The 50,930-nt window shown below is 62.3% G+C and carries 57 protein-coding genes, 3 tRNA genes and 1 pseudogene (1 of these 61 cut by a window edge); 16 read left to right on the forward strand and 45 right to left on the reverse strand.

From position 1 onward, the window contains the following. Positions 1–101, reverse strand: the 5' portion of a protein-coding gene (locus H7C86_RS20040) for a YidH family protein (protein WP_029537421.1). It extends 250 nt beyond the left edge of the window; the window shows 101 of its 351 coding nt (coding positions 1–101); its start codon is at positions 99–101; its stop codon lies beyond the left edge, outside the window. A 123-nt stretch (positions 102–224) separates the two neighbouring features. Further along, on the reverse strand, positions 225–908 hold the full coding sequence (locus tag H7C86_RS20045) for a YceI family protein (RefSeq protein WP_019746487.1): 684 nt from the start codon (positions 906–908) through the stop codon (positions 225–227). A 244-nt stretch (positions 909–1,152) separates the two neighbouring features. Here H7C86_RS20045 and H7C86_RS20050 point away from each other — a divergent pair, with 244 nt between their 5' ends. Beyond that, complete coding sequence (locus tag H7C86_RS20050) at positions 1,153–1,326, forward strand: hypothetical protein (RefSeq protein WP_003943953.1); 174 nt, start codon at positions 1,153–1,155, stop codon at positions 1,324–1,326. Positions 1,327–1,552: 226 nt separating this feature from the next. On the opposite strand, the gene H7C86_RS20055 is transcribed toward H7C86_RS20050, so the two are convergent. The 4 genes from H7C86_RS20055 to H7C86_RS20070 all read right to left on the reverse strand — a co-directional run bounded on the left by H7C86_RS20055 (position 1,553) and on the right by H7C86_RS20070 (position 3,032). Beyond that, positions 1,553–1,643, reverse strand: a tRNA-Ser gene (locus H7C86_RS20055). A 56-nt stretch (positions 1,644–1,699) separates the two neighbouring features. Next, positions 1,700–1,891, reverse strand: coding sequence for a CsbD family protein (locus H7C86_RS20060; RefSeq protein WP_003943869.1), 192 nt, complete (start codon positions 1,889–1,891; stop codon positions 1,700–1,702). 139 nt (positions 1,892–2,030) lie between these two features. Further along, positions 2,031–2,492, reverse strand: a complete 462-nt coding sequence (locus H7C86_RS20065; protein WP_019746485.1) for a nucleoside deaminase — start codon at positions 2,490–2,492, stop codon at positions 2,031–2,033. Further along, on the reverse strand, positions 2,493–3,032 hold the full coding sequence (locus H7C86_RS20070) for a tRNA adenosine deaminase-associated protein (protein WP_003943823.1): 540 nt from the start codon (positions 3,030–3,032) through the stop codon (positions 2,493–2,495). Positions 3,033–3,080: 48 nt separating this feature from the next. Here H7C86_RS20070 and H7C86_RS20075 point away from each other — a divergent pair, with 48 nt between their 5' ends. Further along, the gene (locus H7C86_RS20075; RefSeq protein WP_182262131.1) at positions 3,081–4,055 is read left to right on the forward strand and encodes a prephenate dehydrogenase; all 975 of its coding nucleotides are present in this window, start codon (positions 3,081–3,083) and stop codon (positions 4,053–4,055) included. 11 nt (positions 4,056–4,066) lie between these two features. Here the strand turns inward: H7C86_RS20075 and H7C86_RS20080 are convergent, their stop codons facing one another. Beyond that, on the reverse strand, positions 4,067–4,654 hold the full coding sequence (locus H7C86_RS20080) for a putative glycolipid-binding domain-containing protein (protein WP_019746484.1): 588 nt from the start codon (positions 4,652–4,654) through the stop codon (positions 4,067–4,069). A 238-nt stretch (positions 4,655–4,892) separates the two neighbouring features. Here H7C86_RS20080 and H7C86_RS20085 point away from each other — a divergent pair, with 238 nt between their 5' ends. The 5 genes from H7C86_RS20085 (at position 4,893) to H7C86_RS20105 (ending at position 9,349) form a co-directional block, all read left to right on the forward strand. Further along, a complete protein-coding gene (locus H7C86_RS20085) occupies positions 4,893–6,038 on the forward strand; it encodes a DNA cytosine methyltransferase (protein ID WP_174531793.1) in 1,146 nt (381 codons plus the stop codon). Further along, a complete protein-coding gene (locus H7C86_RS20090) occupies positions 6,035–6,910 on the forward strand; it encodes a hypothetical protein (protein ID WP_019746482.1) in 876 nt (291 codons plus the stop codon). Before H7C86_RS20085 ends, H7C86_RS20090 begins: the two co-directional genes overlap by 4 nt. Positions 6,911–6,920: 10 nt before the next feature. Further along, a complete protein-coding gene (locus H7C86_RS20095) occupies positions 6,921–7,325 on the forward strand; it encodes a very short patch repair endonuclease (RefSeq protein ID WP_019746481.1) in 405 nt (134 codons plus the stop codon). Between the two features lie 10 nt (positions 7,326–7,335). After that, positions 7,336–8,025 carry a DUF998 domain-containing protein gene (locus tag H7C86_RS20100; protein WP_007731663.1) on the forward strand — a complete coding sequence of 230 codons (690 nt, stop codon included), beginning with the start codon at positions 7,336–7,338 and terminating at the stop codon, positions 8,023–8,025. 79 nt (positions 8,026–8,104) lie between these two features. Next, entirely contained in the window at positions 8,105–9,349 is a 1,245-nt protein-coding gene (locus H7C86_RS20105; protein WP_182262119.1) for a S9 family peptidase, read from the forward strand. A gap of 1 nt (position 9,350) precedes the next feature. Here the strand turns inward: H7C86_RS20105 and H7C86_RS20110 are convergent, their stop codons facing one another. The 10 genes from H7C86_RS20110 to H7C86_RS20155 all read right to left on the reverse strand — a co-directional run bounded on the left by H7C86_RS20110 (position 9,351) and on the right by H7C86_RS20155 (position 17,296). Next, complete coding sequence (locus H7C86_RS20110; RefSeq protein WP_019746478.1) at positions 9,351–10,529, reverse strand: cation:proton antiporter; 1,179 nt, start codon at positions 10,527–10,529, stop codon at positions 9,351–9,353. Positions 10,530–10,563: 34 nt separating this feature from the next. Continuing rightward, positions 10,564–11,193, reverse strand: a complete 630-nt coding sequence (locus H7C86_RS20115; protein ID WP_097388015.1) for a pyridoxamine 5'-phosphate oxidase family protein — start codon at positions 11,191–11,193, stop codon at positions 10,564–10,566. Beyond that, positions 11,190–12,005: an ABC transporter ATP-binding protein gene (locus H7C86_RS20120; RefSeq protein ID WP_182262120.1), complete on the reverse strand. Its 816-nt coding sequence runs from the start codon at positions 12,003–12,005 to the stop codon at positions 11,190–11,192. Before H7C86_RS20120 ends, H7C86_RS20115 begins: the two co-directional genes overlap by 4 nt. Continuing rightward, positions 12,002–13,054 carry an iron chelate uptake ABC transporter family permease subunit gene (locus H7C86_RS20125; protein ID WP_182262121.1) on the reverse strand — a complete coding sequence of 351 codons (1,053 nt, stop codon included), beginning with the start codon at positions 13,052–13,054 and terminating at the stop codon, positions 12,002–12,004. Before H7C86_RS20125 ends, H7C86_RS20120 begins: the two co-directional genes overlap by 4 nt. After that, positions 13,051–14,094 (reverse strand): iron ABC transporter permease, encoded by a 1,044-nt coding sequence (locus tag H7C86_RS20130; protein ID WP_020968171.1) that lies wholly within the window; start codon positions 14,092–14,094, stop codon positions 13,051–13,053. Before H7C86_RS20130 ends, H7C86_RS20125 begins: the two co-directional genes overlap by 4 nt. Next, entirely contained in the window at positions 14,091–15,122 is a 1,032-nt protein-coding gene (locus H7C86_RS20135) for an iron-siderophore ABC transporter substrate-binding protein (protein ID WP_182262122.1), read from the reverse strand. Before H7C86_RS20135 ends, H7C86_RS20130 begins: the two co-directional genes overlap by 4 nt. Positions 15,123–15,278: 156 nt before the next feature. Continuing rightward, on the reverse strand, positions 15,279–16,124 hold the full coding sequence (locus tag H7C86_RS20140) for an AraC family transcriptional regulator (RefSeq protein ID WP_232816815.1): 846 nt from the start codon (positions 16,122–16,124) through the stop codon (positions 15,279–15,281). Between the two features lie 118 nt (positions 16,125–16,242). Next, positions 16,243–16,315, reverse strand: a tRNA-Arg gene (locus H7C86_RS20145). 73 nt (positions 16,316–16,388) lie between these two features. Further along, a tRNA-Ser gene (locus H7C86_RS20150) sits at positions 16,389–16,480 on the reverse strand. Positions 16,481–16,576: 96 nt separating this feature from the next. After that, positions 16,577–17,296: a dienelactone hydrolase family protein gene (locus H7C86_RS20155; RefSeq protein ID WP_029254257.1), complete on the reverse strand. Its 720-nt coding sequence runs from the start codon at positions 17,294–17,296 to the stop codon at positions 16,577–16,579. A 61-nt stretch (positions 17,297–17,357) separates the two neighbouring features. On the opposite strand from H7C86_RS20155, the gene hisC reads away from it, so the two are divergent. The 3 genes from hisC to H7C86_RS20170 all read left to right on the forward strand — a co-directional run bounded on the left by hisC (position 17,358) and on the right by H7C86_RS20170 (position 21,136). After that, positions 17,358–18,434: a histidinol-phosphate transaminase gene (hisC, locus tag H7C86_RS20160; protein WP_029254256.1), complete on the forward strand. Its 1,077-nt coding sequence runs from the start codon at positions 17,358–17,360 to the stop codon at positions 18,432–18,434. Between the two features lie 100 nt (positions 18,435–18,534). Next, entirely contained in the window at positions 18,535–20,229 is a 1,695-nt protein-coding gene (locus H7C86_RS20165) for a bifunctional UDP-sugar hydrolase/5'-nucleotidase (protein ID WP_029254255.1), read from the forward strand. A gap of 37 nt (positions 20,230–20,266) precedes the next feature. Then, a complete protein-coding gene (locus H7C86_RS20170) occupies positions 20,267–21,136 on the forward strand; it encodes an MYG1 family protein (protein WP_019746470.1) in 870 nt (289 codons plus the stop codon). Between the two features lie 20 nt (positions 21,137–21,156). Here H7C86_RS20170 and H7C86_RS20175 read toward each other — a convergent pair whose 3' ends face one another. Continuing rightward, positions 21,157–22,167: an alpha/beta hydrolase family protein gene (locus H7C86_RS20175; RefSeq protein ID WP_172932467.1), complete on the reverse strand. Its 1,011-nt coding sequence runs from the start codon at positions 22,165–22,167 to the stop codon at positions 21,157–21,159. 399 nt (positions 22,168–22,566) lie between these two features. Here H7C86_RS20175 and H7C86_RS20180 point away from each other — a divergent pair, with 399 nt between their 5' ends. From H7C86_RS20180 to H7C86_RS20195, 4 genes are all read left to right on the forward strand, one after another. Then, a complete protein-coding gene (locus H7C86_RS20180; RefSeq protein WP_182262123.1) occupies positions 22,567–23,187 on the forward strand; it encodes a LysE family translocator in 621 nt (206 codons plus the stop codon). 25 nt (positions 23,188–23,212) lie between these two features. Beyond that, positions 23,213–23,617 carry a DUF4259 domain-containing protein gene (locus tag H7C86_RS20185; RefSeq protein WP_064113851.1) on the forward strand — a complete coding sequence of 135 codons (405 nt, stop codon included), beginning with the start codon at positions 23,213–23,215 and terminating at the stop codon, positions 23,615–23,617. Positions 23,618–23,777: 160 nt separating this feature from the next. Further along, a complete protein-coding gene (locus H7C86_RS20190) occupies positions 23,778–24,986 on the forward strand; it encodes an aspartate transaminase (protein ID WP_007731694.1) in 1,209 nt (402 codons plus the stop codon). 25 nt (positions 24,987–25,011) lie between these two features. Next, complete coding sequence (locus H7C86_RS20195; RefSeq protein WP_007731695.1) at positions 25,012–25,680, forward strand: 4-carboxy-4-hydroxy-2-oxoadipate aldolase/oxaloacetate decarboxylase; 669 nt, start codon at positions 25,012–25,014, stop codon at positions 25,678–25,680. 59 nt (positions 25,681–25,739) lie between these two features. On the opposite strand, the gene H7C86_RS20200 is transcribed toward H7C86_RS20195, so the two are convergent. From H7C86_RS20200 to H7C86_RS20225, 7 genes are all read right to left on the reverse strand, one after another. Continuing rightward, a complete protein-coding gene (locus H7C86_RS20200; protein WP_054827404.1) occupies positions 25,740–26,783 on the reverse strand; it encodes an L-idonate 5-dehydrogenase in 1,044 nt (347 codons plus the stop codon). An 11-nt stretch (positions 26,784–26,794) separates the two neighbouring features. Continuing rightward, the gene (locus tag H7C86_RS20205) at positions 26,795–27,550 is read right to left on the reverse strand and encodes an SDR family oxidoreductase (protein ID WP_042950374.1); all 756 of its coding nucleotides are present in this window, start codon (positions 27,548–27,550) and stop codon (positions 26,795–26,797) included. A 95-nt stretch (positions 27,551–27,645) separates the two neighbouring features. Then, entirely contained in the window at positions 27,646–28,194 is a 549-nt protein-coding gene (locus H7C86_RS37295; RefSeq protein ID WP_259349252.1) for an MFS transporter, read from the reverse strand. Continuing rightward, positions 28,194–28,979: an MFS transporter gene (locus H7C86_RS37300; RefSeq protein ID WP_259349253.1), complete on the reverse strand. Its 786-nt coding sequence runs from the start codon at positions 28,977–28,979 to the stop codon at positions 28,194–28,196. The genes H7C86_RS37295 and H7C86_RS37300 overlap by 1 nt, the downstream gene beginning before the upstream one ends. Further along, on the reverse strand, positions 28,976–30,049 hold the full coding sequence (locus tag H7C86_RS20215) for a biotin-dependent carboxyltransferase family protein (protein ID WP_020905841.1): 1,074 nt from the start codon (positions 30,047–30,049) through the stop codon (positions 28,976–28,978). Before H7C86_RS20215 ends, H7C86_RS37300 begins: the two co-directional genes overlap by 4 nt. After that, on the reverse strand, positions 30,042–30,749 hold the full coding sequence (locus H7C86_RS20220; protein WP_259349254.1) for an allophanate hydrolase subunit 1: 708 nt from the start codon (positions 30,747–30,749) through the stop codon (positions 30,042–30,044). Before H7C86_RS20220 ends, H7C86_RS20215 begins: the two co-directional genes overlap by 8 nt. Continuing rightward, entirely contained in the window at positions 30,746–31,549 is an 804-nt protein-coding gene (locus H7C86_RS20225; RefSeq protein WP_007731705.1) for a LamB/YcsF family protein, read from the reverse strand. Before H7C86_RS20225 ends, H7C86_RS20220 begins: the two co-directional genes overlap by 4 nt. Positions 31,550–31,740: 191 nt before the next feature. Between H7C86_RS20225 and nac the strand changes: the two genes are divergently transcribed. Further along, entirely contained in the window at positions 31,741–32,664 is a 924-nt protein-coding gene (gene nac, locus H7C86_RS20230) for a nitrogen assimilation transcriptional regulator NAC (RefSeq protein ID WP_030535780.1), read from the forward strand. On the opposite strand, the gene H7C86_RS20235 is transcribed toward nac, so the two are convergent. Genes H7C86_RS20235 through H7C86_RS20245 form a run of 3 tightly spaced genes read right to left on the reverse strand, consistent with a single transcriptional unit; the run spans position 32,658 to position 34,930 of the window. Beyond that, complete coding sequence (locus H7C86_RS20235) at positions 32,658–33,584, reverse strand: D-isomer specific 2-hydroxyacid dehydrogenase family protein (RefSeq protein ID WP_182262125.1); 927 nt, start codon at positions 33,582–33,584, stop codon at positions 32,658–32,660. The genes nac and H7C86_RS20235 overlap by 7 nt on opposite strands. A gap of 45 nt (positions 33,585–33,629) precedes the next feature. Next, positions 33,630–34,412 carry an SDR family oxidoreductase gene (locus tag H7C86_RS20240; protein WP_182262126.1) on the reverse strand — a complete coding sequence of 261 codons (783 nt, stop codon included), beginning with the start codon at positions 34,410–34,412 and terminating at the stop codon, positions 33,630–33,632. After that, complete coding sequence (locus H7C86_RS20245) at positions 34,409–34,930, reverse strand: gluconokinase (protein WP_182262127.1); 522 nt, start codon at positions 34,928–34,930, stop codon at positions 34,409–34,411. Before H7C86_RS20245 ends, H7C86_RS20240 begins: the two co-directional genes overlap by 4 nt. A gap of 196 nt (positions 34,931–35,126) precedes the next feature. Here H7C86_RS20245 and H7C86_RS20250 point away from each other — a divergent pair, with 196 nt between their 5' ends. Further along, a complete protein-coding gene (locus tag H7C86_RS20250) occupies positions 35,127–35,705 on the forward strand; it encodes a hypothetical protein (RefSeq protein ID WP_024488167.1) in 579 nt (192 codons plus the stop codon). A gap of 11 nt (positions 35,706–35,716) precedes the next feature. On the opposite strand, the gene yut is transcribed toward H7C86_RS20250, so the two are convergent. The 17 genes and pseudogenes from yut to H7C86_RS20335 all read right to left on the reverse strand — a co-directional run. Beyond that, positions 35,717–36,760, reverse strand: coding sequence for an urea transporter (gene yut, locus H7C86_RS20255; protein ID WP_097388020.1), 1,044 nt, complete (start codon positions 36,758–36,760; stop codon positions 35,717–35,719). A gap of 34 nt (positions 36,761–36,794) precedes the next feature. Next, a complete protein-coding gene (locus tag H7C86_RS20260) occupies positions 36,795–37,742 on the reverse strand; it encodes an urease accessory protein UreD (protein ID WP_182262128.1) in 948 nt (315 codons plus the stop codon). Beyond that, positions 37,739–38,380: an urease accessory protein UreG gene (gene ureG, locus H7C86_RS20265; protein ID WP_007731713.1), complete on the reverse strand. Its 642-nt coding sequence runs from the start codon at positions 38,378–38,380 to the stop codon at positions 37,739–37,741. Before ureG ends, H7C86_RS20260 begins: the two co-directional genes overlap by 4 nt. Positions 38,381–38,390: 10 nt before the next feature. Further along, positions 38,391–39,104 (reverse strand): urease accessory protein UreF, encoded by a 714-nt coding sequence (locus H7C86_RS20270; protein ID WP_042921156.1) that lies wholly within the window; start codon positions 39,102–39,104, stop codon positions 38,391–38,393. Continuing rightward, positions 39,088–39,735 carry an urease accessory protein UreE gene (gene ureE / locus H7C86_RS20275; RefSeq protein WP_007731715.1) on the reverse strand — a complete coding sequence of 216 codons (648 nt, stop codon included), beginning with the start codon at positions 39,733–39,735 and terminating at the stop codon, positions 39,088–39,090. Before ureE ends, H7C86_RS20270 begins: the two co-directional genes overlap by 17 nt. Positions 39,736–39,744: 9 nt before the next feature. Further along, on the reverse strand, positions 39,745–41,463 hold the full coding sequence (locus H7C86_RS20280; RefSeq protein WP_003943847.1) for an urease subunit alpha: 1,719 nt from the start codon (positions 41,461–41,463) through the stop codon (positions 39,745–39,747). Between the two features lie 35 nt (positions 41,464–41,498). After that, entirely contained in the window at positions 41,499–41,936 is a 438-nt protein-coding gene (locus tag H7C86_RS20285; protein WP_003943812.1) for an urease subunit beta, read from the reverse strand. Between the two features lie 29 nt (positions 41,937–41,965). Continuing rightward, positions 41,966–42,268 carry an urease subunit gamma gene (locus H7C86_RS20290; protein WP_007731718.1) on the reverse strand — a complete coding sequence of 101 codons (303 nt, stop codon included), beginning with the start codon at positions 42,266–42,268 and terminating at the stop codon, positions 41,966–41,968. 51 nt (positions 42,269–42,319) lie between these two features. Next, the gene (amt, locus tag H7C86_RS20295) at positions 42,320–44,005 is read right to left on the reverse strand and encodes an ammonium transporter (protein ID WP_182262129.1); all 1,686 of its coding nucleotides are present in this window, start codon (positions 44,003–44,005) and stop codon (positions 42,320–42,322) included. 569 nt (positions 44,006–44,574) lie between these two features. Continuing rightward, positions 44,575–45,570, reverse strand: coding sequence for a squalene cyclase (locus H7C86_RS20300; protein ID WP_182262130.1), 996 nt, complete (start codon positions 45,568–45,570; stop codon positions 44,575–44,577). 92 nt (positions 45,571–45,662) lie between these two features. Further along, positions 45,663–46,364: an Imm52 family immunity protein gene (locus H7C86_RS20305; RefSeq protein WP_259349255.1), complete on the reverse strand. Its 702-nt coding sequence runs from the start codon at positions 46,362–46,364 to the stop codon at positions 45,663–45,665. Continuing rightward, complete coding sequence (locus tag H7C86_RS20310; RefSeq protein WP_155277918.1) at positions 46,361–46,537, reverse strand: hypothetical protein; 177 nt, start codon at positions 46,535–46,537, stop codon at positions 46,361–46,363. The genes H7C86_RS20305 and H7C86_RS20310 overlap by 4 nt, the downstream gene beginning before the upstream one ends. 43 nt (positions 46,538–46,580) lie before the next feature. Then, positions 46,581–47,000, reverse strand: coding sequence for a hypothetical protein (locus H7C86_RS20315; protein ID WP_030535789.1), 420 nt, complete (start codon positions 46,998–47,000; stop codon positions 46,581–46,583). Positions 47,001–47,060: 60 nt separating this feature from the next. Beyond that, positions 47,061–47,879: a hypothetical protein gene (locus tag H7C86_RS20320; protein WP_136471673.1), complete on the reverse strand. Its 819-nt coding sequence runs from the start codon at positions 47,877–47,879 to the stop codon at positions 47,061–47,063. Positions 47,880–48,011: 132 nt separating this feature from the next. Then, positions 48,012–48,563: a hypothetical protein gene (locus H7C86_RS20325; RefSeq protein WP_197941347.1), complete on the reverse strand. Its 552-nt coding sequence runs from the start codon at positions 48,561–48,563 to the stop codon at positions 48,012–48,014. A gap of 207 nt (positions 48,564–48,770) precedes the next feature. Beyond that, on the reverse strand, positions 48,771–49,292 hold the full coding sequence (locus H7C86_RS20330) for a hypothetical protein (RefSeq protein ID WP_020968153.1): 522 nt from the start codon (positions 49,290–49,292) through the stop codon (positions 48,771–48,773). Further along, positions 49,273–50,930 (reverse strand): annotated as a pseudogene (locus tag H7C86_RS20335) (hypothetical protein); the annotation flags it as partial. The pseudogene H7C86_RS20335 and the gene H7C86_RS20330, both read right to left, overlap by 20 nt.

Below are 50,930 nucleotides of genomic sequence, written 5' to 3' on the forward strand. Positions count from 1 at the left end.
GCCGTCGCCGTGCGGATCCAGGCCAGATACGTCCGCTCATTGGCGAGAGTGAACCGTGGATCGGGGTCTTCACCCGTTCGGAACGGTCTCCACCGGGGCATCACCTGTTCATTCCGTCCGGGCAGAAATCGCACACTGCCTTCGGAACGGACAACAAGAAAGGAAGGTCATGTCCTTAATCTTCCCTGCCCGCCCCGAAGCAGTGCGAATCGGGTAGACGTAATTCAGCTCGCGGCGAGTGAGACGAGGAAGTCCACCGATCCACTGGCGTCGACGGTGACAAAACCGAGGGACGGGGGTTCAACTCCGAAATCGGTCCAGGTGACCGGAATCGAGCCCGATGCGATCAGCGAATCACCCGAATGCAGCACGGTCATGTCGACCGACACCGGCTTGGACTGCCCCTTGAGAGTCAGCGTTCCTGACACCGTGACCGTCGCCGTTGTGCCATCTGTCGGTACAGCAGCCAAGTCCACCGGCGAGTCGATCGTGAACGTCGCCGTCGGATACGTGCTGGTATCCATCACATTGCCCGTGAACTGGCCGTCGCGCCGATCCGAGTCGGTCTTGATGCTTGCCACCTGCACCGTCACTTCGCCTGAAGTGAGCTTTTCACCCTCGACAACCGCGTTTCCGCTCACCTCGCCGGTGGTTCCGACGACGGTCACACTCGATCCGTTCAGAATCTCGTGCACGGTGTATCCCGCTGCCGTCTGGTTGTCCCCCTGCCCGGCGACGACGGTCCACTGCCCGTCGATCGATCCGGACGCCGCTTCTGCGCCCTGAGTGGATACCACGGCCGCCGGCGCATCGTCTTCAGCGATGAATTTCCCGTACGCCCACGGCCCCACAAGCAGGGCGAGTACGACCACAACTACTGCTCCGCCGATCCACCAGATCTTTTTCATGGGTTCGACGATAGTTGCAGCTTCAACGATTGTCAGGACTTACGACCTGGGAGAACCCTGTGAAAGCGCTCCACGAACGCCGAAAGCGGGCACACCCACAGCCATTAGTAATCATTTGGTAAAGTGGTTTTTGCATTCCGGCCCCCAGCCTGGAGTGCCTGGGCCGTGCGCATCGAATCATGCATCGATCCCGATGCGCACGGTCTGCCCGAAACACGAATCACACCGATCGGGGGGGCTCGCAATGGCGGACCTGACGCTCCTGACCGACGACGAGTTACGCGAGCGTCGGATCGCCCTCAGTCGATCCCTCACTACCGCAGCAGATTTGATCCCCACCCCGCCACCCTCGTTCTTCGAGAAGCTGAAGCAGGACATCGATGCCGCCGCTGCAGAGTGGATCGCTCGCCGCTCCTGAACTTCGTCAATCTGTGAATGTCCACCGGAGGACGGCCCCTCCCCCATAAGACTTAGTGCGGCTTCCGATCTCCTCCGAAGTCCAGCGCTGTCCTCGTCCGAATGGCGGACTGGCCGGTCGTCCGATGGTCCAGTCGGAGCGTGTCCGTCCTGACGGTCGGCAGCGCTCGCACGCCAGGTTTACCACACAAAAAAGCTCCCCACCTGCGTGAACAGGTGGGGAGCTTTGGCGGTGGCGGAGGGATTTGAACCCTCGGACGGGGGTTACCCGTCACACGCTTTCGAGGCGTGCTCCTTAGGCCGCTCGGACACGCCACCGTTGGTGACTTTACCGGATGGAGTGCCCGTGGCCGAAATCGCCAGGTGGAGCGGTATTACGTGAGCTTGTCCTTGATGCTGGACGCGGCGTCCTTGACCTTCTCGCCGGCATCCTTGACGGCCGATTTCACCTGGTCGCCTTTACCTTCGTTTTCGAGGTCCCGGTCACCGGTAGCGCTGCCAGCAGCTTCCTTGGCCTTGCCCCCGAGGTCTTCGGCCTTGTTCTGAGCCTTGTCTGCGATTCCCATGAGTACTCCTCTGTGAACGCGAACGAATCACCTTCCGGCGATTCGCCGATACCCTGACGGCATCTGATCTCCACCATGCCCGTGATTACCGGTTCCGGCTACCCGAGTGTGCGATCACTCTCGATGGGGAATACCGATTTCAGGCCCGCTGCTCGCGGAAGAAATCTTCCAAAAGCCCAGCGCATTCGTCCTCGAGGACCCCGCCGCGCACCTGCGGCCGATAGGTCAATCTTTTATCTCGAACTACGTCCCATAATGATCCGACGGCTCCGGTTTTCGGCTCCCACGCCCCGAAAACAACCCGAGAAACCCGGGCGAGGACCAGAGCGCCAGCACACATCGTGCATGGCTCGAGGGTGACGGCCAGCGTCGCACCTTCCAGGCGCCAGCCGTCACCGTAGATTCTTGCGGCAGCGCGCAACGCGAGGATTTCGGCATGCGCGGTCGGATCGGACGACGCTTCCCGGGCATTGGCGGCCCGAGCAACTTCGACGCCGTCTGCGTCGAACACCACTGCCCCGACCGGGACGTCTGCGTCGGAGGCGGAACGTGCGGCCACGATGGCCGCACGGATCATGCGCTGATCGTCAGCGAGAGTCATCTAACGCGGGAGCTTGTCGAGCGCTGCGCCGAACTCGGACGCGAACCCGAGTCGCTGCGCGATCATCCCCAACTGCTCGTCCGGATAAAGGTCGGTCTCGGCCGCGATGACAGCGAGCACGGGTTCCGGCAGGCCCAGATCGGCCAGCACGGACAGATCGCCCTCTTCCCAGGGTTCGACGTCGTCGAGGTCGTCCGGATCGATGTCGGGGATCTCGATGTGCAAGGCGTCGAGGACGTCAGCTGCGATGTCGTAGTCGATGGCGGCGGTCGCGTCGGAAATCAGCAACTGCGTGCCGGACGGCGCCGGACGCAACACGATGAAGAACTCGTCGTCGACGTCGAGAAGACCGAAGACGGCACCCGAACTTCGCAGCTCACGCAGCTGCGTTTCGGCGGCCGAGAGCGAGGTCAACGCGTCGGGCGTCAATGCCTTGACCGTCCAACGCCCCTCTTCACGGACCACCGCGACACCGAAGCCTTCAAGCTCCTCCGACTGGTTCGAAGAGGCGCTCTTGTTACCCGCGCGCTGTGCACCCATGGCGCAACGGTAGCCCGCCTGGTGCCAGTGAGTGAAGTCCGAGCATCGATGTGCCAACCTGAACTCGTGTCTGCGATCGATTCCGCCCCACCAGTCTGCGTTCTCGGCCTCGGATTGATCGGCGGTTCGCTACTTCGCGCCGCCGTCCGATCCGGTCGTCAGGCGTGGGGTTACAACCGTTCCAGCGAGTCCGCCGACGCGGCCCGAGCCGACGGTTTCGACGCCGACACCGATCTGGTTTCAGTGCTGCAGAGAGCGAACGAGAGCGGTGCGATCATTGTGATCGCCGTGCCGATGCCTGCCGTCGACGCCACCTTGGAGGCAATCGCCGCGCATGCGCCGAACAATCCGATCACGGACGTCGTCAGCATCAAGGGCGAAGTGAAGGCCGCGGTCGAACGAGCGGGCTTGAGCGCCAAGTTCGTGGGCGGTCATCCGATGACGGGGACGTCAGCTTCGGGTTGGGCGGTCGGGGATGCCGATCTGTTCGTCGACGCGGTGTGGGTCGTTGCCACCGACAACGGCGTCGACGCAGACGTGTGGTCGCAGGTCGCCGACCTGGCACTCGACTGCGGCTCGGTGGTGGTGCCGGCCGAATCTCTCGAGCACGATCGTGCAGTCGCGCGTATCTCTCACCTGCCCCACCTACTGGCGGAAACACTCGCGATCACCGGAGCTGCCGGCGGCGAACTGGCTCTTGGGCTGGCCGCCGGGTCATTTCGCGACGGCACCCGCGTAGCCGGGAGCGCTCCTGGCCTGGTGCGGGCGATGTGCGAGGGCAACCGCGACGCCCTGCTGGTCGCACTGGATGAAGCGCTCGACCTTTTGCAGGGTGCACGTACCGATCTGCTCGACAACGGCTCGACGGCACGATTGGTCGACTCGGGGTTCGCTGCGCGCGGCGCTTACGAGTCGCACGAGCGTTGGGACATCGAAGACGTTCAGGTCGGCGAACCCGACTGGATCGAGCGGATGCGGGACGCCGGTCGACGCGGCGGCGTCATCCGGCGATCCGAAACCTAGAGGTACGAAACCTAGATTCGAGTTGCCAGACCCGGGTAGTCGAGGACGAAGCCTTCGGTATCGACGGCCAGCGTCGAGCTGGACACCGGGGACAGCACACTGATTCCGTCGGTGCCGCTGCTGTAGGTGATGGTCGCACCCTCGACGCGCAGGTCGAGAAGGTTGACGTAGACGACCGGGACCTCGGCGTCTTCGATGTCGTTCTGCAAGCCGACGCGGCGGATGGGCAGCGTGTTGAAGAACGGGCTGAGGATCACGTCGACATCGAGTGCGCCATCGAACGCAGAGCGCTGGTGACTGGCGCCGTTCTCGACCATCCAGGTGCCTTCTTCGTCCCGGCTGATCGACATCTGACGCTCACCGGCGGCCAGGGCGGTCCGCACCGACAGCCTGCGGGTGATGCCGGCCTCGTCGGTGACCAGGTCGTATGACGCGCTGAATGCCGGGTGCTCACTGCAGGCTCCACCGATGATCCGGCCGGAAGCCTTGATGCGATTTCCGTTCAGCTGCACACGAACAGACTCCATACGAGGAGCGTTGTGGGCCTGCCAGGTCAATACCGCGGGCCAGGACGCGTCACCGGAAGGTTGGATGCTCACCCGACCACGGTAATGGACGAACGGGCGCGGAGCACCGCTGGTTCGGGTTATTGCTTCGATCAGGGACCTTTTAGGGACTTCGATCGGCCCCGAAGATCTCGATGTAAGGCGTTTCACAACGGTTCTTCCGTAAGGAGCACCCCGCAGACCGAATAGTTGGCAAACGGTGTCGGAGTTCTCGAGTACCGTGCTTCTAGGTCGGTTCGTGAGGAAGGGTGCTGTGACGTCGTCGCGGAGCATGGTGGGTTTGTTTGCCGGTATCGGCGGGCTCGAGTTGGGGCTCTCGGAACATGGGTGGAACACCGAACTGCTGTGTGAAATCGATCCGGGCGCCCAGGCAGTTCTCCGTTCGCGTTTCGCCGACGTGCCGTTGCACGGCGACGTCACCAAACTGCGCGCGCTGCCCAGCGACATCGAATTGGTGGCCGCCGGTTTCCCCTGCCAGGACCTCTCTCAAGCCGGCAAAACAGCAGGCATCACCGGCGCACGCTCAGGCCTGGTGGACGAGGTGTTCCGTCTGGTCAAGCGCAAGAAAGGCCCGCGCTGGCTGTTGATCGAGAACGTTCCGTTCATGCTGCAACTCGGCAAGGGCGCTGCCATGCGGCACATCACCGACGCTCTCGAAGACCTCGGATACACCTGGGCATACCGGGTGGTGGACGCCCGTGCCTTCGGACTCCCCCAGCGCCGCCAGCGCGTCATCATGCTTGCCTCGCGCACGGACGATCCTCGCGAAATCCTGTTCGGCCAGGACGCCGGCGAGCGCCTGGGAGGTGATCCCGCGGACTACCCCTGCGGCTTCTACTGGACCGAAGGCACCCGCGGACTCGGATGGGCCGTCAATGCGGTGCCGACGCTCAAGGGCGGCTCGTCCGTCGGCATCCCCAGCCAGCCGGCGGTCCGGTTGCCGTCCGGTGAGATCGTCACTCCCGGCCTCGTCGACGCCGAACGCCTGCAGGGTTTCGATCCCGACTGGACGCTGCCGTCCGTCGAGGTTCCTGGGCTTCGCCACAGCCACCGATGGAAGCTCGTCGGCAATGCCGTGAGCGTGCGGATGGCATCGTGGGTCGGTGGCCGGCTGAACGATCCCATCGAATACGACGCCGCCGGCGAGACGCCACTCGAACCGGGCGACGCGTGGCCGAGTGCGGCGTGGGGCCGTAACCGCCAAGCCTTCCGCGTCCATACCTCGACCTGGCCGGTCCAGTACGACTACGAGGATCTGAGTGGCTTCCTCGAGGACACGCGGTTGCTGTCGGCGCGGGCCACAGCCGGCTTCCTCAAGCGCGCACGCATGGGCAATCTTCGGTTCATCCCCGGTTTCATCGAGGACGTCGAAAGCCATCTCGAGCGGATGGGCGGATACCCCGAGGCCGCGGCATGACGGAATCACTGTTCCCCGAACCTGAAACGCTATTCCCCGAACCGCTGTTTTCCGAGCCGGAACACGAACCACTTTGGAGTGCACTGCAACTCGCGGGAGACAAGCCTCCGGCCGACGCCGATCGCGGCGAGAAGAAGAACTACGCCCAACGACTGTCCAATCAACTGGCACAGACGGTGGCCGACGCTCTGCGTCCGCTGTATCCCAACATCACCCCGACAGCGTCCGGCGAAGGCCAGGAGGCAACCGTTGATGTCGCCAAGGGCCGAAAGCGCTTGGACGTCAAGGCCCTCGACCCCACTCTCGGCCTGATCCTCTGCGTCTCCATCAAGACGTACAACTTCCAGGACTACAGTCCCCGCAGCGGAAAACTTGGACGGTGGACCAAGAACATCGTCCGCAACGACCACGAATTGCGTGGCGAGGCAATGGTTCTGCATCAGCGTCAGCCGTACAGCGTGTTGGTCGCCGTCATGTTCGAGCCGTACGCCACGTGCGACGACGGCGACCCGACCAAAACCAGTGACACCGGCAAATCCTCGTTTGCACACCACGTCACGACGCTCTCGAAGCGGTCGGGCCGGGGCAAGCGCGCGGTGGTCGGCGTTCCCGGAAAGGCCTGGGTGGATCTCGGCGCCGAGGACACCCGCTACGACCTCTTCGAGAAGGTCTACATCGGACTCTACGAACCCGATGGCGCGGTTCGGTTCTTCGACGTCGACGAGCCGCCGCCGCGCAACGGCCGGCCCACCGAAGCTCAGACGCTCTCGTTCACCGACTTCGTGACCGTCGTGCACGGTGAAGTGGAGCGTCGCAACAGGTTTGCGCCCACCTGGTCCGATCCCGAAGACAGCGACGATTCCGACGGCTGAGGGAACCACGGTGCCTGCGACGGATCCTGCCACCAGCGCTCGGATGAGCGCTCAGCGTCGGCGCGACACCAAACCTGAAATTGCACTTCGACGCGAGCTTCATCGGCGCGGACTCCGGTACTTCGTTGACCGGGCGCCTGTCAAAGGTGTTCGCCGACGCGCTGATCTGGTGTTTCCGCGCCGCAAAGTCGCGGTGTTCGTGGACGGATGCTTCTGGCACAGCTGCCCGCAGCATGCGACGTTTCCCAAGAACAACGCGCAGTGGTGGACGGACAAGTTGGCCGCCAACGTGGTTCGAGACCGCGACACCGATGCACGTCTGGCAGAGCAGGGTTGGACCGTCATCCGCATCTGGGAGCACGAAGATCCGCTGGTAGCAGCCGAACGCGTCCAGAAAGCCCTGCTCGGTCCGTAAGCTCGATTTCGTGAAGGAACGCAACGTTGCGCGGTGGGGTTTGGTGGCTGCGCTGGCTCTGGGCGGAATTGTCTACTCGTCGTGGATTCTCGAATTTTTCCTCGACACCGGCCTCGACCCGGTGACATCGTTCCTCAGCGAACTCGATGCCGAGAACCAGAAATACCGTGACGTCTTCGGCAATGCCGACGTCCTGTCCGCGATCTTGATGTTGATCTCCGGAGCGCTGGGTCTGCTGATCACGCCCAGGCGCAGGCTCTACGTCACGGGCTGGATTGCACTTGCAGTGTTCGGCATCGCCACAATCGCCGACGCGTCGTTCCCTCTCGAATGCTCGGGCGAGGGTTGCCCGTCGAGCGCACCCGACGGTCTACTTCCGCAGCTCCACCATGTTCACGCATTGACGAGCAGCGTGGCGGTGTTCGCGATCTTCACCGCGATGATCGCATTCACCGTGGGAGCGTTCAGGTATCGCGAACACCCTTCTTTGCGGACGACGGGTCTGACCATTTTGATCCTGACTTCCCTTGCGACGGTGTGGATGTTGACGACCAACAGCATCGAAGTCTCTGGCGGCGGTAATCTCGGACTGGGTATCGCTCAACGCGCACAGGTGTTGGGGATGTCGTTGTGGTTGTGCACCCTGGCATTTGCGATGTCGAGGCCGCCATCCACCGGGCTCCCGGCGTCGCCGCGCTGACAGGTTTTCCGGCAAGCGATTCGGGCGATCCTGGAACTACAACTGAAAATGGCTGCCCCGAACTAGCGAAGGTGTGCCCATGTCTCTCGCGTCGTCGTTCTTCGCCCATCCACACCAGGCGTTCACTGCCGGTTTCTACCGCAACGAGTCCTTCGACTTCGAGCTAAGAGTCGTTCTCGGGCAAGCCACCTACGGCGCGGCAGATACCGGCGAAGTGCTCTCGGCCATCGCTCATGTCGGCGAGAAAGACCTCGAGGGCTGGTATGAGGCCTGGTTCGACCTCGGCACACGAGTATTCGGGCAGGCCGATGAGGCGGCCGAGGCCGGGCATTCACGAAGCGCGTCCAACGCGTACCTGCGGGCGGCGTCGTACTTCGGTGTGGCGATCAACGCCGTCGACGGTCTCAGCGACGATTCGGTTCTGGTCCCCACTTTCAAACGTCACCGACAGGCGTGGGACCGCTTCGTCGACACCACCGCCCAGCCCGTCGAACGCGTCCGGATCCCTTACGAGGACACCTACTTGCCCGGGTACTTCTTCCGGCCACCCGGCGACGTGCGACGGCCGACGTTGATCATGGTGAACGGTAGCGACGGCCCGATCAGCGGACTGTGGGGCAGCGGCGGCGCCGGGGCCCTCGAGCGGGGCTACAACGTGTTGATGTTCGACGGTCCCGGTCAGCAGTCGATGCTCTTCGAGCGCAACATCCCGTTCCGTCACGACTGGGAATCCGTCATCACGCCCGTCGTCGACTATCTCGTGGACCGGCCGGACGTCGATGCGTCGAAGCTGGCGATCTACGGGATCAGTCAGGGCGGTTACTGGGTACCGCAGTCGTTGGCGTTCGAGCATCGGATCGCGGCAGCGATCGCCGATCCGGGGGTCGTGGACGTGGCCGCGTCGTGGCTCGCCCATATCCCCAAGAACATGCAGAAGCTGCTCGACGAGGGGAAGTCGGAGGCCTTCGACCGCGACATGGCGATAGGGCTGGGGATGAAATTCTCGAAGGACAGCGCCCGGATCTGGCGTTTCCGAGCGCGTCCGTACCTCGCCGACGGTTACTACAACACTCTCGCCGAGGTTCGGAAGTACCACCTCGAACACGTCGCCGGCTCGATCTCCACTCCCCTGCTCATCACCGATCCGGAAGGCGAGCAGTTCTGGCCCGGTCAATCCAAGCGGCTTGCCGCCCTATCCGGCGGACCGACGACGGTGGTTCCCTTCACCGCTGCCGAAGGCGCGAACTTCCACTGTCAGCCCATGGCGAGGCGTCTGACGGATCAGCGAATGTTCGACTGGCTCGACGAGCAGTTGGATCTCTGAATCAGGACACTTTCTCCTTTTTCGTCAAGAGAGTGGCGAGCATCGGCAGCAGTAGAACGGTGATCGCCCCGGCCGCGACAAGAATCGACGCGTTGTCCGACGACATCTGATGCGCGTCGACGGCAGCGCCCGTGACCGCCACGATCATGGGCAGACCGGTAGCCCCGTACAACGCGACTTGCGCACTTTCGCGCGTGGTGAAGGGCGGCTCGACCTTCTCGAACTTGGTCACGAAGAACACCGGCACGCCGCGGACGACAACGATCAGGATCAGAAACGCAATCAGTATGCCGGGACTGGCGGCGACCGCCGAGACGTCGATTGCCATGCCTGAAGTGATGAAGAAGATCGGGATGAGGAACCCGAAGGCGATCCCGTCGAGCTTGATCTCGAGGCGCTCGTCGCCCTCTGGCATCAGTCGCCGCAGGATGAAGCCGGCGGCAAACGCGCCGAGAATGACGTCGAGTGAGAACACGGCCGACAGCACTCCGAGGCTGACCAACAACAGAACGGTGAGGCGGACCGTCGTCTGCGCCGTGGTGTCCGCTCCTGCCCGCACCAGCCGATGTGTCCACGAGCCTTCGTGAATCAGCTTGCCGGGCAGCACCGCCACGACGATGGCGATCAAGGCGAAGACGGCAAGAACGATCAGCGACAGGACGGCACCACGGGCACTCAGCAGCACCGCCATCGCGACGACCGGCCCGAGTTCGCCGACGGCCCCGTGATTGAGGACCGTCTTGCCCAAGCGTGTGTCGAGGAGTTTGTTGTCCTTGAGGATCGGCAACAGCGTGCCCAGTGCGGTCGACGTCATTGCGATGGCAACAGCGGCTTCCGCGGAGATCACGTTCCTCATGCCAAGCAGCGCGACCACCGTGAACGCCAACGCGAGGCAGAACAGCCACGTGTAGAGCGCTCGACGTCCGCCGCGCCCACTGAGTTCCTGTCGGTCGATCTCGTAGCCGGCGAGCAGGAACAGCATGCCGAGGCCGAGTTCGCGGAGGATTCCGATCGCTTCGCTGTCAGCGGCGATGTTGAGGGCGAACGGCCCGACCACTGCGCCCGCGACCAGTAGCAACACCACTTCGGGAACCAGTCGACGCGGGATCAAGCCCGCGACTATCGGCGCGATGGCCGCGATCAGCGCAATCCAGAACAGCGACGAGGCAATTGAAGGCACGGATCATTATCGGACATAGGTGACGGATCTGCGCTCAGTACAGGTACTTGCGGTACGCCTCCTGCCGAGCCGGCTCCAGATCCTCGACCAGCAGGCTGTGCTGCTCGGCCATCATGTCGCGCAGACTCGGTACGTCATCGGATGCGCGCCACGTCGACGGATCCCACAGCTTCGCCCGCAGAATCGCTCTCGCGCAATGCAGATACGCCTCGTCGATCTTCACGATCACAGCAAGCTGTGCCGGCTTGCCGTTCATCGCCATCGAGTCCAACAGATCAGGATCGGTGGACAGAGTCGCCGTGCCGTTGACGCGCACGATCTCGTCGTGCCCGGGCGCGAGAAAGAGGATCCCCACGTGAGGATTTTCGATCATGTTCCGGTAGGAGTCAGCGCGCCGGTTGCCCGGACGATCCGGGAGCACGAGCGTCTTCTCGTCGGGAAACAGAACCTGACTGACCAAGTCTCCGCGCGGCGAGCAATCGCAATTTCCGGCCGCATCGGATGTCGCGAGCACAAAAAACCTTGCCTGCTCGATGAATTCACGGATCAACGGAGTCGTGTAAGCGGTCTGCTTCTCCATGATCGTCGGATGGGGCTGTCCGAGAATCGCATTGAGTTGTTCCACGGATTCGATCCGCCCGCCCGGGGCGTTCGACGCCGTCACGTCAACACGTCGTCGAGGACGTGGTGGCGCCCGAGCGGCAACACCAACGGCTTACCCGAGATGGGGTCGGGGATGATTCGGCTCTCGAGACCGAAAACGGTGCGGACGTTGTCACTGGTGAGCACCCCGGCAGGATCACCCGCCGCGTAGACCCGGCGATCGGCCATGGCGACGAGGAAGTCGGCGTAGCGGGCGGCGAGATTGAGATCATGCAGAACCATGACAATCGTTGTACCCCGAGTCCGGTTCAGGTCGGTGAGCAGGTCCAAGACCTCAACCTGGTGGCTCACGTCCAAGAAGGTAATCGGCTCGTCGAGAAGAAGCAGATCGGTTTGTTGGGCGAGCGCCATCGCAATCCACACACGTTGGCGCTGACCACCGGAAAGCTCGTCCACCGATCGTTCGGCCAATTCGGTTGTGTCCGTTGCCGCAAGCGCCTCGGCGACGGCGGCGTCATCCTCGCGACTCCACCTCGACAGCACCCGCTGATGTGGATGACGACCACGGCCGACGAGATCGGCGACAACTATCCCTTCCGGCGCGATCGGTGACTGCGGCAGCAGACCGAGGGTGCGAGCGAGCTTCTTCGCGGGCAGGCGATGAACATCCTTGCCGTCCAATAGAACATGACCGCTTCGGGGACTGAGTAGCCGCGACATCGACCGCAGTAGCGTCGATTTGCCGCACGCGTTGGCGCCCACGATGGTCGTGATCTTTCCCGGCGGCACCGCGAGGTCGAGCGATTCGACGACGGTCCGTCCTCCGTAACCGAGTTCGAGGTTTTCGACAGTCAGAGTATGGGATTCGGTCACAGCGAACCTCCCGTTCGGTTGGAGCGAATGATGAGGTAGACGAGATACGGCGCTCCCAGCGCGCCAGTCACCACGCCAACGGGGTAGCGGGTGCCGAAGGCGTACTGTCCGCAGAAGTCGGCAACGAGCACCAGCAGCGCTCCGACCAGCGCCGACGGAATCAAAAGTGATGTTCCCGGACCGACGATGCGGGCGGCGATGGGCCCTGACAGAAATGCGACGAAGGCGATGGGCCCCGCAGCGGCAGTGGCAAAGGCGATGAGTCCGACGGCCGCAATGATCGACAGAATGCGCGTTCGTTCCACTCTGACGCCGAGCGCTTGTGCTGCGTCGTCACCGAGCTGGATGGTCGAAAGGTTGCGCGATTGGCTCAGCAGCACCGGTCCGAGGACAACCAGCGCCAGGAGTACGGGAACCGTCGAACCCCAGTTGGCACCGTTGAGGCTGCCGGTGAGCCAACGCATCGTCTCCTGCAGATCCCATGCGGCGGCGGTACTGAGCAGGTAGGCGGTGACGCTGTCGAGCATCGCGGCGATGCCGATACCGATCAGGATCAGCCGAGTGCCCGCTACACCGTCTCGGAAGGACAGAACGTAGATCAAGACTGCGACGCCCAGACCGACAGCGATGGCGAAGATCGAGACCTGCGAGCCGCCGAGCGAAAGCGAGATGATCGCGAAAGCCGCTGCAGCGCTTGCGCCCGAGCTGATCCCGATGATGTCGGGGCTCGCGAGCGGGTTGCGCAGCATCGTCTGGAACGTGATGCCACCCAAGCCGAAACAGATTCCGCCGACCACAGCGAGGACAGCGCGAGGCAGCCGGAGGCGGCCGACGGTGAACGAGGCACCGGGCACGTTCTCCCCCAGCACGACGCGAAGCACATCTGACGGCGGGTAGAAGGTTTTTCCCACCATCAGAGTGACCGCGAAGGAGGCGACGACGAGGACCGTCAGCACGGCAATCACGATGCGGCGGCGTCTACCTCGTCGGATACGGCTTGCTCCGACTGCGTCGACCTCGACTTCGGGAGTAACGAATGTAGTGGTCACAGCTCACGTATTTTCTGACGGCGGACTATGTAAATGAAGAAGGGCGCTCCGACGAGCGCGGTGATGATGCCGACGTCGATTTCGCTCGGCCGGGCGACAATTCGTCCGAGAATGTCGGCGGCGACGAGAAGGCCGGCACCTGTCAGCGCAGAAAACGGTAGTAGCCAACGGTTGTCGATACCGATCAGCAACCGGCACAGATGCGGGACAACCAAACCGACGAAGCCGATCGGTCCGGCAATGGCAGTGGCTGCACCGCAGAGCAACACTGCACCGAGCGCTGCCACTGCACGAACCACCGCGACGCGTTCGCCGAGACCTGACGCAACCTCGTCGCCGAGCGCAAGAGAGTTGAGACTGCGCGCTGACAGCAGACAGATCACGAAGCCGACAATGAGGAAAGGCAGACCCTGCCGGATCACCTCGAAACTCGCGCCACCGACGCCGCCGATCTGCCACGAACGAATGTTGCCCGCAATATCGTTTCGCGGCAGCATGATCGCAGTGATGAACGAAGCAAACGCAGCCGATGTTGCGGCCCCGGCAAGAGCCAACTTGAGTGGCGTGGCTCCACCTCGCCCGAGTGACCCGACTACGTAGACGAACAATGCCGCGCCGGCTGCACCGAGTACGGCCACCCAGATCATGCTGGTCTGGGTCCACAATCCGAACCACGCCATTCCGATCACCACGGCGAGCGAAGCGCCCATGTTGACGCCCAGGATTCCGGGATCCGCCAAAGGGTTTCGGGTAATCCCCTGCATCACCGCGCCGGCAAGACCGAGCGCAGCACCCACGACGATCGCGAGCACCGTCCGCGGAATGCGCTTGGCAATCGCACCCTGACCGATGTTGTCAGTGGAACCGCCAAGTGCGGCAACGATGTCGGACCAATCGACCTCACGAGAGCCGATGACGATCGAGGCGCACATGAGCACGGCGAGGACCACGAGAAGGGCGATCAGCCACAGCGAATTGCCGAACGTCGGGCGCCGCGTATCGCTGGCGCCCGACGTCGAATCCTGCGAGGTTACAGTCACTCCGACTTTCCAGCAGCCCCGGCGAGCAGATCGACATAGTCGCCGAGTACCCACGATATGGCGAGCGGAGTCGGGTTGGCCGCCGTTCCCATCGGGCCGGTTCCGTTGAGGAAGACGATCGAATTGTTGGCTACAGCAGGCATCTGCGAGAGCAGCGGGTCAGCCTTGAGTGCGTCGACAAGTGCCTGGTCACCGTAGGTGACGATCAGTTCGACGTCGTCGAAGACGTCCACACGCTCGGCACTGACCTTCTTCGAGAACTCACCACCCGTCGAGGCGTCGGCAACGCTCTTCGGCGTCGAAAGTCCGAGGTCCTCGAAGAACGCGGCACGTGTGTCGTTCGCAGTGTAGAAGCTGACCTGACTCAGGTCGGCAGTGTCGACGTGCGTCAGGAACATTGCTTTGCCGGCAAGCTGCGGATGTGAGGCAACCTCGTCGGCGATCTCCTTCTCGATGGTGGAGATCAGTTCCTGCCCTTCGGATTCCATGCCGAGGCCCATGCTGTTGAACTTGATGACGTCACGCCACGACGTCGCCCACGGCCCCTCGGGATACGCCACAACCGGAGCGATCTCACTGAGAGTGTCGTAGTCCTCCTGCGTCAATCCGGAGTACGCGGCAAGAATGACGTCAGGGTTCGTATCGGAGACGGCTTCGAAGTCGATGCCGTCGGTCTCGTCGAAGAGCACCGGCGGCTTCGCGCCGAGGTCGTCGAGCTTTTCCTCGACCCACGGCAGCATTCCGTTGCCGTTGTCGTCGCCGAACGTCGCCGCTGCCATTCCGACGGGAACCACGCCGAGAGCAAGGGGCACTTCGTGATTGGCCCAGGCAACGGTGGCAACTCGCTCCGGCTTGGCGTCGATCGTCGTAGTTCCGAAAGCGTGCTCGATCGTGACAGGGAAGGAGCTGGATCCGCTTCCGGCGCTGCCGCCGTCGGCGGTCTCCGAGGAGCCGGAACTGCAAGCTGTCATGCCGAGGGCGACTGCGACCGCTGCTGCGGCCACCGCCAAGAAGCGTTTTGAACGCATGAAAACAGAACTCTCTCGAGAAGGGGTACGGCCCTCAACCCGGCTCAATCAGGCACTTAGGTGAGGTTTGCCTAAACCGTATACGGGAGGGCAATGTGGCGCAATCGCGTGTTTGGGACACCCGGTGTAGCGATCGAGACAAGGTGTGATGGCCGATCAGCTAGCCCGGAACATCCCTGGTGTAGCGCCGGTAGTGCGCCGAAATGCCGCACCGAACGCACTGGTCGAGTGGTAGCCCACGCGCTCGGCAACCTCTTGCAGATCCAAGCCGTGTGCAAGAAGAGTCACCGCTCGTTGGGCGCGCACCGCTGACACCCACTGCCCGAAACTCATCCCGGTCTCCGACCGAAATGCCCGGGTGATGGTTCGCGGGCTGACGCCGAGGAGCCTTGCCCAGTCGGACAGCGTTCGCATGTCACTCGGATCGTCACCGATCGCGTCGACGATGGGTTGCAGAAGCGCCGAGTCCGGCACCAGAACCAGCAACTCGTTGGGTGACGGCGCCAGTACGTCGATCACCATCTGCTCTGTGAGCGAGCGCGAAGAGGTTCCGAGTGAATCGTCTGCCAGTCGCTCGAGGAGGTTCCGCAGCAGCGGAGTCACCTCGATCGCCACCGGCACGTCGGACAGAGACGGAACCGATGCGATGTCGAGCTGAGCGGCCCGATACCAGGTTCCGGCGGGCGCGATCGCCGAGTGCAGGACGCCGGCGGGCATCCACAGACCGACGGTCGGGGTGATCGTCCACGTGCGCGATCCCACCGTGGCGCTCGACGCTCCTCGCTCGTTCCACAACAATTCGTGGGTCGGGTGCGAGTGCGCCTCCCACCGGGTCTCGCGGGAGACAAGCTCGTCCATGCCCGCGATGACAAAGGGCACCTCGACCGCCCCGGCCGAGTAGACCGGGAGCGTCCGACTGTCGACGGTCTCCAACGGGTTCTCCTCGGTTCGCGCGACTGCTCCGGAGAAAGCATAGGTCGCGGGGATCGGTTGTTGGTTCATACGATCGCGAGGGTCACCGACCGAAATTCGCCGAGGTGACGTCACACACATTCAAAAATTGCGAATGCACCACAACAAAAAGAAGGTCACAGACCGGAGTCTGTGACCTTCTTTCTTGTGCGCCCGAAGGGATTCGAACCCCTAACCTCTTGATCCGTAGTCAAGTGCTCTATCCGTTGAGCTACGGGCGCATGTTCTGTTGTCTTGCGTGTCTTGCCGTCGTACTTTCTATCATTTCTAACCCGCCGGTCAAAATCACCGGCTTGGCGGAGGCGAGAGGATTTGAACCTCCGGTCCCTCGTAAAAGGGACAACTCATTAGCAGTGAGTCCCATTCGGCCGCTCTGGCACGCCTCCCTGGGGGTTCCGATCCTTTCGGACCGCCGGATCGAAAGATTACACACCCTTCGCCACCAAAGGCAAAACGCGTGGTCAGCGCCCTGATTTGTCGGCTTACCGCAGGTGGCTGTCGAACCAGTCGAAGATCCGGGTCTGAGCTTCGACGATCGAGGCCGAGCCAGGGTCGTCGAGGTCGGCGTCCTCGGACAGCTGTGGCGGCTCGTCCGCCCGGTGGGCCAGTCCGGCGTAGCTGACCACCAGTGTCGCGACGTCGGCCTTGGCGGTCGCTTCCCGGAGCAGGGTCACGTGCTCACGCGGCGTGCTGGGATCGTCCTCGCCGTACAGCGCCAGCCACGGCGCCTGCAGGGAAGTGGCCGCATCGACGAGCGCCTGAGCATCCACCGACAAGGCTTCGACGATTCCCCGGGCGGCGACGCTCACCGCGGCACCGACGGGACGGCTGGTGGCCACGAGCATCGCGGCGGTCCCGGCGTCGTCGAATCCGAGCACCCCGACGGTGTCCGCGAGAACTTCGCGTCCGACGAGCCAATCGAGGGTCGCGTCGAAGTCGGCGAAGAGGTTGTCACCGAACACCTCGCCCTGCATGTGTTCGGGTTCGCGGTGGAACAGGTGCGGTGCGACGCTCACCCACCCTTCGCCGGCGAGTGCGCACATCAGATTCAGCAGAGCCGGGCTGAACTGGCGGGCTTCATGCAGGACGACGATCCCGCCCCGCGTCGGGCCGTCCGGCTCCACCACCGTCAGCGGAACAGCCGTGGCGACCTCCCCTTCGGCTGCGCGCAGATACGCGGTGGCCCGGAAGATTTCCGACATCTTCTAACTCTGACACGCAGACGGCCGCTACGCACCAAATCGGTGCGCGCATAATCGACTCGTGACCGCACACATTCGCCCTGACCTCGCCTCCATCCCCGCCTACGTTCCCGGACGCAATTTTCCGGGTGCGATCAAGCTGGCGAGCAACGAAACGACCGTAGGGCCGTTGCCCGGTGTGCGTGACGCCGTCGCCGACGCGGTCGCCAATGCCAACCGCTACCCGGACAATGCCGCGGTCGCACTCATCGAGGCGCTGGCCAGCTTCCTGAAAGTCGAACCGGCCAACGTCGCCGCTGGTTGTGGCTCCGTGACGCTGTGCCAGGAACTCGTGCAGATCACCTGCGATCAGGGTGACGAGGTCATCTACGCGTGGCGTTCGTTCGAGGCGTACCCCGTGGTCACCCAGGTCGGCCATGCCGTCTCGGTCAAGGTTCCGCTGACCGAGGACTTCGGCCACGACCTCGACGCGATGCTGGCCGCGATCACGGATCGCACGCGGTTGATCTTCGTGTGCAACCCCAACAACCCGACCGGCAACGCGCTGTCGAAGGCAGAGCTCGAGAGCTTCCTCGACGCGGTCCCGACGCACGTCGTCGTCGCACTCGACGAGGCGTACTTCGAATACTCACGCTCGGACGCCGACGGCATCGAACTGTTCCGCAGCCGCCCCAACGTGGTTGTTCTGCGCACCTTCTCGAAGGCGTACGGCCTCGCGGGAATCCGCGTGGGTTACGCAGTCGCGGATCCGGAGATCATCGTGGCCCTCGGCAAGGTGCACACCCCGTTCACCGTGAGCGCTGTCGCGCAGGCCGCCGCAATCGCTTCCCTGGCTGCAGCAGACGAACTGCTTGCCCGCACCGAAGGCGTCATCGCCGAGCGGACGCGAGTGCGCAGTGCACTGATCGAAGCCGGGTACACCGTCCCCGAGTCGTCGGCGAACTTCGTCTATCTCCCCCTCGGAGAGCTCTCCCCCGGTTTCGCCGAGGCGAGTACCGAGGCGGGCATTCTGATCCGTCAGTACGGCGTCGAGGGCGTCCGGATGACCATCGGCGATCCACACGAGAACGACGCGTTCCTCGCTTTCGCGAACACCGACGTCGCGAAGCAGGCCGCGGGCATCGGCGTCACCGCGTGACACTCGATACATAACTGTTACGCCGAGGACTGGAATTCGTTTCGGCGGACGGGCACACTCAGGGAGGTTCGAGGCCGGTCCGAGTGAGGGAGCACGACGCATGACGCGACGCATGACACGAACGTGTGCCGTGCTCGCAACGACCCTTCTCGCCACCACCGCGACCTCCCTGAGTGCCGTCGCCACCGCCGAGTCCCAGGACACGGTGTCGGTACGTCTGCTGGCGTTCAACGATCTGCACGGCAGCCTCCGCCCGCCGGAAGGTGTTCGCAGCGAGATCAGGCAGGCCGACGGTTCGCTCACCCCCGCAGGTGGCGCGGCGTATCTCGCGGCATACGTGACGCAACTTCGCAGCCAAGCCACCAACTCGCTGCTGTATTCGGTCGGTGACAACTGGGGATCGTCGGCATTGGAATCGGCGATGTTCAACGACGAACCGACGGTCGAACTGCTGAATCGGATGAAGATCGACGCTTCCGCGATCGGCAACCACGAACTGGACAAGGGGCTCGCCGAGTTCCGTCGTATGCAGTCCGGCGGTTGCTCCGCCGTCGACGCGTGCACGTTCAGTCCGTCCTTCGGCGGCGCCAACTTCCCTCTGATGGCCGCAAACATGACGTACACCAACGGCACTCCGGCCACGCTGCCCTTCACCGTGAACATGGTCGACGGCATTCCGCTCGGAGTCATCGCGATTTCCCCCGCCAACACGTCGCAGATCGTCACACCGGGCGGGATCGCCGATCTGCAGTTCGGCGACGAGGTCGAAGCGATCAACCGCACGGCCGATGTCCTCGACTTCTTCGGCGTCAAAGCCATCACCGTTCTCCTGCACCGTGGGGACGAACCGGCCGTCGAAGGTGGGCCCAACGACTGCAACGTCGAGTCCGGCCCGGCCCGCGACATCGCTCTTCGTGCCTCACCGAAGGTGGACGTCATCTTCACCGCCGACAGCCACCAGCAGTACAACTGCGAATTCCCTGATCCCGCAGGCAATCCCAGAGTCGTCATGCAGGGCGCTTCGCACGGCCGGATCGTGTCCGTCGCCGACGTCACCATCGACCGCAACACCCGCGAGGTGGTTCGCGATCAGACGTCCGCTTTCAATCAGATAGTGACACACGATATTTCGCCGGATCCCGATATTCAGGCTCTCGCCGACCGGGCCTGGTCGGAGGCGTCGGAAAGCGCTCAGCGACCGGTGGGGACCATCACCGCCGATCTGACACGGGACCGCGTACCCAGCGGTGAATCGACACTCGGCAACCTGGTCGCCGACGCTCAACTCGCGGCCGGATCGACACGAGGGGCTCAACTCGCGTTGACGAACCCGGGCGGCATGCGCGAGGACTTGGACTTCGGCACTTCCGGCCAGGTCACCTACCGCCAGGCCTACGGTGTTCAACCCTTCGGTAACAGCCTCGAGGTGCTCTCCGTCACAGGAGCGGTGTTGAAGGACGCTCTCGAACAGCAATTCCAGATCGACCTCGACGGCACCGCTACCGAGCGCATCCTCTCCCCGTCCGCGGGCTTCACCTACGCCATGGACCGGCGAGCAGCGCCGGGCTCGCGAATCTCGGAAATGCGCTTGAACGGGCAGGACATCGCCCCCGACGGCGTCTACAGCGTCGTGGTGAACAAGTTCCTCGCCGAGGGCGGGGACGGTTTCACCGCACTGAAGAACTCCACCCAGATGACCGGCGCGGGCAACGACCTCGACGCCTTGACGGCCCTGTTCGCAGCCGGGTCCCCGGTCTCGCCGCCTGCCACCGATCGCATCCGCACCGTCGGCTGAATAGGCATCCCCCCGCTCGATTGCCTAGTCTCGACGGGTGATCATCGCGACCCATAACGGCAAGTTCCATGCAGACGACGTCTTCGGCGTATCGCTGCTCAAGCAGCTGTACCCCGACGCCACCGTCGTTCGCAGCCGTGACGAGTCCGTCCTCGACAGTGCGGACATCGTGCTCGACGTCGGCGGTCGCTACAACCCGGCCGAGGGTCGCTTCGACCATCACCAGCGCGATGCCGGCGAGCGCAGCAACGGCATCCTGTACTCCGCTTTCGGTCTGCTCTGGCAGGAATACGGCCTGCAGTTCTGCGAAGGCGACGCCTCCGTTTTCCGCCGAATCGACAGTCGTCTGGTCGAGGGCATCGACGCCGTCGACAACGGCCAGGAGATCTACACCCTCAACGACTACGGCACCAAGCCTTTTGATCTGTCGTCGGTGCTGGACCTGTTCAATCCGATCTCGTCCACCGACGAAGAGTTCGACACCCAGTTCGAGCTGGCCGTGGTTCTCGCAACTCAGGTCTTGATTCGCCTGCGCGCCAAGTACGCCGGCGACGCTGCGGCCGAGCGCGAGTTCACCGAGACCTACGAGAAAGCAACGGACCCGCGCTTCGTCGTGCTGGAACGCTTCGTTCCCCACGGCCGCGCCGCGTCGGCCCAGCCGGAGCTCCTGTTCACGATCTTCCCGAACACCAACGGCGGCTGGTCGATTCAGACGGTCAAGCCTGCTGACTCCAAGTTCGGTTCACGAAAGCTGTTGCCGGAGCCGTGGCGCGGCCTGAACGGCTCGGACCTTGCCGCCGAGACGGGCGTCGACAGTTCGGTCTTCTGCCACAAGGCGGGGTTCATCGCGGCTGCGCAGACCCGTGACGGCGCCCTCCAGTTGCTCGAACTGGCACTGGCCGAGTAGTTCTCAGCTCACAGTCCAGTTCACATTCCCAGGGCGGTCTTCACTGTCGGCCAGGAATCGTGAAGCGCGTCTTGCCAGTACGGCCATGAATGGGTGCCGACGTTTCGATACGCGAACACTGCGGGAATCGACAACTCCCCCAACCTCGCCTCGAACAGTTGCGTGCACGTGTTTGCCAGTGCCTCGAGCGGCCCGCCTTCGATGGCCGTCTGCAGGCCGCCCGGGGTGAAAATGTTGTCGTATTCTCCGGGTGCGCCCGTGCCCGAGGAAACGTAGATCGTCATTCCTCGCAGCGTTTCAGCATTGGTGGACGGGTCGTGCTTTTGCCAGTCGGGGTCCGATGACGGGCCCCACATGTTGGTGGCGTCGCCTGCCTTACTGGCCACCGTGAGCCGCACGGAATCCTGCGAAGACGACTCGGAGTTGTCGAGACAGCCACTGTACGAGGCTAATCCGGTGTAGAGCTTCGGGTGATGTGTGATGAGGTTGGCCGCGCCGAGCGCACCCATGGACACCCCGCCGACCACATTCGTCCCATTTCCGGAAAACGCAGAATCGATCAACGCCGGAAGCTCTTCAGCGAGAAACGATTCCCACTTGTTCACACCGAGGTTCGGATCGTCGTTCTTCCAGTTGGTGTAGAAACTGCCGGTACCGCCAACAGGGAGAACGACGTTGACGTTCTTGTCGGCGAAAAACGCTTCGATGTCGGTCTTTTGAGTCCAGGTGCTTTCGGAGTATCCGGATTCCGAACCGGCACTGACGCCGTCGAGTAGGTAGAAGGACGGTCGCGAACCGGCACTCGACGCTGGATGCAGAACCTGCACTTGCACCTCGCGCCGCATAGCCGGCGAATCGACGAACACGGCACTACGAGTGGGCGACAATTGCTCGATGCGATTGATGTGAGCCCCGGTCTGACCTGTCAGATCTCCTGGTGGATTTTCGGGCGCCGGTTCGGCATACGCCACTCCGCCCACAACAAGCGCGAGCACGACCAACACAATCCCGACAAACCCAAATCTCCGCATCCGTCAAGTGCCCCCTGAGCATCGCACGACTATCGCTAACCCTCGATTGGACAGGACGAACGTCCCGAGGTCAACCCACTGGTTGGGATTTATTACTCGCGGGTATCCAATGAAGTTGGACAGTTTTCCACCGATGCACACACAGGTGTGGATAACTTCATTCACATCCACTTCCCAGTTGTGCATAACCTGTGGACAAAAGGATGAATTACAACAGAGTTATTCCTTCTACCTGCAACGACCCGTTTCCCCACAGTGTGCATAACTTTGTCGATCACGGCTCGCGAGACGCCGGATTCCGGGCGTGTCCACGCAGTTCACACCGTCGCGCCCTTCTTTGTTCACAGGCACGACACCACCAACCGAGAACGCTCCCCACCCCGGCTTCATACTTGTTGCATGCTGACCGCTCTCCTCGCCGCCACAGCTGTGCTCGCCCTACTGACTCTGGTCCCGGGGCCGGACATGGCCGTCGTGACGCAGGCTGCTCTCGGCGCGGGCAGATCTGCCGGTTTCCGGGTAGCGGCCGGCATCGTCTCGGGCCTTCTGGTGTGGGGTCTGTTGACCGTCCTCGGGCTGTCGGCGATCCTGGCCGCGTCGGCGGAGGCGTACACCGTCGTCAAGCTCGCCGGCGCGGCTTACCTGATCTATCTCGGTGTGCGAGCACTGTGGGAGAGCCGGACGTCGCGGATGCAACACAATGCCGACGCTCCACGATCGCAGAAGGCCGGGACATGGAAGACGGGCTTCACCACCAACCTGCTCAACCCCAAGATCGCCGTCTTCTACACCGGACTGTTGCCGCAGTTGGTTCCGACCGGGTGGCCGACGGGACCGTCGCTTGCATTGCTGGTGCTCATCCACGCAGCCATCACCATCGTGTGGCTCAGTGGCTACGTGGTCCTTCTCTCGCGAGCGCGTAGCACCTTCGAGAAGCCCCGAGTGCGACAGGCACTCGAGCGCATAACCGGAACAGTTCTTCTAGGATTCGGAGCGAAGATCGCGCTCGAAGCGCGCTGAGACGGCAATCGGAAAAGAGTAGACAGTGGGCGCGTGGGGATCGGGACCGTTCGATAACGACGGTGCAGGGGATTTGATCGCGTCCATCGGACACGGTGACTTCACCTTCGAATCGGTGGAGTGGGCATTCGAGGACGACTACCTCGAGGTGGACGGCGGCCAAATCGCCGTCGCCTTGCTCGAATTGGTGTTGATCGTGCGCGCCGATCGCAAACGCGACCCCGCCGCCCAGGACCTCGATCTCGACTCCTTCACCGCGGCTCTGACCAGTGAACGGCTCACCTGGCTGATCGAAATGGTGGAGCGCACCATCGCATCGACCGATTCGGAACTGTTCGAGCTGTGGGACGAGCAGGGACCGGAAGAGCTTGCGTCGTGGCGCGTTCCCGTCGTGGACGGTCTCGAGGATCTGCGCGTTCTGTCGGTCTGATTCCGTCGCCGCTCCATCACGTTTGCTTATCGGGCCACAACGGTTCGGTCTTGGTCAGATGCCCTGGTAGGACCCTATGGTCGAACGGATCACCGAGTGAGAACTGTGGCTCGTCGACGACGGGAATCCACGCTCACCCCGGACCCAGGAGCAGACCATCATGGCGACTTTCGTTCCGGCTGCGCGCGTCGACAGAATCAGGGAGTCGCCGAGTGTGGCTGCCGCACAACGAGTGCGCGAGCTGAAGGCCCAGGGCCGTGAAATACTCGACCTGACCGTCGGGGAGCCCGATTTCGACACACCCGACAACATCAAGTCTGCGGCGATCACTGCGATCAACACGGGTCAGACCAAGTACACCGCAGTCAACGGCATCCCGGCTCTACGCGAGGCAATCGCAGCACGCGCGGCTTCGCGAACCGGAATCCAGTACGCGGACAACCAGATCACCGTCGGCGGCGGCGCGAAACAGGTCATCTTCCTCGCTCTCATGGCGACGGTCGAAGCCGGCGTCGAGGTTATCGTTCCCGCCCCTTACTGGGTTTCGTACCCGGATATGGTCCTCGCTCACGACGGAACTCCGGTGATCGTTCAGTGCGAGGAGTCCGACAACTTTCTTCTCACAGCCGAAGCACTATCCGCTGCAATCACTTCGAACACCAAGTGGGTCATCCTCAATGCCCCTGGCAACCCCACCGGATCTGTGTACACCCGCGAGCAGCTGCAGGCCCTCGCCGAAGTGATCGAGGCCAATCCCCATGTCAGTGTGTTGGTCGACGAGATCTACGACGAGATCAACTTCGGCGACGCTCCGATCCCGAGTCTGCTGCAGGTCGCTCCGCACCTCCGTGATCAGGTACTGGTCACCAACGGAGTCTCCAAGTCTCATGCCATGACCGGGTGGCGACTCGGATACGGACTCGGAAATTCCGGATTGATCGGCGCCGTCAACAAACTGCAGGGTCAGAGTTCTTCCTGCCCGTCCTCGATCAGCCAGGCCGCAGCCGTGGAAGCCCTCACCGGCGACCAGAGTTTCCTCACCGAATCCGTACGAAGTTACCGACGACGACGCGACCTCTCGGCTCACCTCCTCAGTGTTGTCCCCGGGCTCGAGCCCGTCGTGCCGCAGGGTGCGTTCTACCTGTTCGTCAACTGTGCCGGCTTGATCGGCAAGCAGACCCCGGATGGCACCGTGATCGAGTCCGACCAGGATCTCGTCCTCTATCTCCTCGACGAGGCGTCGGTTGCCACCATTCAGGGTTCGGCTTACGGCGCATCGCCGTACTTCCGTATCTCCTTCGCCACCTCCGAGGCTGTCCTCGAAAAGGCCGCGGCACAGATCGCCGCGGCAGTCGAACGCCTTTCCTGATCTTTCATACTTTCTGGAGTACAAGATGATTCACGTCAAGACGAAAATTGATCGCGCGGACAAGGACCTGATTGCCGAACTGGGGACGTTCTCCGCGGCCACGATTCACGAGGCACAGGGACGTAAGGGCTCGCTGCATCCGGCGATCAAGCCGATCGACCGCGACATGAAGTTCTGCGGCTCCGCTTTCACAGTCAAGTGCCATCCCCGCGACAACCTCATGCTGCAGGTTGCGATCAGCTACGCACAGCCGGGTGACGTCCTGATCGTCTCTTCAGGTGATCAAGCCGCCGGCCAGTTCGGCGATGTTCTGGCCAATGCCTGTGTTGCGCGCGGCATTACCGCACTGGTCACCGACGGCGGAGTGCGCGATACCCGGGAGATCCGCGAACTCGGATTCCCCGTCTTCTCCAAGCACGTGTACATCGAGGGAACCGTCAAGGAATCTCTCGGCCCGATCAACCATCCCCTGGTCTTCGGAGAACAGGTCATTTATCCCGGTGACGTCGTCAAGGGTGACTGCGACGGCGTTGTCGTGGTCCGCCGCGAGGAGGTTGCCGAGGCAATCGAACTCTCGCGTGCCCGTGACGAAGCCGAAGCCGGGTACATCGAGCGTTACAAGCGGGGAGAGACCCCACTCGAGGTGAGCAATCTGACTGCTCTGCTGGAAGCCAAGGGCCTGGTGGTCGAATAACCTGCTGTGCGCCTTTATTAACCGCCCGCGGTTAATAAAGGCGCACAGGGTCGAAGGACTCAGAACCGCAACAGCACCTTCCCCGACACCGAAGCATCCTTGGCGACTGCGAAGGCTTCCAGAGCTTCCTCGACCGGATATTCGTGTGTGAGAACAGCATCGACAGCAAGCGAACCGTCGGCGAGGGCGAGCAGCACCTCGTCGATTTCGTCGTTGAAGCGGAATGAGCCCACCAACTCCAACTCTCGCGTGATCGCCAGCGAAATGTGTACCGGTTGAGGTCCGGACGGAAGAAGCCCGAGCATAACCACCCGTCCACCGCGCGTCGCCCCGCGAATAGCGGATTCGAGCCCGCGATGATTGCCGGTGCACTCGACGACCACGTCGGCATCGGATGCGGCGACTGCCTCGGCGTCGGTGGCCTCGAGAACCCGATCCGCACCGAGCGTCGACGCGATCTGCAGCGGAACGTCGTGCACGTCGACCGCGGTGATCGACTGCGCGCCTGCTCGTTTGAGCACAGCCACGACCAGTGCGCCGATGGGTCCGCAGCCGACGACCAGCGCCTTCTTCCCGCGTACGTCTCCCGCTCGCGAAACAGCGTGCCAGGCAACGCTTGCCGGTTCGGCTACCGACGCAGTCCGCAGGTCCAACCCCTCGGGCAGTTCCCGGAGCATGCGTGTCGGGAGCACTGCGTATTTCACGAAGGCGCCCTCGGTGTGCGGGTACTGCGCTGCACTTCCCAGGTATGTGCAGCAGGGTGAGAGGTTGGGCCGATCGCTCGGGAACCGAGGAGCGGTCCCACCGGGCGTTGCGGGGTGTACGGCCACGGAAGTTCCGACTGCCGGCCCCGTTCCGTCGGCCGCGGCCGTCACGACCGTGCCGACCACCTCGTGACCGAGCAGCATCGGCGCCTTCAGAATCGACTCCCCCGCCGCGCCGTGCGTCCAGTAGTGCAGATCTGATCCACACACACCGCCGTAGGCGATCTCGATCACTGCCTGCTCGGCGGTCGGCGCAGTCAACGCAACATGCTCGACCCGCAGGTCACCTGCCGCATGGGCCACCACTCCGAGCGTCGTTTCCGGAAGTACAAAACTCATGATGCGCTCTCTCAGTCGTTGCGACGGATGAAGTCGAGGCCACCGGGCACCTGGAAGGTGGGGAGCACCTCGATGAGACCCAGATTGACGTGACCAGGGGCGTCGATCGCGAACTCGATGGTATCCGCGATGTCCTTGGTGGTAATGGATTCGTAGCCTTCGTAGAAGGTCTCCCACGCTTCCTTCATGGCTTCGGGCGTGCCGCCGAGGTTGCGACCGAAGATCTCGGTCTCGACCCGGCCGGGGCAGATCTCGGTCACTCGAATCCGCTTGCCGATGCAGTCGTTTCGCAGCTGGCGCGAAATCTGGTGCACCGCAGCCTTGGTCGCGTGGTAGGCAGTGTGGCCGTAGAAGTTGTACAGGCCGGCGATCGAGCTGATGTTGACGACGTGACCGAGATCGCGCTGCACCATTCCCGGCAACAGAATGCGACACAGGTGCAGCACCGCACGAAGATTCACGTCTACCATCGCGTCGACCGATGCTTCTTCGGCGTCGAGAATATTTCCGGTTGCGGACACCCCCGCGTTGTTGACGAGGATGTCGATCTCCAGTCCGCCGACAGCTTCTGCGAGCGCGGCGGTGTCGGTGATGTCCACGGGCAGAGGGATCATTCCGGTGCGATCGGCAACCTCACCGAGCTTGTCGGCATTGCGGGCGACGCCGTAGACCGTCAGTCCGCGCTTGGTGAACATCTCGGTGACGGCGGCACCCATTCCGGTGTTGGCGCCGGTGACGAGAGCTGTGCGGTAATCGGAGAAAGGCATTGTGTGCTCCTACAGGAAGAAATTGGTATGACCCGGCGGCCGCCGCGGACTGCAGGCGGCCACCGGGCCGGATCAGGAGTGACTCACGCGAGAAGTCACAGAGTGTCGCGTAGCGGAACGTGGGCGCGATCGGTGATGGTGCTGACCGCGATCAGCGTGCCGATTGCAGTGATGACCGCGTAGAAGGCGGGAACGTAGATACCGAATTCGGGGATCAACCAGGTCATCAACAACGGTGCGGTACCACCGAAGAGTGCGGACGAGATGTTGTAGCCCAAACCGTAGGCGGAGTAGCGAACCCGCGTGGGAAACAGTTCGACTATCAGGATGTGGATGACGGCTGTGTGCCCGGCGAAAATCACTGCCATGAGGCATGCACCGAGAACGGCGAGGCCGACGTTGCCGGTCACGATCATGGCGTAGCAGGGGATCGCTCCGATCGCCATTGCCGCAGCAGCACCGGCGATGACCTTCTTGCGACCGATCCGGTCGGAGAGAGCACCCATGAACGGAATCGCGAAGCAGATCGCGACCAGGCTGGAGGCAGTGACGAGAAGCGCCGTCCCGGTGGAGAATCCGATCTGATCGCCTTTGAGGAACGTGGGCATGTACGAGAACAGAACGTAGTAGCCGGAACCGTTCATCAGGGGATGAACAGGGCGAGGATCATGGCGCGGCGGTGCTCGGGAGTGGAGAATGCTTCCTTGAGCGGATTGCGCGACAAACCGCCGGATTCCTTGAGCCGCTCGAAGTTCGGGGTATCGGAGATCGCGCGGCGGATATACCAGCCGATGATTCCCATCGGAATGGCCATGAGAAACGGGATGCGCCACGCCCACGATGCGAGTCCGCCGCCGTTGATCGCTTCAGCATTGAGCCACGGCGACATGGCAAACGCGATCATCGTTCCGGTCAGCAGGGCCAGGAACGACGCGATCTGCGCGTAGCTCGTGATCAAGCCGCGCTTGCCTTCGGGGGCGTGTTCGGCGAGGAACGTCATGGCGCCGGCCGCTTCACCACCGACGGAGAATCCCTGCACGATCCGCAGGAAGATCAGCAGTGCCGGTGCCGCGATACCGATGGCCGCGTAGGTGGGCAGCAAGCCGATACCGGCGGTCGCCACGCTGATCAGCATGATGACGAACACCAACATCTTCTGTCGACCGATCCGGTCGCCGAGGATGCCGCAGACCACCGCGCCGAGGGGCCGAACGAAGAACGAGACCGCGTAGCCGGCGAACACCAGCATCAGCGCGTCGCTCGACTTCGACACGTCGAAGAACACGATGGCCAGTGCCGTCGCCATGAACGCGAAGACACCGTTGTCGTAGAGCTCGACGAAGATGCCGACGCAGCCCGCTGCGACGACTTTCCGGACCTTGCGCGGGTCGGCTACCTGGCCGTCTACCGCTTCGATGGTGTTGGTCATGCTGTCTCCAAAATAGACGCGCGGCGCGGAGCGCTCGCGGGGCGTGTGGTGCCGACGTGGCTCGGTACTCGGGCTTCCGAGGTGTGAAGAGGTATCCGGAGGGTGGTGAATACGTTCTGCACACGCCGCCTCAGCAAGGCGATGCGGTGCTGCTGTTCGCGGTGCTCTGCAACCGCCGTTGCGACGCTGCAGTTCCGGAATCGGACGCGGTGCCCGGGTCGGGCCTGTCCCAGCTGTGAGAGTGAAACGGTGGTGACGACGGCCAGCACCGGATAGCCGGCGGTGACGCCTCTACCTCGATGCAGAACCAGAAGCTCGTTGCCTGCGGGCACTTCGACGGCGCCGATGGGGACGCCGCGAGAGAGGACCTCGCCGGTGCTGGTGCGTTGTGGGAGCGGCTGCTGATCGGTAGATGCCAGCCGCAGCCCGATGTGATTACTCTGATCGCCCACCACGAATTCGGTGCCGAACAGCGCGGCTCCGCTCTCACCGAAGTCTTCGATGTCGGGGCCGTCGGTCACGTCGAGCGTCCACACGTTGCCGAAGGACGGTCGGTCGGGCAGCAACCGGAACAGCGGTAGCCGGAAGACCGGGTGGTCGATCGGCGGGCAGTCGGTGTCGACGACCAGCGTCTCCCCCGCGGTCAAGTGACGGCCGAATCCGAGGACCTGGTCGGGAGCGCAGCTGCCCAGGAGGTAGTCGGCCGCCAGCTCTCCGTGGACGGCGACGTAGACGCGCAATCCGTCGTGGATTCCCGTGACGGCAAGCCGCTGACCGGCTCGCCAGACGATCGGTTCCCACTGCGGTTGCCGATGTCCGTCCACGGTCACCGTTGCGGGTGCACCCGTGACGGCGATCAGCAGATCCGTGGACGCCGACGCTGAAAAGTCGAGTGCCGTCAACTCCAGCAGCGGGGCCTCGCGTCTACTACCCACCAACGCGTTGGCGATCTCCGCGCTGATCTGGTCGGCTGCGCCGCCCGTCGCCTGACCGAATTGCGACGCCGATCCACGCCCCAAATCCTGGACGGAGCTGATTCCGGGAGTCTGGACGGTGACGGTCTCAGCCATGGGGATCACCCCCTACGGGCAGGAGCGAGCGACCGTCGAAATCATCCCATCGATCGGCGTCGATCGCACGGAAGACGAACAGATCGCCCGGGCGGTAGGCAGAAATCTGCTCCGACGCCGGATCGACCAAGATGAGCGGGGTCCGGCCGATCACTGCCCAACCACCGGGCGCAGGCCTGGCCGAAACGACTGCCTGACGTCCGGCCACCGCAACGGAACCGGCCGCGACGTGCGGTCGCGGGCTCGATCGACGCGGGATGGGAAGGCCGAACGCCGGGCCGTCGAGCATCGGGGCGCCGCCGGGTGAGCCGTAGCAACGCATGACCAACGGGGCTGCGGAGTGAAGGCGCACCACTTCGGCTTCGGTGACGCCGAGGAACCGCGCTGTCTCACCCAGGTCCGGGCCGTGTTCGCCCCCGTAGACGACGGGGATCTCGAACGTCCGAGGTTCACCTTCCAGCGGTCGGGGGATAGTCGTTGCTTCGCGAACCAGGCCGCGGACGGCGTCGTGGTCGGTGAGGAGGTTGTCGAACTCGACCAGAAGGGCGTCGTATGTCGGGATGACGCTGACGATGCCGTCGGCACCGAGATCGAAACGTGCAGCGATCGATCGAACGGTGTTCCAGTTCTGCTCGGCGGTCCCGCCGCTGACACTGACGCGAACGGCGGCGTCACCGCAGTCGGCGACGTAGGTCTTCACGCGGAACACCCGACATCACGGGCCCGCCGTGACGCCACGACCCGGGTCAGCGGCGCAATGGTGACACCGGCGGCCTCGAGCGCGGCGCGAATCGCCTTCGCGTTCGCGACGGCACCGGGGTTGTCACCGTGCACGAGGACCGTATCGGCGACAACCGGGATCAACGTGCCGTCCACAGCTTCGACGACTTCCTCGACCACCATCCGAACGGTCCGCTCGACCAGAACGTCGACGTCGTGAATCACCGCTCCCGGCTCGCTGCGGGGCACGAGAGTTCCGTCGGAGTTGTATGCGCGATCCGCGATTCCGACGATGCCGACGCTCAATCCGCGGGCAGTCGCCTCGTCGGCCAACGCCCCGTCCTGGGCGAGCACGATCAACGACGGATCGAAGGCCGCGACCGCATCGACGACGGCGCGCGCGTAATCCTGGCGTACGGCAACAAGATTCCCGAGCTTGCCGTGGGGAGCGATGTGCGACAACGACGTTCCGCTCGCGACCGCAAAGGCGTGAAGGGCGCCGAGTTGGAACAGCACGTCGGTTCGGACCTCGTTCTCACTGAGATCCATCGCGCGACGTCCGAATCCGGCGAGGTCCGGAAAACTCGGATGCGCGCCGATGCCGATACCGCGCGATACGCACCCCCGCACGGTCGCATCCATGGTTCGTGGATCGCCTGCATGGAATCCGCAAGCGATGTTGGCCGAAGTCAGCGTGTCGAGCAGAGCATCGTCGGCGCCCATGGTCCACGTGCCGAAACCTTCGCCGAGATCGGCGACAAGATCGATGCTGGTTGCCATTTCGGTCCTTCCGGTTCGTTTACTTGTTCGTACGGGCGCCGTTGCCCGTGGTTGGTCCGACTGTCGAAGTTCTGTGTGTCGACTTCGGTGTTTCTGGGACGCTACTCAGGAACGCCAAAGGGTTGTTAATACCGTTTCGCGTTGGGGTGATCGGAATTCGATATGTCCGTTGAGCTGGTAGTTTGCACAGCATGGACACGAGAAGGCTCTACTCGTTCGTACGAATTGTCGATGCCGGCAGCATCACCCGAGCCGCCGACATCCTGCACATCGCACAACCCGCCCTGAGCCAACAGATGACGTCGCTGGAAACGCAGTTCGGTCAGCAACTTCTGATCCGCAGCAAACAGGGTGTCGAGCCGACCGATGCGGGGCACGCACTCTATCGGCATGCTCAGGTGATTCTGCGTCAGGTGGAGAGTGCCCAGGCCGAGGTGTCCGTGGTCGGACGGGCGCTGGCGGGTGGCGTCTCGGTCGGCCTCGCCCCGTACAGCACCGCGACGGCAATCGCCTTGCCGCTCTTGGCCCGTGTGCGCGAGCAGCACCCGAATATCTTGTTGCACATCAACGAGAACTTCGGTGGCGTGCTCAGCGAAGCGATGATGACCGGTCGCATGGATCTGGCGTTGTTGTACGACGCCGGCCCGATCAAGGGTGTGACGTTCGAACGCTTGCTCACCGAGGAGCTGGTGGTGGTTGCCCCGTTCGGTACCGGACTGGCAGGCGAATCGGGATCCGACATCTCCCTGCCCGAGATCGCCGAACTGCCACTATTGCTTCCGGGTCGGATGCACACCATCCGCAAGGTGGTGGAGCAGGCTTTCGACCGTGCAGAGCAGCAACCGAACGTCGTGGCCGAAGTGGAATCGGTGATGACGCTGTCCGAGGCCGTACGCACCGGATTGGGCGCGACGGTTCTGCCGTGGTCGGTGGCCCGCAGGGTCATGGACGTCGAAGCGCTCGAGCTACGACGCATCGAGCCGGGCATCGAAGTGCATGTCTCCCTTGGCACCCCGGCCAATCAGCCCCTCTCCAAACCGGCCGAGGCGGTGCGCGATGTTCTGCGCACCGTCGTTGCCGATTACGTGAAGGGAACCAACGCGAGCGGTCAGTAGCCCGCCGACGGATCGATCACGGCGGCGAGGTCCTCACCTGCGGCGAATCGGGCGACGTTGGCTGCAACGTGATCTGCCAGGACGCGGGTGAGCGTCGTAGCCGGGTTGGCGACGTGTGGAGTGATGATCGCGTTGGGCAGCTTCCACAACCGATGCCCGTCCGGCAACGGCTCGGGATCGGTGACGTCCAGTGCCGCCCCGCCGATCGAACCGGCTTCCAGTGCGTCGACCAATGCGTCCGTGTCGACGAGGGTGCCACGCGCGATGTTCACGATCCAGCTCGACTCCGACATCTGGTCCAGTTCGGCCTTGCCGACCAGATGCCGCGTCGCGGATGTCGACGGTGCTGCGATCACGAAGTGATCTGCCTTGGACCAGATTTCGCCGGTGCGGTCGGTCGAGAGCGTTTCGGAAGCACCCTCGACAGGGGTCCCGGAGCGGGTGATCGCGATGACCTTGACTTTGGACGCGGCGAGGTACGGGATCAACGCACGGCCGATTCCGCCGCAACCGATGATCGCCACTGTCGAGCCCTGCAAAGTGCCCACCCGCGGGTCGAACTCTTCCTTGCGCCACGACTGCGCCGCCAATTGTTCGGGGAGAGAACGAACTCCGGCGAGGAGAAGCATCATCGTATGTTCGGCAACATTGCCCGCGTACGCTCCGGCAGCAGACGTCCAGACCCGCTTGTCGTCGATCACCCCGGCGTCGAACCAGGGCTCGATGCCGGCGAACGGCAACTGCACCCAGCGAACCGAATCGGGTAGCGACGACGGGAACGTCTCCGGCCCGTGTACCCACACGACGCCCTCGGCGTCTGCCAGTGGAACGAGAACTCCACCGGCTCGGCGTATTCCGTCGGCGACGTGAGGATCCTCGACGGGACCGAGGTGGATACGAGGGGCGCTGGCGTCTGTCATGTGGGTGCTTTCTGTTCGAGTAGCGGACGATCTAACAGCGGACAATCAGACGACGGCCGTCATTCCGCCGTCGACGTAGAGGATCTGACCGTTGACGAAATCCGAAGCCGGGGAGGCCAAGAACAGTAGCGACCCGATCAGCTCCTCGGTACGGCCCCAACGTCCGGCGGGTGTCCGCTTGGCGAGCCACGCGGTGAACTCCGGATCGTTGACCAGCGCAGAGGTCAGTTCGGTGTCGAAGTATCCCGGTGCGATCGCGTTGATCTGCAAACCGAAGGGTGCCCAGTCGGCGCACATTCCGCGGGTGAGCATCTTGAGCCCGCCCTTGCTGGCCGCGTACGGTGCGATTCCCGCTCGGCCGAGCTCGCTCTGCACCGAGCAGATGTTGACGATCTTCCCGTGTCCGCGCTCGACCATGCCGCGGGCGAATTCACGTCCGACGTAGAACGCACTGGTCAGGTTGGTGTCCATGACACGCCGGAAGTCGTCGTCGCCGAACTCGAGAAGCGGGGCGCGGTGCTGCACGCCGGTGTTGTTGACAACGATCTCGACCGGGCCGACCTCCGCCTCGATGCGTGTCGCCGCATCCCGGACGGCAGCCGAATCGGTGACGTCGAAAGCGAATGCGTGCACCGTTGCACCGGTCGCGTCGGCGATGCGTCGACGCTCGGCTTCGAGCACGTCGACATTTCGGCTGTTGAGCACCACTACCGCACCCGCCTCGGCGAGACCAGTAGCGAGGGCCGAGCCGATGCCTCGGCTCGAACCCGTCACCAGCGCGACCTTCCCGGAAATGTCGAACGGGCCGGGGCTTGCGGTGCTACTCACGCTGTGACGCTCCTCTGAGATGTATGGATGTAGTCGACTGCCTCGCCCACCAGTGTGCTCGGTTTGGATACGACATTCAGCGTGATGCCGCGCTCGTCGTCCGTAAGCGGTTCGAGAGCCTCGAACTGGGAGATGAGCAGACTCTCCGGCATGAAGTGCCCGGCGCGGGAACGCATACGTGCGGAGATAGTCTCGAATTCACCGTCCAGGTGGACGAACTGCACGTCAAGACCGTCCGGGCGCAACCGGTCCCGATAGTCCTTCCGCAGAGCCGAACAGGCAACGACGCCTGTTCGTCCCGCATCGGCACGCCCGGACAACCAGGCCGCGATCGCGTCGAGCCACGGCACGCGATCTTCGTCGGTCAACGGTGTCCCCGAACGCATCTTGGCGACCTTGGACTCGGGATGCAGATCGTCACCGTCGACGAAGTCTGCTCCGAGAGACGTGGCGAGACCTACTGCCACGGTGCTCTTTCCCGCACCGGCCACACCCATCACAACTACCTGCACGGTCATGCTTCGACCATGCCCGACTACCGGAGGCCAGACAATACTCGAGCGATACCGGTTCGCGAGGGTGCCATAGCGGAACGATCTATTGGTTAAGTTCTAAGTCGAATGGGACTGCCCGACGGTGTCGGTGGTAGACGGTAATTTCACGACGGCATGGCCAGATACGTGAACGAATCAAACCGGCGGGGGCAATCGAACAATGAACAGCAATCAGTTCTCTCTCCTACTGCTGACTACGGTGATCGGCGCCCTTGTGGGCGCATACAACATCCACGTCACGAAGCGAACAGAAACGCAGAAAGAAAATCTCGCGTGGGAGATCGCGATAAAGCAAGAAAAGAACGCCTCCAGAGATTTCCTGAAGTCCAAAAGACAAGAATCTTACGGGATCTACTGGGCGGCTCGATCGAATTGGATTGCAGCATATTCGGCTTACTCCTGGATCGGACAGGTGTGTCGCGCCAATCCCGCACCTCAAAATAGCCAGCTATTCTACGCCAACCAAGGTATCCTGAACGACGCTACAAACCAACTTCGAAGCTCCAGCCTTAAAGCCATGATCGTCGGATCAGGGGCCATCGCACGCTATCTCGAGAACGAACTCGACATAGTAAACGGGGTTGTCATTGCCCTTTCTTCGGCTGCCCAGCCAGGTAGCGATGTGACCGTGGTGGACGAGATGTACGGATCTAGCTTTTCCCGACTTGGCGAGATGACTCTTCACTCAGACGATTTCGTTACCTTAGCCAGACGCGACCTCGATGCGACTGAAGTCTGACCAAACCACGCTCAGCCGTTCGCCTTTGCGATCGAATCCTTGCCTTCGGCCGCTCCGCCCTCGATGGTGTCGTGCTGGATGGGAACGAACTTCTTCTTCGGCAGCAGGAACAGCCACGTCGCGAAGACGAACGGGCCCGTTCCGGCCGGCAGGCTGATCGGAGCGAACGCAGACACCAGCGTGCCGTGGATGACAACAGTGACCAACACTCCGAAGACGGTGTAGACGAACACACGCCACGACGGGTTGTAGAACACCGATCCGAGAGCAATTGCCGTCAGCACCGAACTGAGCCCGTAGAGACCATTCCCGATGTCGACGGTGTTGGCGCCCAGCGCCAGTACCGAACCCATCGCTATCGCGGAACCGATGAGCGCGAACAACGCCGCCCAACGCGACGCGACCAGCAGCGCGATCACGAAGATAATGCCGGTGACAGTGTTGTTGATCAGAAAGATCTGGGAGACGTTGCGAAACAGCGTGTCCCACAGGAAGTTGAAAGTGATGTCGGCATGAACCGACGCGTCCCCGATGTGCTGGGGAAACTGGCCGGCGCTGAGGTCCGACGTTTCGATCCGCAGGAACTGGAACGCCGCGAGGAGGAAAAACCAGTTGACGAGGTTGAACGGAAAGGTCAGCGCCGGTACGCCCCACGTCTTGAAGACATTGGCGACAGCCAGGAACGCGATGGTCGACGCGGCAGCTCCCACCACGAGGTAGATCCACAGCATCACGCCACCGGCAAGGAACGTCGGAAATGCAGCTCCCACAAGAATTCCGTTGTATCCGTACAGGCCGATACGCATCGAATCGTCGTCGGAGTGCAGCATCATGCCGGTGACGGTGGATACCACCAGACCCACCAGGGCACCGATCGCGACGGTGAGCGTGTCCGCGGCTATCGCTCCCCAGAAGATACCGACCAGAAACAGCAGGCCCGTCAGCGCATTGCCCTGGAACATCACCTGCCCGGAGCCTTTGAGATTGGTGTCGATAAATCTGAGCACGACGTTCTTGTCCGCGACGTCGTCCCAGGGTTTGGTGATGGTGGTCATCGCACGTCCCTCGATCCTTCTCCGACGATCCGCGTCATCCCCAGAGCGGGACGGGCGGAATGGTGGTGTCCAGAACTGCCTTTCGCACCAGAGCCCAGAAATCACGAACCTTCGCCTTGACGGGTTCGCTCTCCGGACCGAGGACTTTGAAGATGAGACCGGCGTCGTTCGGTAGCCGACTCGCTCCGGAAACGACCTTGCCGTCACGGCCCGGAACTACCTCTTCGAGAATCGCGTCGGCGTGCTCCTTCGGTGTCAGCAGGATGACATTGCCGAACACGTCGTGGTCACCCATGATTCCGCCGTATCGCACGGGGAAGCGTGCCGGTTCGATCACCAACTTCTCGGTGAAGAGATTCTTCCCGTCCGGGCGCTTTGCCTTGATCAAGGTGGAGTACAGGTCGTAGACGAACATCTCTCCGCCGTCGTGATACTTGCGACCCGGCATCACGATCTCCGAGAACAACAGCGTTGCAGTCGGATCCACCGTGATGTCGGTGCGCGCGTAGTACCTCGCGTTGCGGTGTGGGATCGTCACCCCCGGCATCAGTTCGAGATACGAATTCTCCGCGAGCACCACTTTCTGGAGTTGCGACGCGTGATTGGCATCCATCCGGTGAACCTTGGTGGCCGACTGAGTGGTCACGTGCGCGAGAGAACCCGGCTCCATCTCGATGGTCAGGAACAGTCGATCACCTTGCAACACACTGCCGGACGTCGAGATCATGTAGACGCACGGCATGGTCGGCAACGCTTCGTCCCAGTACAGCGCCTGCTGAACGAGCAACGGTGTCTTGCGGTACATGTCCCGCAGAATCGTCTTGTCGCCACGGTCGACAAATCGCATCTCGAGAACGCCGGTCTTCCCGACCTTGCCGGCCGGAGCCTGCTTCGGCTGGTCCTGGTACTGGTCGAGTTCCGGGATGGTCGGGATCGGACCCGGGAGCGCCCGCGATGCTCCCGGGGCGGGCGGTGCGCTCACGGTGCGCTCGCTCCCACTTCCTCTTCGTCGAAGAGGACTCCGTGCACGATGAGGTCCACCACTTCCTTGATGCCTTCCCCGGTCATGCAATTGGTGAAGACGAACGGCTTGTCGCCGCGCATCCCCTTGGAGTCGCGATCCATGACTCCGAGATCGGCGTTGACGTACGGTGCGAGATCGGTCTTGTTGATGACCAGGATGTCGGACTGCGAGATTCCCGGACCGTTCTTGCGCGGAATCTTGTCGCCTGCGGCCACATCGATGACATAGATGAAGAAGTCGACGAGAGCCGGACTGAACGTCAGTGTGAGGTTGTCGCCGCCACTTTCGATGAACACCACGTCGGTGTCGGGGAACGTCTTCTCCATGTCCTCGACCGCCGCGAGATTCATACTCGGGTCTTCGCGGACGGCGGTGTGGGGGCAGGCTCCCGTCTCTACGCCGACGATACGTTCCTCCACGAGAACACCTTTGAGAGCCTTGCGCACATGCTTGGCATCTTCGGTGGTGACCACGTCGTTGGTGATGATCAGAACGCTGGTGCCCCGCTTGATGAACTCCGGTGTGATCGCCTCGATGAGCGCGGTCTTACCCGAACCCACGGGTCCGCCGATTCCGATGCGCGTTGTCTTCTTCATCGTTCTCCTTCTAGTTCATGAACATTCGGACGTGCGCCTTGACGTGCACCGCAGCCAGAATGTCGATCATCGGGGCGAAATTGGACATGTCGTCGAGTCCGTAGTCACGCACTGCGGCGTACTCATGGCCGGCAGTCTGATTGACCTCGAACAGAATCTCTTGCGTCGCGAGGTGATCGACTCGGACGATACGAAGGGCAGCGCCGAGCAACGTCATCGCGACACCGTACTGATTGACCGTGAAAGCGTCCTCTTCCGGAGAACCCATCTCCGCGAAAGCAATTCCGAGGCCGACGGGGTAGGTACCCGGTGTCTCCCCCGATGCGATCGCGGCCAACCACTTGTTGAACAGGGTCTCACCGGCCAAGCGCCCGCCGAGTTCGGCCAACTTCTTACCCATGCGGGTACTCATCGTGCGTGCTTCTTCGTTGAGTTTGCGTTCGATCACTGCATGATCAGCGGCGAGGATCGCCGAGAAATCACCGGCTGCCGCACCCCGGTGCGCCGCGAGTACGGCGATACCGTCGCACGTCGCGCCCTGATGGGCGGCCGAGAGCACAAACTCCCGCAGCGACGGACCACCCGTGACAATTCCCTGCGCCACGGCCGATTCCAAACCGTTGGAGAACGAGAAGGAACCGACCGGGAACATGGAATCGGAAAACTGCATCATCCGCATCGCGCGGTTGATGCTGAGCCCGGATCCCTCAGACGAGAGGGTCATGGGTATGCCCCTCGCCCTCACGCGCGGCCGCACCGAACAAACGGCGTGCCTCGTGTGGAGCGATGTAGGGAATGACCTCGGCGCCCGGGATGAAGGTGTACTCGATGCCCTCGAAAGCATGTGTCCGCATCACCGAGCCCATGACCGCCTTGTCGACGGTCAACGGAACGTAGACCTTCATTCCCTTCACCACCGCAGGCCAGTGCTGGTTACCCACGGCATGTCCCAACTCCAGGCACGTCTGAATCATCTTCTCGGGCGTGACGTCGACCAGCGCGCTCAGGTCGATCTCCAAAACGTCCTTGAGGTTGATCCTGGCCACGACCACGGTGTTCGCCGGCTCGTCCCACAGCAGAATGTCGCCGTCCTGCAACTGAATACCCCGATCGAGCGAGACGGCCAATTCACGGCCACCGATCGTGGTGCGTCGTAACCGACTCTTCTGCGCTTCCCACTGATCGAGCGACAAGACGTCGACTACCGCATTGTCGAGTCGACCGGCCCACTCCTCGTCGGTCTCCTTCCCGAGCAGCGCGTCGACTCGCGTCGGCTTTCCGCTCGGCGCGGTCATCTCGCCGTGCGTGTGTGGCGTCGCATCGGCGCCGTGCGTGTGTGTGATTGTTCCCGACACTGGAGACCCCTAACTGAAGAAGTAAAGTTGGTTCAAGCGAATGGATTCGGCAGGTTCGACGTATGCGTGGACGCCGTCCGCAGTCACCGCGAAGGTCTCCGGGTCCACCTTGATTTCCGGAGTGGCCGAGTTGCGAACCAGATCACGCTTGGTGACTGTTCTGGTCCCCTCGACAGCAACAACTTGACGTTCGAGACCGAGCCGATCCTTGATACCGTCGTCGAGTGCCGCTCGCGAGACGAACGAGACCGAACTCTGCGGCAACGCCTTGCCGAATCCACCGAACATCGGCCGGTAGATCACCGGTTGTGGTGTCGGGAGCGACGCATTCGGATCTCCCATGGCGTGCCAGCTGATCAGACCGTTCTTGATGATCGTCTTCGGCTTCGCGCCGAAGAATGCGGGCTCCCAGAGAACAAGATCCGCCATCTTCCCGACACCGATCGACCCGACCACATGCGAAAGACCGAACGTCAACGCTGGATTGATCGTGACCTTCGCGACGTAGCGCAACACGCGGAAGTTGTCGTGTGTCGGTGAATCCTCTGGCAGCTTTCCGCGGGACCGCTTCATGCAGTCCGCTGTTTGGATCGCGCGAAGCCAGTTTTCTCCGACGCGGCCCATCGCCTGCGAGTCACTCGAGAACATCGAGATGACGCCCATGTCCTGCAGTACGTTCTCGGCACCGATCGTCTCCGCGCGAACGCGAGACTCGGCAAACGAAACATCCGAGGGCACTTTGGGATTGAGGTTGTGACAGACCATGATCATGTCGAAGAGCTCGGCCTGAGTGTTGATGCCGTACGGCAACGTCGGATTGGTCGACGCCGGAAGTACGTTGTCCTCGCCCGTCACCCGCAGAATGTCGGGTGCGTGACCACCACCCGCACCCTCGCTGTGATAGGTGTGAATGGTACGGCCTTCGAAGGCCGCGATGGTGTCCTCGACGTATCCGGCCTCATTGAGGGTATCCGTGTGAATGGCGACCTGAACGTCCATTTCGTCTGCCACCCGAAGAGACTCACGAATTGTGGCCGGTGTCGCGCCCCAGTCCTCGTGGACCTTCAGACCGGCCGCACCGGCCTTGATCTGTTCGACCAGCGACTGATGCCCGGACGAGTTCCCCTTGCCCAACATGCAGACGTTGACCGGCAAACCCTCGTTGGCCTTGAGCATCATCTCCATGTTCCAGATACCGGAAGTGATGGTGGTGCCGTTGGTTCCATCGGTCGGGCCGATGCCGCCACCGATCAGCGTCGTCACTCCCCCACTGAGCGCGTGGTACGCCTGCTGTGGTGACACGAGGTGCACGTGCGGATCGATGCCGGCTGCAGTGAGGATCATCTGCTCACCGGAAATCGCGTCGGTCGCCGGACCGGTGGTCAGCCCCGGGGTGACGCCTTCCATCGTGCTGGAGTTTCCCGCCTTGCCCCAGCCGACGATCTTGCCGTCTTTGATTCCCACGTCTGCCTTGACGACGCCGATGGTTGCATCGACGATGACCACGTTGGTGATCACGAGGTCGAGGGCACCGTCGATGCTGCACGACTCCGGATCCTGGCCCATGCCGTCGCGCAGCGTCTTGCCGCCGCCGTAGATCGACTCGTCGCCGATCGTTCGAAGATCTTCCTCGACCTCGATGTACAGGTCGGTATTACCCAGCCTGATCTGGTCACCCGTGGTGACCCCGAACAGACCCGAATACTCTTGTCTCGAAATGCTTGTCATGGGTGTTGCTCTCCTTCGTCCGCCGTGAACGAGAATCAGTCGGTTTGAGGTTCGGACAGGAAGCCGAGTTCTTCGGCACGCTGGACGGCTCCGGGGAGCCTCGGCCGGTAGGCGGCGTGGGTCGGCGCCCAACCGTCGACAAGTCCGTTGAAGCCTTGCACTCGTTGCTTGCCGCCGAACGGCACCAACGTCACTTCCTTCTCGTCGCCCGGCTCGAACCTGACCGCCGTGCCCGCGGGAATGTCGAGGCGCCAGCCGAAGGACTGTTCACGATCGAAGGACAACGCGCGATTGACTTCCATGAAGTGGTAGTGCGAACCCACCTGGATGGGACGGTCACCGGTGTTTCGGACTCGCAACTTCAAACGTGGACGGCCCTCGTTGAGTTCGATCGGCTCGTCCCGCAACACGTATCCGCCGACCGGTACTTTCTTCTCGCCGCCGGAATCCTTCTTCGTCGATTTGCTTGCCATCTTGGAGTGCTCCTGACATCTCGGTCGGGCTACTGGATCGGAGAGTGCACGGTGACGAGCCGGCTACCGTCGAGGAACACCGCCTCGACCTGCACACGTGGAATCATCTCCGCCACACCGTCCATCACGTCGTCGACCGTCAAGGCGTGCGATGCGTCGGCCATGACCTCCTCGAGAGTCTTGCCCTCCCGAGCTCCCTCCAGGGCGGCTGCAGTGATAACTGCGACGGACTCCGGGTGATTGAGTTTGAGCCCCTTTGCCTTTCGCCTCAGTGCGACATCCGCCAACATGAGGATTGTCAGCTTGTCGAGTTCTCGCGGTGTCAGATGCATTCTGAACGCTCCTTGTCGATCATGCGGTAACTCCCTGTCGTCGAATACATGTCAGCTCCCCTGTTCCGTCGCTTCGGTGAGAGGTTCGGCCGCTTGCTGGACGAAACCGCTCCTCCTGCCGCCCGAGTACTCGTTGATCGCGTCCAGAACCGCCTGTGCATGTTCCGAGGCGACCAGCACCTCGACACGCAACCGCTCGGTGAACACGACGTCGTTGCGTTGTCCGCGGAACTTGAGCGAGGCCGAGTCACTCGCGGAGACATGCGCTTCCGATACGACTATCGACTCCGCTCCGGCGGCCAGCAGCGCCTCCCGTAGCTTCTCAGACTCGATGGTCTGCAATACCGCGGTGATGAGTTCGTGCTTCGGGGCGCCGAGGTGCGGAACAAGTTTTGCCCCCTCGACCAGGACCCCCGAGTCGAACCCGCTGGTCTGCGGCGCACCACCCGCGTCCACGAATGCGGCGTTGTAGCGGTATGCGTCCATGCCTTGCTGACGACGGTCGATGTCCACCTGGTCTTTCGGGGCCAGCTTGAGACCGATGGTCTTCTCGATGCCCGTGGCGATCAGCCAGGTCACCACGAACGAGAAAGCGATGACGACGATCAACGCCAGCGCCTGCTCGCCGAGTAGTCCGGCGCCGCCGCCGAAGAAGAGTCCGTCGCGGCCGATCGAATTGATGGCTTTTTCGCCGAACAAACCGAGAAGGAGTGAACCGAGGATGCCGCCGATGAAGTGGACCGCGATGACGTCGAGCGCGTCGTCGAACTTGAAGATCGACTTGAGCGCGAGCGCGAAGTGGCAGACCAGTCCGGCAAGCGCGCCGATCGCCAACGCGGAGAAGGTGCTGACGAAGCCGGCGCAGGGGGTGACGGTCGCGAGACCGGCTACCGCGCCGGTGATCCCACCGATCGCCGTGGCCTTGCCCTCGGTATACCTTTCGATGACGAGCCAGACGACCATGCCGCCCGCTGCGGCTATGTGAGTGTTCATCAAGGCTTGTGCCGCAACACCATCGGCGGCCAATCCGTCGCCTGCGTTGAATCCGAACCAGCCGAACCACAGGATGCCTGCGCCGATCAACGCCAGGGGCACCGAGTGCGGGACTGCCTCGGCGTTGGGCCATCCCGGGCGTTTACCGACCACCAGCAAGATTGCCAGGGCGGCGGCACCGGCGGATGCGTGGACGACAATTCCGCCGGCCCAGTCCTGAGCTCCTCGGAGCGCCAGCCAGCCTTCGGGATTGAAGAGCCAGTGCGCAATCGGGGGGTAGACGATGATCGACCACAGCACGAGCAGAACGGCCCAGCCCAAGGGCTTGAGCCGGTTTGCGGTCGCACCGGTGATCAGCGCGGGCGTGATGATCGCGAACATCATCTGATAGACCACGAACGCCAGAGTCGGTACCGCGACTGCACCTTCGATCAGGTGGAAGCCCGGGGCGGCGGCTGTGTGTATGTCCTGCAAGCCGAACAATTTCAAGTCACCGAGGAAGCCGGAACCCCAGTCTCCGCTGAACGCGAAGCTGTATCCGAACACGACCCAGGTAATCGAGACGAGTCCGAGTGGGACGAGGTTCTGCTGCAACATGACGAGCGCACTGCTACCGCGCACCAGACCGGCGTAGAAGAAGGCGAGTCCGGGAACCATGAAGAGAACCAGGCCGGCGGAGATCAGCACCCACGCCGTGTCCCCACTGTCTATCACTGCTTCGGCTAACACCATTTCCATCGACATCGACGACCTCCGAGCATTATTCGGACCTGAACAAAGTCATTGGTTAGAGCAGCAATTCGCAATGTTCCGGTTCGCTGCGACAGTTACGCTACGCCCCATAGTTGCACCTTCTCAGCAAAATCGGGGGAACATCCGGTTTTCACGTTTAGTAGAGCATTGTTCTGGGAAAAGATGGGACTTTGCCTAAACATTGCGGACGCTCCACAACCTACAATTGCGGGACCAATTCTCGCCGAAAGTGGTTTAAGTCCTGCAAAATGGGGAACGTAGCCGCTGGTGAGCGACACTTTCGGAGCAGAAATGCCGTTTCCAGCTCGGGACTTAGCTCCCTAACCAAGACAGCCGCGAGCGCCTTATTTGATTACCAACGTCGGTGACCCGCCTATCCAATCGGGTAGGTAATTTCACCGAACATCTTCTCACCTGTTCAGATGATTAACCTTCACCGCACTGAGGGCAATCCTGTCGTTAATATGTTCTTCATCCGTACTGGATATTTCAACTGGAAGGTCGAAGATCACCTTTCGATAACCTTTAAAGGTGAAATGAATCTCGCTGTAACTCTTTTGTTATGCAGAACCTAGAGGGGAGGATTGATCCCACCAGGCGAGCACTCGGATGCCGGACAAAGTCAGCCACTTCGACGGCTCCCCCGCCTCTGTGTCGACCTCGAACCACACCCGCCCCGGTTGGCGACCGGCCTGGAGCCACGTCCCATCCGAGGCTCGAGCGGCCCGGATCATCTCGATCGCGTCCGCCATTCGCGGATCAGGCTCATTTCCATACGACAACGACGCTTCACGGAAGTAGTCGGCTGCGTTGAGCACGTTGTAGCGCCACCGGAACGGGTACGCGAACCGGCCGACCCAAGGCCCCACCGGTTCGCCGGTCGAGAGTCGCCGGAACAGACCGCGCTGCAGCAAGAATTCCTCACCGGATCGTCGAGCCGCGCACGTCTCCTTTGTTCCCCCGGTCGCGATCTCGTACGCGAGAAGCCCTTTGAGTGAATTGAGGGACGAATGAAACGACGATCGCGTCGAACCTTCGATCCACTCGCAGTTCCACCCGCCATCCGGAAGTTGATGCTGCACAAACCAATCAGCCAGTTCATCAACACGCATGTCGAGCCACACACCGTTTGCCACCGTCCAGGCGTTGATGCAGCAATCGACCTCACCGTCCCAGTACGGCCGGCCCTCGTACTCCCAGCGACAGTTCTCCGCGAGCAGTTCTGCGGTACGACGCTCCCGCAGAACACTGGCGTCGAGGCCCCACTCCCGCAATGAGTTGAGCGTCCAGGTTGTTGCCGTCCAGGGTTGCGAACTTTGTTCTGCTGCTTCGGGTCCCGCAAAGTCGAATTCAGCCGGGAAGAACGCCCCACCCGCCCATTGGCCGTCTCGGTCCTGCAATGAAAGCAGGCGTGCACCAAATCCTTCGGTGGCGATCGACGCGCGCGTCGCCGCCCACACAGTGGGCGCTTCGTTCACCAGGTCGCGCTCCACCTGCCACCGAATCGCTGGATCCGAATCGAGGAGCCACGCGAGCAAGTCGATTCGGGATGCCATCTGGCAATACTATCGAAAGGCGAAGCAGGCCATCCGGTTAACACATTTCTCGCCGTCTGATGCAATGGTGAATTCCAGACCCGTTGCGGGGCCTACACCGGGTAACCCAACGCCGCCCGCACCGCCACGATGTCGGCGGCAGCGACCTCCATTGGCTTGTCCCCCAACCGAACCAACGTGCCAATGGGCAGTTCCTCCACCACCGCAGATTGGGGGAGTTTACTGCGATCGAACGTAACTCCTGAATGGAAGTATGTTTCCCATCCCACCTCCACCTCACCTTTCGACCGATTCTGAAGGTGCCGGTAGTCGCCGATGCTCCACCGAGCCCGATCCGGATCCGGATCCCAATGCTTGACGATCACTCTCACGATCGCGTCTCCGATATCCGGGTCGAGCAACCGCCGGGTACTGTCGGTGAGCTGCTTCTCCGTCGGCAACGACACCCGGACACTGTTGGGAGCACTGGTTTCCAGCCCGCCGACCCAGGCACCGACCCGGCGCGCGGTCCCGTCCTCGGGCGACAAGTCGATGTCGTAACCCGGTCCCGGGGTGTCCGAATACCCCATCTCCTTCGAGCGGGAATACTCGAAGATTCGCACCAACCCGTCCACACTGAGATCTGCTGGCACCTTGTCGAACTCGGCAGTCGAGACCCACGGCAACGCCAACCCCGGGTCGACCGCTTCCAGATCATCGAGGAAAGCCCGCATCGTCTGCGCCACCTCCTGACTCGACTGCACCCGCGTGCCCCAATATCCGGCTACCGTCGGCCGCCGCCCGAACATGCTCATCGCCCCGTCCTTTCCAATCCGACCTGATCTCCATAGCCCGACACTGCGCGCACTGCCACGATGTCGGCGGCATGGACGTGCATAGGCTTGTCTCCCAACCGGATCAACGTGTCAGTGGGTAGTTCCTCGATCACGGCGGCTTGGGGGAGCGCGCTGCGCTCAAGGCATGCCATCACATAGTTTCACCACGGCAAAGCATATGTAGGGCAAGTTGGTTCAGCCGAGCCATTCGGAGATGGTGGCGTTGTCGATGCCGCCACCGAAAGAGTGGAACACCAACAACGCTTGCCCCGACATCACCAGGCGGCCGTCCTCGGTGAGGCCGATATCGAGCATCCCCGCTTGCCCATGCACCTGACACCACACGAAGTCGGGAACCCGCAACAACCCCGACGCCGGGTCCGTATCGAGGTCCGCCGGATGAAGGGACACTTCACCGAAGACGTTGTCCTCGAACGCTTCCGCGGTCTCACGGTCCACCAACACCAGCGGGCCGGCACCGATCAGTCCGTCGGTAGGTTGCCGGGTCAACACGAAGTGCGCCCTCTCCACGGTCGGCGGCGAGGTTGCGGTATCGACAACTGTGCGATCCCCGACAAACCCTGGCTGTTCCGGGACGACGACCCAGTGGTCCATTGATTTCTCCTCTTGAAGTGTTGTGGTCGAAGTAAATTCGAGATTCTTGTACTCACATGGCTAGCCGTTGCCCAGGTCTTCGAGAACGTCGGCGAACACCGCCGGTAGCGCGCAGTGCTCACGTACCGTGGCACGTCGATGCTCGTCGAGCCACCGCAGTGTCCTCTCTCGATCACCGGCAGCAGCGACCTCACGAAACTGTTCCCAGAACATGACAAGTGGACCTGCCGGGTCGGCAGCCCGGCCGCGGAAGTATTCAATCGCGTTGTCGATAACCTCGAGCGGTGAACCGGTGTCAGTGATCACACGCAGCCCCGCCAAGATTGTCCAGCGTGCTGGACCCGACTGATTGCGCTCAAGGTACTGCTTCTCACGGAGTGGGGTGAGTGCCTCCACCGATCGTGCGTCGAACAGCTCGGATGCTGGCCCCTCAGCCCACCAGATCACTAGCTCGGCAGCGGAGACGGTATCAAAGATATCAATCTGGCGGCCATGGTAGTCGTGTCCGCTATGCCTGCTGTCGTAGTGGTCCTGCCACTCAGTGAGTGTTCCGGGATCGAGGGGTTCGATGAGTGGTAGGTGAGTAATCGTCAGTTTCTCACGGTTGGGAATCGGATCGATCCCGACGGTGTCGAAAAACCATCGCACCGGAGTGTGCAGCAGCTTGGCTCGCAACCCGCTCCCGATGATCGTCCAGTTCGGCCCGAGCTTCTTAACCGCCGCTCCCAACACCTTCTCCCACGCAGCGCCTCTCCCCTTTTTCGGAGTCAGGTCTGCGATCGCATCTATCGCCATCTCCCGCAACTGATCCCGGTCCATTCCCAGGGACTCCAGGACCTCAGTGACCGATTTCGGCGACTTAGGCTTGTCATCGCTCATGTGCATGCTTGCCATAAAGGACCATTCGTATTATTTGGTAGACGAAAAGGAGCGACTGTGCGCACCGCCAGCGGTTCTCCGACGCGGCGCGCGATCCATCCGATTCCACTCCCTCACGCCTACTTCCCTCGGCTACGAGTCCTCAGTACGGAAAATCACATCGGCAAACGCAGAATCCCGAAGCCCGTATGCATCCTCTACAGAACGACGTCGTTCTTCGTCCAGCCACTGCAATGTCGCTAGTCGGTCTCTGTTTTCCGCGACCGCGCGAAATTCTCGCCAGAAACTTTGGACGTGGCCACCGACGTCACGGCGAGCCAACTCCCAGAGGACGCTGTCGATGACCTCGATTGGCGAACCGGTGTCAGCTATCACCCGCAGTCCAGCCGAAATCATCCAATCCCGGCAAGGCTCTTCCTTGCGGTCGGCATAAGCCTGCTCGGCTGCAGCTACCGAGTCGGGGAAGCGGCGCTGCAGCAAAGAACTTGGTGGACGGACCCACCAGCGCACGATCTCCGCAGCACCGCGGGTATCGAAGATGTCCATCTGAATATTCGGTGGTTCAGAATCTGTGGGACCAGGTTGATATGAACTCTGTCGAAAGGTGATAGTGCCCGGCGTGAATTCTCTCATCAGGGGCGCATGACTGAAGGTCAGCTCTTCCCGATTCGGTTTGGGATCCAAACCCAATGGAATTGAACCACCATCGCACTGGTAGATGGATCAACTCCGCCTGAGTGCCAGATCGTGCCACAACCCACTCTGGGCCAAGGTTGCTCGCCGCAGACTTCAACACCCGCTCCCATGCGGAACCGCGCCCCTTCCTCGGGGTCGACATGGCCAAGCCATCGATTCCCTCGAGGATGGAAGCCAACTTCGCTCTCCGGTGTATCAAACGATCGAGCGCTGCCAGTGGCTTTCTCCAGGTAAATCACGATAACGCAGCAAGAAGTCGGAAATGTTCCGCCCCACGATAGGCCAGTCCTCACGTCCGTCGAGAGTTGAAGCTAACAGAACATTGAAGTCGTTTTTTCTTGTGTCGAATACAATGAAATCTGGCTCGACCACCATTGTGCCGATTATTATGTCACTCTTCAAGAAGCGCCCATCCTCGTCATCCCAGAATTCCAGCTCGCGTTCCGTAACTTCTCGAGCTTTGGGCGGAGAAAGGAGTGTTATTCCGTCCTTTCCTAAGCCCCTATCGTGGTGAAGTCTGCATTCTCTCGCGCTTCTCCATAAATCGAAGAGATCTCTCGGCAGGGTATCTAGGTTCCAATACTGAGACACCTCTTCAGCCTCTGCCGGCGGGTCGTATGTGTTGTAGACGTCGAATGATCGGCCTGGATGCGTCGGGACTAGGACCCGCTGGATGTCGGGATAGGACTCCAGCGCATCAGTTATAGATATCGGCATAAAATTCCCACCATCGAGTGAAGAGTGCATGTATAGAATTGGGCAGGGGAACTAGATTCCAGAAGTCATTCGTGCCTCCGTACTTCCGGGGAAGTATGTGGTGCACCTCCCATCCTGCCCAGGGGTCCGCTCCGGGGGCGGCCGGCTCCGGAACAGGAAAACCTCTTTCCTCCCATTCGGCCAAGAATATTTGACGTGCACTCGAGGACCAGGTTACTCGGTCCGCTGGTGGGACGCTGGGCATTCCGTATGGGAACGGTCGGATCGTCTCGAACGTCCTGGGGTCAAGAATAGCTGGATATACTTGACCCCAAGTATTTGCAGGTGGCCATGGAAAGTCTGGCATGTCAACATGTTCGGTCGGTCCCGGACTGTCACTTGTATCGCCAGACGGGAAGTCGGTGCCCAAAGGCCACGTACTGTCGAGAGGTTGCTCCACAGTTGGGCTGGTGCCTGGCGTCCGATCGCCTTCACTTCCGGGCGGACCAACAAACGTGGCCCCCGGCTGGATTGGCTCGTGCTCGTTTTGTGGCGGTGTAACTACGCTGGTCGACGGCCGCTCGGTCGGGTCCTCGATGGCGCCAGGGCTGGGAATGGTGCTCGGATCGGTGGCGAAGGGGTCGAATTCCGGTGGGCCAGGTTGCAGCGGAGCGCCGGGAGCATCCGGATTCACCGGCACCTGACCGACATCGGGCAGAGTCGGCACACTCGGTTCCTCGACGTGACCTGGCGAGGGAACATTCGGGGTAGAAATCCCTGGTGTCAGGTTCGGCCCTGGATCACCAATCTCCCCCGGCGTGGATGGTTCCCGCTCGCCACGATCGGGATCGCCGGGAAAAGTGGGTTGCGAGGGTTCCGGAATCGTGGGATCCGGGCGTGCAGGTTCATTCACGGACGGAACAGAGGGTTGGTCATGCTCGGCAGGTGCAACGGTGCCGTCGATGACGGGTATGCCGCGCGGTGGCACTCCACCCGGCCGGGGAACACTCTGCGCCGGAACAGACGGTGCGCTGGTCGGGGGCCGGGTCGGTGTTGTCCGGTTCGAGACGATCAGGTCTTCGGCCCGGACTGCGCCAGCAATCAGACGCCCCCCACGCAATGGTGGGAGAACGAAGCTCATGATCTCGCCGGTGTAAGGCTGATCGAAAGCAACGCCCGGGTCCAGATAATGCGGGTCGCCGATCAGAACGGGTTCGCCGGTGCTCCAGTCGTACAGGTACAGAGTGGAGGTGTAGTTGTCGAAAACCCGATGCGGGCGACCCTGCTCGTCGTAGGTGACCTGCAGGTCGTGCTCTTCTCCCTGGGCGTCGGTGTACGTCCAGCTCCACACGTTCGGCACTTTCGAGGCTGTGCCAGACCAGCTGGTTCCGTTTTCGTCCGTGAAGGAGGTGTCAGTGACGACAGGTTCGGTGGTGTAGTCCTGCCCGCCGATGTTCGAAGTGATCGGCTCCTGGGTTTGATTGGCGAGTATTGCGTCGCCGACAGGGTTTCCGGTTCCTGTTTCAGTGATCGGTGGTTCGGAGACCTCGGAGTTAGGGTCACCGGACATGAGATGGCCGAGGTCTGAATCTGCCGGGTCCGCAGGTTCTGTGGTGTAGTCCTGCCCGCCGATGTTCGAAGTGATCGGCTCCTGGGTTT

Source organism: Rhodococcus sp. UFZ-B548 (assembly GCF_903819475.1).
In the GTDB taxonomy this organism is placed as follows: Bacteria; Actinomycetota; Actinomycetes; order Mycobacteriales; family Mycobacteriaceae; genus Rhodococcus_F; species Rhodococcus_F erythropolis.

What these genes read in the sequence shown, in the direction of transcription:
- H7C86_RS20045 (WP_019746487.1), bottom strand. Translation starts at nt 908, where the DNA reads ATGAAAAAGATCTGGTGGATCGGCGGAGCAGTAGTTGTGGTCGTACTC.
- H7C86_RS20050 (WP_003943953.1), top strand. Translation starts at nt 1,153, where the DNA reads ATGGCGGACCTGACGCTCCTGACCGACGACGAGTTACGCGAGCGTCGG.
- H7C86_RS20060 (WP_003943869.1), bottom strand. Translation starts at nt 1,891, where the DNA reads ATGGGAATCGCAGACAAGGCTCAGAACAAGGCCGAAGACCTCGGGGGC.
- H7C86_RS20065 (WP_019746485.1), bottom strand. Translation starts at nt 2,492, where the DNA reads ATGACTCTCGCTGACGATCAGCGCATGATCCGTGCGGCCATCGTGGCC.
- H7C86_RS20070 (WP_003943823.1), bottom strand. Translation starts at nt 3,032, where the DNA reads ATGGGTGCACAGCGCGCGGGTAACAAGAGCGCCTCTTCGAACCAGTCG.
- H7C86_RS20075 (WP_182262131.1), top strand. Translation starts at nt 3,081, where the DNA reads ATGTGCCAACCTGAACTCGTGTCTGCGATCGATTCCGCCCCACCAGTC.
- H7C86_RS20085 (WP_174531793.1), top strand. Translation starts at nt 4,893, where the DNA reads ATGGTGGGTTTGTTTGCCGGTATCGGCGGGCTCGAGTTGGGGCTCTCG.
- H7C86_RS20090 (WP_019746482.1), top strand. Translation starts at nt 6,035, where the DNA reads ATGACGGAATCACTGTTCCCCGAACCTGAAACGCTATTCCCCGAACCG.
- H7C86_RS20105 (WP_182262119.1), top strand. Translation starts at nt 8,105, where the DNA reads ATGTCTCTCGCGTCGTCGTTCTTCGCCCATCCACACCAGGCGTTCACT.
- H7C86_RS20135 (WP_182262122.1), bottom strand. Translation starts at nt 15,122, where the DNA reads ATGCGTTCAAAACGCTTCTTGGCGGTGGCCGCAGCAGCGGTCGCAGTC.
- H7C86_RS20140 (WP_232816815.1), bottom strand. Translation starts at nt 16,124, where the DNA reads ATGAACCAACAACCGATCCCCGCGACCTATGCTTTCTCCGGAGCAGTC.
- H7C86_RS20155 (WP_029254257.1), bottom strand. Translation starts at nt 17,296, where the DNA reads ATGTCGGAAATCTTCCGGGCCACCGCGTATCTGCGCGCAGCCGAAGGG.
- H7C86_RS20165 (WP_029254255.1), top strand. Translation starts at nt 18,535, where the DNA reads ATGACGCGACGCATGACACGAACGTGTGCCGTGCTCGCAACGACCCTT.
- H7C86_RS20175 (WP_172932467.1), bottom strand. Translation starts at nt 22,167, where the DNA reads ATGCGGAGATTTGGGTTTGTCGGGATTGTGTTGGTCGTGCTCGCGCTT.
- H7C86_RS20180 (WP_182262123.1), top strand. Translation starts at nt 22,567, where the DNA reads ATGCTGACCGCTCTCCTCGCCGCCACAGCTGTGCTCGCCCTACTGACT.
- H7C86_RS20190 (WP_007731694.1), top strand. Translation starts at nt 23,778, where the DNA reads ATGGCGACTTTCGTTCCGGCTGCGCGCGTCGACAGAATCAGGGAGTCG.
- H7C86_RS20195 (WP_007731695.1), top strand. Translation starts at nt 25,012, where the DNA reads ATGATTCACGTCAAGACGAAAATTGATCGCGCGGACAAGGACCTGATT.
- H7C86_RS20200 (WP_054827404.1), bottom strand. Translation starts at nt 26,783, where the DNA reads ATGAGTTTTGTACTTCCGGAAACGACGCTCGGAGTGGTGGCCCATGCG.
- H7C86_RS20205 (WP_042950374.1), bottom strand. Translation starts at nt 27,550, where the DNA reads ATGCCTTTCTCCGATTACCGCACAGCTCTCGTCACCGGCGCCAACACC.
- H7C86_RS37295 (WP_259349252.1), bottom strand. Translation starts at nt 28,194, where the DNA reads ATGAACGGTTCCGGCTACTACGTTCTGTTCTCGTACATGCCCACGTTC.
- H7C86_RS37300 (WP_259349253.1), bottom strand. Translation starts at nt 28,979, where the DNA reads ATGACCAACACCATCGAAGCGGTAGACGGCCAGGTAGCCGACCCGCGC.
- H7C86_RS20215 (WP_020905841.1), bottom strand. Translation starts at nt 30,049, where the DNA reads ATGGCTGAGACCGTCACCGTCCAGACTCCCGGAATCAGCTCCGTCCAG.
- H7C86_RS20225 (WP_007731705.1), bottom strand. Translation starts at nt 31,549, where the DNA reads ATGGCAACCAGCATCGATCTTGTCGCCGATCTCGGCGAAGGTTTCGGC.
- nac (WP_030535780.1), top strand. Translation starts at nt 31,741, where the DNA reads ATGGACACGAGAAGGCTCTACTCGTTCGTACGAATTGTCGATGCCGGC.
- H7C86_RS20235 (WP_182262125.1), bottom strand. Translation starts at nt 33,584, where the DNA reads ATGACAGACGCCAGCGCCCCTCGTATCCACCTCGGTCCCGTCGAGGAT.
- H7C86_RS20245 (WP_182262127.1), bottom strand. Translation starts at nt 34,930, where the DNA reads ATGACCGTGCAGGTAGTTGTGATGGGTGTGGCCGGTGCGGGAAAGAGC.
- H7C86_RS20250 (WP_024488167.1), top strand. Translation starts at nt 35,127, where the DNA reads ATGAACAGCAATCAGTTCTCTCTCCTACTGCTGACTACGGTGATCGGC.
- yut (WP_097388020.1), bottom strand. Translation starts at nt 36,760, where the DNA reads ATGACCACCATCACCAAACCCTGGGACGACGTCGCGGACAAGAACGTC.
- ureG (WP_007731713.1), bottom strand. Translation starts at nt 38,380, where the DNA reads ATGAAGAAGACAACGCGCATCGGAATCGGCGGACCCGTGGGTTCGGGT.
- H7C86_RS20270 (WP_042921156.1), bottom strand. Translation starts at nt 39,104, where the DNA reads ATGACCCTCTCGTCTGAGGGATCCGGGCTCAGCATCAACCGCGCGATG.
- H7C86_RS20280 (WP_003943847.1), bottom strand. Translation starts at nt 41,463, where the DNA reads ATGACAAGCATTTCGAGACAAGAGTATTCGGGTCTGTTCGGGGTCACC.
- H7C86_RS20285 (WP_003943812.1), bottom strand. Translation starts at nt 41,936, where the DNA reads ATGGCAAGCAAATCGACGAAGAAGGATTCCGGCGGCGAGAAGAAAGTA.
- H7C86_RS20290 (WP_007731718.1), bottom strand. Translation starts at nt 42,268, where the DNA reads ATGCATCTGACACCGCGAGAACTCGACAAGCTGACAATCCTCATGTTG.
- amt (WP_182262129.1), bottom strand. Translation starts at nt 44,005, where the DNA reads ATGTCGATGGAAATGGTGTTAGCCGAAGCAGTGATAGACAGTGGGGAC.
- H7C86_RS20300 (WP_182262130.1), bottom strand. Translation starts at nt 45,570, where the DNA reads ATGGCATCCCGAATCGACTTGCTCGCGTGGCTCCTCGATTCGGATCCA.
- H7C86_RS20305 (WP_259349255.1), bottom strand. Translation starts at nt 46,364, where the DNA reads ATGAGCATGTTCGGGCGGCGGCCGACGGTAGCCGGATATTGGGGCACG.
- H7C86_RS20310 (WP_155277918.1), bottom strand. Translation starts at nt 46,537, where the DNA reads ATGGCATGCCTTGAGCGCAGCGCGCTCCCCCAAGCCGCCGTGATCGAG.
- H7C86_RS20315 (WP_030535789.1), bottom strand. Translation starts at nt 47,000, where the DNA reads ATGGACCACTGGGTCGTCGTCCCGGAACAGCCAGGGTTTGTCGGGGAT.
- H7C86_RS20320 (WP_136471673.1), bottom strand. Translation starts at nt 47,879, where the DNA reads ATGAGCGATGACAAGCCTAAGTCGCCGAAATCGGTCACTGAGGTCCTG.
- H7C86_RS20330 (WP_020968153.1), bottom strand. Translation starts at nt 49,292, where the DNA reads ATGCCGATATCTATAACTGATGCGCTGGAGTCCTATCCCGACATCCAG.